The organism is Flavobacterium psychraerolatum (assembly GCF_025960985.1).
Classification (GTDB): Bacteria; Bacteroidota; Bacteroidia; order Flavobacteriales; family Flavobacteriaceae; genus Flavobacterium.
The window spans coordinates 57,672-115,342 of sequence record NZ_JAOQMX010000004.1 but is presented as its reverse complement, the minus strand read 5'-3'; the positions used below and the strand labels follow the sequence as shown (position 1 = coordinate 115,342).

Genomic DNA, 57,671 nt, shown 5'->3' with positions numbered 1-57,671 from the left:
TGCTGCACCTGATCCTGATACATCTAACTTTGTACTTCTTGCTGCACCTGATCCTGATACATCTAACTTTGTACTTCTTGCTGCTCCTGATCCTGACACATCTAATTTTGTACTTCTTGCTGCTCCAGAACCTGACACATCTAATTTTGTGCTTCTTGCTGCTCCAGAACCTGAAACCTCTACACTATTTCCACCAACGTTACCTGAACTACTTACCGTCTCAACAGTTGTGAATGAAGTTAAAACCATTACTAACGAGAATAATCCTGATACTAAAATTGACTTTTTCATAATTTGAGTTTTATATGTTTATATTGTTTTACATGTTATAAGAGTTGGGCGTTTATCGCTTTATCTTGATGTAAAACTACACAGGAATACATTATAAATCAGCAATTTAAAGAACTCAATGGTAGAATACACTTGTTTGATAGTGAATGGATATGAAATCTTGGTAAATGAATGTTATTTAGATTTCGAGGTAATTACCATTTGAAATCTTACCAATAATTAAGTCTATATTTATTTTATAAGATCTGGAGAATGGCAATTTTATTACCGAATTCTTGATAAAACAAATAGCATTACCTGTATGTATTCTAGAAATATAATTACTATTTACGATATAACTATTGTGAATGCGCACAAAAGGATAAGACATTAACCCTTCAAAATGTTTTAAAGTTTTAAAAGCAGTAATCATTTCTCCGTTATTCAAGTGAATATCGGTAGAGTTATTGTCTGCCTGAAAATAAGTAATATCCCTTGAGTCAATGTACCTGTAGTCACCATATGATTTAATACAAAGTATAAATGGAGTCTTAATCCCAGTTACTTTGGATAAATTAAGTACCGGTTTGCAGGATGTTGCGTCTTCAACATGGTCTATTGATTCAACAGTATCTTGAACTAAAGCTACCTTTTCAATTTTTAGTAGCAACTTCGTTAAATGGATTTTAGTAACCGGCTTTAAAATATAATCTGTTACACCATATTGAATAGCGTCAAAAGCCAAGTCTTTTTTTGAAGTAGTAATAATGATTTTCGGAACAACTTTAAGGAAACTAGAGATGTCATTAATCAGTTGTAAAGACAAATTACTATTTTTATTTTTAGGGTCTATCTCTAGAAAAACAATTTTGGGACGAGACTCAAGTATCAAATCAAGACCACTTTCATGATCATGTGCTGAACCCAAATAGGAAAGTTCCGAAAAACTATCTGTGATAGTTTTCGTTATTTCAGCACTTTTTATATTGTCATCAATAATAATGTACGTAAGATTCATTTGTAGTTTTTCACAATTGGTTATATAAAGCAACTGCAGACAAAGCAAAATATATTGTGTTCAACTTTAGCCTGACAATAAACGTAGTTTTGCTAAAAACTAAACACTTATTTTACTTATACACTCAAAAAATCCTATTTCATATTTAGAAACAACACTATCCACACTATTATTAAAATTCAATAAGAAAAATGAGTACTAATTTTTTCCGTTAAATTACAAATAAATCAGATTAAAAACGATTGTTTTCAAAATTTAGTATAAAATTTGTACACCCATAAAAATCATGTATTTGAACTGACAAAAAAAAGCTTCCTTTATCAGGGAAGCCTTCTGTATAATTTGTGGTAGTATTTACATTTTCATTAACCAATTTTTCATTGCAACTTCATCTTCAATGATTGATTTTAAATCGGCGATCGCTACACGATCTTGTTTCATCGTATCTCTATGACGAATGGTCACTGTTTGATCTTCGATAGTTTGATGATCGACTGTAATACAAAAAGGTGTACCAAGCGCATCTTGCCTTCTATAACGACGTCCTACGGCATCTTTTTCATCATAAGCTACATTGAAGTCCCATTTTAAATCTTCTATGATTTTGTGAGCGATATCAGGTAACCCATCTTTTTTAACTAATGGTAAAACAGCTGCTTTGGTTGGAGCCAAAACTGCTGGAAGTTTCAGTACAGTTCTACTTGATCCGTCTTCAAGAACTTCTTCTTTTAAGGACGTGGCAAAAACAGCCAAGAACATTCTGTCCAATCCTAATGAAGTTTCAACAACATAAGGAACATAATTCTTATTCAACTCAGCATCAAAATACTGTAGTTTTCTACCAGAATGTTGCTCGTGTGCTTTTAAATCAAAATCAGTACGCGAGTGGATCCCTTCTAGCTCTTTGAAACCAAATGGAAAGTTAAACTCAATATCTGCTGCTGCATTTGCATAATGCGCTAATTTTTCATGATCATGAAAACGATAATTTGCTTGACCCAACCCTAATGACAAATGCCATTTTAAACGAGTCTCTTTCCAATATTCGTAATGCTTCATTTCTTCTCCTGGACGTACAAAAAACTGCATTTCCATTTGTTCAAATTCACGCATACGAAAAATAAACTGTCTTGCTACAATCTCGTTTCTAAAAGCCTTACCAGTTTGAGCAATACCAAAAGGAACTTTCATTCTTCCTGATTTTTGAACGTTCAAGAAGTTTACAAAAATACCTTGGGCGGTTTCTGGTCGCAAATACAAGTCCATTGCTGAGTCTGCAGAGGCTCCCAATTTAGTACCAAACATCAAGTTAAATTGCTTAACGTCTGTCCAATTTCTCGAACCTGTTTCTGGGTCTGCAATTTCCAATTCTTCTATCAAAGCTTTTACATCCGCAAGATCATCGCTCATTCCTTTTGCAAGCCTTTCCAAAATTTGTCTTTCTTTGGCTAGATATTCAACCACACGGGGATTAGTTGTTATAAATTCTTCTTCGTTGAAAGCATCTCCAAAACGAGCTTTAGCTTTTTCGATTTCTTTTTTAGCTTTCACATTAAGCTTTTCAGCATAATCTTCTACCAAAACATCTGCTCTATATCTTTTTTTGGAATCTTTATTATCAATTAATGGATCGTTAAAAGCGTCTACGTGACCAGAAGCTTTCCAAGTGGTTGGATGCATTAATATAGCAGCATCAAGGCCAACAATATTATCATTCATTTGAACCATGGATTTCCACCAATATTCACGGATGTTCTTTTTCAATTCAACACCATTCTGTGCGTAATCATATACTGCACTTAAACCATCGTAAACTTCGCTTGACGGAAAAATAAAACCGTACTCTTTTGCATGCGAAACTACATTCTTAAAAATATCTTCTTGTTTTGCCATACTGCAAAAATATAAAAAGTGTACTTAAAAAAAAGAAAATTGTTAAAGATTGAATGCCTGATTTTCATATTTTTATAAATAAATACATTCCTCCATGCTAAAATCGATTTTAAACTTATTTTTTCCACCCATTTGTACAGGATGCAAGAACTTGCTGCTTCCAAATGAGAAGATAATTTGCACGGTATGCCGACATGAAATTCCAGTTACCAACCATCATTTACTACATGAAAATGAAGCCATGGGTAAATTTTATGGCCGAATTGACCTCCAACATGCATCTGCTTTATTTTATTTTCATAAAAAAGGAATCGTACAAGAGTTAATTCATAATTTAAAATACCGTGGCCACCAAGAAATTGGCGTACTAATTGGCGAGTGGTATCTAATGGATTTAAAGAAAATAAAAGCTTTGGATACGGTCGATTTTATTATTCCAGTTCCAATTCATCCAAAAAAAAGAAGATCCAGAGGTTATAACCAAGTAAGCTCGTTTGCGGAAACGCTTTCAAAAGGATTGCAAATTGAATGTAAAAACGATATACTAATTCGAACAAAGTACACCAAAACACAATCCAAGAAAAACCTTTTGGGTAGATCTGAAGCAATTCAAAATGCCTTTGATGTTACTTTTTCAGAACAACATCATCACAAACATTTCATTCTTGTTGATGATGTACTCACTACTGGCGCAACATTGGAGGCATGTTGTCGCGCCATGCAAAAAATCCCAGGCACAAAAATTAGTATTGTGTGTATGGCAATCGCTCAATAATCTACCGTTCCTTATTATTGTTGTCTTACATAACTATCAAAGTACCCACATTCCGCAATAACTTCTTGATAATATTTAGTATTGGAATACTTAGTATATAAGTTTTTAAATCCATTCCAAGCAAGGAAATTTATTCCGTCGTTACGTACTTCCCAATAACTATGTATCCCTTTATACTTATTGACGAAATAATCACTTCGTTCACATTTGGCCAATAAAAAATTACACTTAGCTTTTTGCTCGTCCGTTTCTGCTGCCATAAGTGCTTTTTTATAGTACATTTGGGACTGAGCAGTATTGGTAACCATTTTACGAATTTTATCTCTAAATTCAAACTCAGTATACCCATAACCTACAATATTCGATTCATAAAAACTCCTTGCATTTCCGTAGTGAGACATATTATAAAAAGCATTTCCTAGCAATAAAGCGTTGGGATACACCTCTTCATTTGCAGCCAGTTTGTTTTGCATAATCAACATCGTAGCTAGAAAATCTAATTTCGAATATTTTTTCTTTTGATATACCATATGATCACAATCGTGGCAATCCTTTATGGTTCCATTAAATGGATTTCCATATAAATTATAGTTTTGAACGGGTCCTGCTTCTTTCATTAAAGTAATAGCCTCTGGAATTTTATTATCAAATGCAGATTTTATAGCCTCATATTCCACAATATCTGCCCATTTTACATCATAAATTTTGACAGCAATGTTTTCAAAATCTGATTTCTTATTCTTTTCCAAGAAAGCTTTCATGGCTAGCAAATTACTTTCGTTGTCATAAAAATTAGTATTACGAACGAACAACTCAGCAAGCACTGGTTTATTGGCCGTTTTGAATAAAGTTGAAATGTAATTTTTACTCCAGTTAATAGCATTTTCAAACCTAAAATCGTCTATTTTTAATTTGTAAATCTCAAAATACAACCAATTCAGTTCTTTACTAATTTCTTTTTGATTCAGTTCTGTAATGGTATTCACTTTACTCAGATTATTGACAAAACGAAGCAAACGCAATTGATTGATTGCCAAAGGAGTTTTAGTCGAATATTTATCAGCTTTGGCAAAATAAATATCGGCTTGTTTGTAATTAGAGGTTAAAGTAGCCAAATAACCTGCTGCAGTATTCCACAAAAAAGGATTTTTCACAATTCCAGCATCTGCAATCTTATATACTAAAGCTGTTCCAGTGGAACTCAAACTATCTTTTGTACTTTTCTTATTTTCTGAAACTGTAATTTTTTCAAAAGAACGATTTGCTTTTAACTCCGAGCGATTCACCAATCGGGTCAAAAGATAATCCAAATGGCTACTTTTTGGATTTAATTCATAGATATGCTCAATTGCTTTTTCTTCATTGGTATAATAACCAAAAAGTGCCCACAGTGCTGCTTTTTCGTCATTTGTTTTTGCCATATCCAACGACATCAACCAGTCCGTTTCATTTTGGGGATGAAAACAATAGGCTGTTACCACACGCATGGGAGGACATTGATCAAAAACTTGACTGTATTGATAATTAGATAGCGCATATTTTTTTTGCTTATAGTTCACTCCAGCTACATAAGAAAAGGCCCTATAATACAAAGTATTTTTGGGCATTATAGCCGTTGTAGCCTGAAAAAAATCATTGGCGTTTTTATACTCATCGCTATAGAAATATGTTTTGATGATTTGAAACCAATACCTATTTTTTAAAAAAGCATCAGTAGTGCTGTTATATTTTTTTAATAAGGACGGAAGTATTCTTGAACCTTTAAACACTTTTTTGACAACAGGTTCATAAGACCAATACTCATTATTTATAGAAATAGCTTCTAGCTGTTGCGCCAGTTCCAAAAAATGTATAAATTCAACAAATCGTTTGTTTGTTAAATCAATTTTATTTTTCCACTTTTCAACTGTACGATTTGTTTTTTTAGTCGTAAAGAAGGAATCCAATTGCTTTACATCAACTGCACTTGAGTCAATTAAAAAATATTTCACTTCGGCAGTCTTCGCTACACCTTTCAAATAAGTAGACCAATCCTGTACGATCTCATCATTGAATCTTGAGTTGTGCTCCCTATCAAAACCGTCACCATAAAAAATATCCGTTGACAAAAATAAGGAACGATAGGATTGATCAACAAATGTCTCGGGTGCAAAGTTGGAATCAAAGGACCATCCCCAATCATCACCCCCACCACAGGCATAGATTGTACCGTATACCAATGCCAATGCGGCACTAAAAGCGACTAGTAACTTCTTGAAAGATATTTTTTTCATATTGTTGTATATTGAATTCATCTAAATCGTAAAAAATTATTTCTTTGGGCTGTTGAGATTTAGCATCGTTTAAGTCATCTGCCATTTCTTTTAAATCATTAGTAACAATAGTTTCTAGTTTGAGTAAGTCGCCTTGTCTATAATAAACGCCCGCTTTATAATTGTCTTTTGTAACTTTATAAAAAATATTATTTAATGACTTAAAATGAGAATCCTTATCTAAATTTTCTCTGCGCAACTTATTTCTTAGTCCCATAACTTTTCCATCTCTAATATGAATTGACCACGAAAAGATAGGCAAGGCAAAGTTAAGTGGCAAAGGATATTTTTTTAAACTTGATAAATATCGTGCTGCGATTTGTTGATCATAAATAGAAATTGCAGAATCTGGTGCAATGGTTCCCATATTATAATACATTAATACACCTGAATCTACTTCTGGGATTTTGGTTTTTTTATAATATTTCACTTGATGCAATCGTATGGTTGCTGAGAGTTTTTTTGGACTCACTTTTTTCAAAACATTTATAAACCGCAAATAGTTATTTTGACTTTGCAAACTCCAATCACAATCAATTTGAATTTCAGAACAGTTCAGGTTATTTTTGGTATTAATCTGGGTAATAAAATTACTTACTTTATTAGCTAAGTCCTCTACGTTTGTATTTTTCTCTAGCAATACCCTGTTCTTAATATAAATTACTGGAACGATTGTAAACTCATTAGGCACCTCTTCAAAATGAATGGGAGAAACTGGAAATGGTTTTTTATTTGAATCTAAATCAATATCACAATAACGGATATATAATTTTGTCACCATATTGTCTTTTAACACCTCTTTTTCTAGTTTCGAAAGTTTAAAAACTGTTTTCCAATAATAAAAAGAAACTAAAGGTTTGTCATGAGAGGTACAGGAACACAAAATAAGTACTAAAAATACAAACCACTTTTTACTCAATTTTTTATTTTTTATTTTAAGGAGATAAAAATAGCTTTTTATTTATCTATAAATGAATGTATGTCGCTTTTTTTTGCGTGAAGGATAGCAGTGGAGCTCTTTTTTATCTTGCTTTTTTGCAAGATAAAAAAAGCGGGAACGGATAGCCTGACCCGCTTTTTTCAGCGGGGCACGCCCAAATTATTTATTTTCTCACTTTGTTATGGAGGAGAATATAACTACTAGAATTAGTTAAAAAACTAGAAAATGAAAAATGTTTACATAAATTATAACAAACTTCTAGTTCGGTTTGTAAACATAATTCCATAAATTTGGATAATAAAATCAATAATAACTTAAAAAAAATACATCATGGCTTTTGAATTACCACAATTACCGTATGCGTATGACGCTTTGGAACCACATATTGATGCTAGAACAATGGAAATTCACCATTCTAAGCACCATAATGCTTATACTACCAATCTAAATGCAGCTGTTGCTGGAACAGATATGGAAGGAAAAACAATCGAAAACATTCTTATAAACCTTGATATGGCTAATGGAGCTGTTCGTAACAATGGTGGTGGTTATTATAACCATAACCTGTTTTGGACTGTAATGACTCCAAACGGTGGCGGACTTCCTACTGGAGATTTGCTTGCTGCAATTGAAGCTGCTTTTGGATCTTTTGAAGACTTTAAAGGTAAATTCAGCAAAGCGGGTGCAACTCAATTTGGTTCTGGATGGGCTTGGTTATGTGTTCAAAAAGGTGGAAAATTAGACGTTTGTGGAACACCAAACCAAGATAACCCATTGATGCCAGGTGTCGGTTGTGGTGGAACTCCAATCTTAGGAATGGATGTTTGGGAGCACGCTTACTACTTGAACTACCAAAACAGAAGACCTGATTATATTGAAGCATTCTTCAGTGTAATTAACTGGACAGAAGTTTCTAGAAGATATGCTTCTGAAAAATAAGAAAACAAATAAGATTAAATTATTTTTTTACATCAACAATAATTTATTCTTTGAAAACAAAAAGTCGGATGAACTGTATAGTTCATCCGACTTTTTTTATGAGTTATAATCTCTAACACTCTAGATTCCTTGACTTTATTCCAATAAAAAAGGTGGAATTGCTTCCACCCTTTTTGCCCCAAATCTACCATAAACTTAACCTACTAATGTTATGGTTCTTCAAATATATATTAGTTAGTTGCTTAAAACAAAACTTTTAGACAAACAGCTTATAAAGCCGATTAATTACCTAATAAGCTCTAGCATCTTTTCCTTCATAAAAATTCATGAAAGCCCTATTAACCACTCTGTTACCACCAGGAGTAGGATAATCTCCAGTAAAATACCAGTCTCCTAAATTCTTAGGACAAGCGATATGTAAATCTTCTACAGTTTGGAAAATAATTTTCACTTCGGCGTTAATCTCAGGTGAGCTTAACATCTCAGCAATCTTATCCGAAACCTCTTGTGGCTCAAATTGATCATATATAGCTGTAACATAATTCACTACATCTGTATCCTTGAAGTTTTCTTGTGCTTTACATTTCACATACACCTCATCTACAATATGATATAGGTTTCTTTCTTTCAAAAGCTCTAAAGCCGCTTTAAAAGCAATCAATCCCTCTAGTTTTGCCATATCAATACCATAACAATCCGGGAAACGAATTTGTGGGGCAGAAGAAACAATTACGATCCTTTTTGGCCCCAAACGATCCATCATTTTGATAATACTCTTTTTTAGAGTTGTTCCTCGAACAATACTATCATCAATAATCACAAGGTTGTCTGTTGCTTTGATCACACCATATGTTACATCATATACGTGCGCTACCAAATCATCACGGCTACTATCCTCTGTAATAAAGGTTCTTAACTTAGCATCTTTGATTGCTACTTTCTCGGTACGAATTTTAACTTTTAAGAGCTCTTTTAAGCTATCTTCAGTAAGAGTGTGTCGATTCTCTAAAATGTAATCATTTTTTCTTTGGTTCAAGAAATCCTGAGCCGCCTCTACCAATCCGTAAAAAGAAGTTTCTGCTGTATTTGGAATATATGAAAAAACTGTGTTGTCTGTATCTTGATCGATAGAATCTAAAACAGCAGGCAAAATTAATTTTCCAAGTGTTTTTCTTTCTTGATAAATCTCAGCATCGCTTCCTCTAGAGAAATAAATACGTTCAAAAGAACAAGATTTTTTTACGGTAGGCGTCAAGATTTCTTTCATAGAAACCTGTCCGTTTTTCTTAATAATCAAAGCATTTCCTGGATCAATTTCCTGTACTTTTTCAAACGGAATATTAAATACGGTTTGAATTACAGGTCTTTCAGATGCCACAACTACTACTTCATCATCTTGATAATAATAAGCGGGTCTAATTCCTGCTGGATCTCTAAATACAAATGCATCTCCATGACCTAATAATCCAGCCATAGCATATCCACCGTCCAAATTTTTGGAAGAACGAGCCAAAATTTTGGCCACGTCTAGCCTTTCAGCAATGATAGGTGAAGCATCTTGTTTTGAATACCCTTCAGTTTTACAATCTTGATACAATTGCATTACTTCCTTATCTAGGAAGTGCCCAATTTTTTCCATAATCGTAACCGTATCCGCCATTTCTTTTGGATGTTGCCCTAGTTCAACTAAATTTTGAAAAAGTTCTTTAACATTTGTCATATTAAAGTTCCCTGCCAAAATAAGATTACGGTGCATCCAGTTACTTTGTCTTAAAAACGGGTGAACACTTTCAATACTATTTTTCCCGAAAGTACCATAACGAACGTGACCCAAAAACAATTCTCCTATATAAGGAATGTTTGCTTTTTGCGCCGCTACATCATCAGCATATTCTGGATGATTAGCCATTTCCTCATTAATTCTTTCATTAATCTGAGCAAATACATCTTGTATTGGTTGTGCTTGATTGGAACGAACTCTGCTAATGTATCTCTCACCAGGTTCTACATCCAATTTAATACTTGCAAATCCAGCGCCATCTTGTCCGCGATTGTGCTGTTTCTCCATCATAAGATACATTTTTTGTATCCCGTAAAATGCAGTTCCGTATTTTTCCTTATAAAATTCAAGCGGTTTAAGTAGTCTAACCAATGCTATTCCACACTCGTGTTTTAATGCGTCGCTCATTGCAGTATATTTGTAGTATTATTATTTAAAAAATCATCTATAAAACAAAAAAGCCCCGTTTATGGGACTTTAAAGCATTATAATTCTATATCAAATTGTGTCAAGGATTTAAATCGCTTCAATCTCGCAACAACTTCTTTTTTATCTAAATCAACCATTCGTTCTGTACCAAATTTCTCTACACTAAAGGAAGCGAGATTTGAACCATAGATGATTGCATTTTTCATATTCTCAAAAGATACATTTTTACTCTGTGTAATGTACCCTGTAAATCCTCCTGCAAAAGTATCTCCTGCCCCTGTTGGATCAAAAACTTCTTCTAACGGTAATGCTGGAGCAAAGAACACTTCCTCATTATGAAACAATAGCGCTCCATGTTCTCCTTTTTTGATCACCACATACTGAGGTCCCATTTTTTGAATTTTGGCAGCTGCTTTAACCAATGAATATTCACCAGAGAGCTGTCTAGCTTCTTCATCATTGATGGTGATTACATCTACTCTTTTTATAACTTCTAATAATTCTGGCAAAGCACAATCCATCCAGAAATTCATCGTATCCAAAACTATTAATTTTGGTTTTGAAATCAATTGATCCAAAACTCCGCTTTGTACTAATGGATGTAAGTTCCCTAACATCACAACATCGGCATTCTTATAATTTTCTGGAACTTTTGGTTGAAAATCTGCTAACACATTTAATTGTGTATCCAAAGTATCTCTAGAATTTAAATCATTGTGGTAGCGTCCACTCCAAAAAAATGTTTTTCCACCCTTAACCACTTCAAGTCCAGAAATATCAATATTTCTTGAGGTTAATAAATCTAAATATTCCTGTGGAAAATCATCTCCTACAACAGAAACAATAGCAGATTGTAAATTAAAAAAAGCAGCCGAAAGACCTATATAAGTTCCCGCGCCCCCTAATATTTTATCAGTTTTTCCAAAAGGAGTTTCAATGGCGTCGAAAGCGACTGTTCCAACAATCAATAATTTGTTCATTTTGCGAATTTCGAATTAAGGTGCAAAGATAAACTTTAGTTTAGAAGTTTTAAAGTTTCTAACTTTAAAGTTTCTATAAAAATTTCGTTCCTTCTTTCTCATAAAAAGCATCGATTGAAAGTGGTTTAGTTTGCGATGCCATCACTGCCAATTCATCACATCTTTCATTTTGAGGATGATTATTATGACCTTTAACCCATTTAAAATCAATTTGGTGTTTACGATAAACAATCAAAAAACGTTTCCATAGGTCTGGATTTTTCTTCCCTACAAATCCTTTTTTCTCCCATCCAAACACCCACTTTTTAACTACAGAATCAATAACGTATTTTGAATCTGAAACAACCAAAACTTTTGTTTTAGGGTTTTTCAACTTTTCCAACCCAACAATTACACCCAACAATTCCATACGGTTATTGGTCGTATGTCGAAAACCTTCAAAGAATTCCTTTTTATAAGGTGTCCCTGCTTTTTCCATTACCACACCATAACCTCCATTACCAGGGTTTCCTTTGGCTGCACCGTCGGTATATATAAGGACATCATAACTCATTATACTTACTTTGTTTTTAATTCTAATAATCCTGCAATAACTTCTGGGAAATATTTAAACTCTAACTCATGAATTTTTGTCGCTACATCTTCAGCTGAATCATCTCCAGCTACCTGAAAGCTTTTCTGAAAAATCACACCACCTTCATCATAATTCTCATTTACGTAATGAATTGTGATACCCGATTCCTTTTCTTTATTCTCTACAACCGCTCTATGAACATTCATACCATACATCCCCTTCCCACCATATTTTGGCAACAATGCAGGATGTATATTAACGACTCTATTAGGATAGTCTGCAATAATATTTTCGGGAAATTTCAATAAAAAACCAGCCAAAACAATTAAATCCGGTTGCAGTAGTGCTATTTTTTGTAAAAATTCACTTTCAAATAACTGGGATTTAGAAAAAACTTCAACCTGAATGTTATATTTCTTTACACGTTCAATCACTCCCGCATTAGGGTTATTTGTAAACACTCCTACAACAGTAGCTTCATCATTAATATTGAAATATTTTATAATATTTTCAGCGTTTGAGCCAGAACCTGAAGCAAAAATCACAATTTTTCTCATTATTCACACAATTAATTAAAGCACAAAAAACGGAATAAAAAATGAAAACAAATAACTAAATCATGTCTTTGTTTGAATTTATTTTATAAATTAGCTGACACATTTATTCACATATTGATTGTTTTAAAATAAAGTTTTTTATTTTTGCGGTCAAATTAAATTCTAAAATTAAAGATTATGTCAGACATTGCATCAAGAGTAAAAGCGATTATCGTAGACAAATTAGGCGTTGACGAAAACGAAGTTGTAACAGAAGCAAGCTTCACTAATGATCTAGGAGCTGATTCATTAGACACAGTTGAGCTTATTATGGAATTCGAAAAAGAATTTGATATCCAAATTCCAGATGATCAAGCAGAGAACATTGCTACTGTTGGTCAAGCTATTTCTTATATCGAAGAAGCTAAAAAATAATAAATTTTACACCCGTATACATTTACATGTATACGGGTGTTTTATTATTTAAAAATTATGTAATCCAGATTGAATTTCAATCAATAAAGGTATATACAATTATTACCCACTGCTTTTTTGTAACAATACAGTAAAAAAAAGAGTGGGTTTTTTTTGTTAAAAGTCACTAAAATATAAAGTTATGGAATTAAGGCGAGTTGTTGTTACAGGTTTAGGTGCTCTTACTCCAATAGGAAATACTGTTGAAGAGTTTTGGAATGCACTTATAAATGGAGTTAGCGGTGCTGCTCCTATTACTTATTTTGATGCTTCAAAATTCAAAACCAAATTTGCATGTGAGTTAAAAAACTTTAATGTAGAAGATTTTATTGACAGAAAAGAAGCCCGAAGAATGGACCGTTACGCACAATATGCGGTGGTTTCAGCAGCGGAAGCAATGAAAGATGCTAACTTTGACCTTGACACCATCGATAAAGATCGTGCTGGTGTGATCTGGGGATCTGGAATTGGTGGACTTGAAACTTTTCAAATCGAAGTATTGAACTTTGCCGCAGGAGATGGTACACCAAAATTCAATCCTTTCTTTATTCCAAAAATGATTGGTGATATTGCTTGTGGGCATATTTCGATCAAATATGGCTTTAGAGGGCCAAACTTTGGTACAGTTTCAGCTTGTGCTTCTTCTACAAACGCTATCATTGATGCATTCAATTATATCCGTTTAGGTCATGCCGATATTATGGTAACAGGTGGTTCTGAAGCCGCTGTAACAATTGCAGGAATGGGAGGTTTTAATGCCATGCATGCTTTATCAACAAGAAATGATGATCCAAAAACTGCTTCAAGACCAATGGACAAAGACAGAGATGGATTTGTTTTAGGCGAAGGAGCTGGAGCTTTAATATTAGAAGAATACGAACATGCAATTGCTCGTGGAGCAACGATCTACTGTGAAGTAGGTGGTGGTGGAATGTCTGCAGACGCACACCATATTACAGCTCCTCACCCAGAAGGAATCGGAGCGAGAAATGTAATGTTGAACTGCTTGAGAGATGCAGGTTTAAAACCAACTGATGTTGATGGTGTAAATATGCACGGAACTTCAACTCCTCTTGGAGATTTAGCCGAATCAAAAGCAATCCTACAGGTCTTTGGAGACCATGCATACACAATGAACTTGAATTCAACAAAATCAATGACAGGCCATTTACTAGGTGCCGCTGGAGCTGTTGAAACGATTTCTACAATTCTTTCTATGAAATACGGAATTGTTCCTCCAACTATCAATCATTTTACAGATGACGAAAACATCGACCAAAAATTAAATTTCACTTTTAACGAACCTCAAAAAAGGGATATGAAAGTAGTAATGAGTAATACTTTTGGTTTTGGCGGACACAATGCGTGTGTTTTGATGAAAAAATTAGAATTGTAATTTTTACGATGAGTATTTTTAAACAAATATTTTCTAAATCCCGTCGTTCAAATGAAGACGGGATTTTTTTTGATGCTATTAAAAAAATAATCGGATTTGAGCCTCAAAATATTGAACATTATAAAAAAGCGTTCACACATCGATCTGTAAATAAATTAACGGCAGACGGAAATCCCATCAACTACGAACGTTTGGAGTTTTTGGGAGACGCCATGTTAAGTGCGGTTATTGCTGCCTATTTGTTTGAAAAAGCACCTCTTGGTGATGAAGGATACCTAACTAAAATGCGATCTAAGATTGTAAGTAGAGAACATTTAAACGAACTAGGAAAAGATTTAAATCTGATACAATTTGTAAACAGCAAAGTCCCTTTAAATCATTTTGGAGAAAACATACACGGTAATATATTTGAATCTCTCGTGGGAGCAATATCTATTGACAAAGGCTATGTCTATTGTGAAAAATTCATACAAAAAAGAGTTGTAGATCCTTATGTAGATATTTCGAGACTAGAAGGCAAAGTAATCAGCTATAAAAGCTTGGTAATTGAATGGTGCCAGAAGGAAAAGAAAATCTTTCACTATGACATTTTTGAAGACAATGCCATCGACGGACAACGTCTCTTTGGAGTAAAATTAAGCATTGATGATAAGGTTATTGCCAAAGCAAGAGCAACCTCAAAAAAGAAGGCTGAAGAAAAAGCATCACAACGTGCTTATTTCGCTTTTCAGTCCCAAATAGACAAAAAGTAGGATTTATCAACCAAAACTACAACGTTTGCGTTTGTAAAATATCGAAATCATTACAATGCCAGTACTTTTACTTAGATAGAAATGGTATATTTACATCTTGATTTGAAATCATTATGGCGATTCATAAATTAGATATTGGTGAATTTGACGAAATAGATTATTATCTAATAGCTATTCGTACTTCCTTGGAAAATTATAGATTGGCTTATTTTATCAATCAAAGGCTGCCCATTAATTTGAGCATGAGTAAAGATGAAGTTCATATACATAGCAAAGGCGGTGACACACAGTTTTCTAGATTCTATTATTATGATGATGAAAATGATGTAGATTGGAACTTAATACAAAACATAAATGAAACTGTTCAACAAAATAGTGAAGTAACACATGATTTGTTTTCGAATACAAGTATAGAAGTCGCCACCAAGGTATATTTACTACCTGAATTCAAAAAGGCAGATTATTTTTTAAAAATTGAAAATATAAACGACACAATTGACGTCGACAAAATAAAACAAAAACTAAATACAATTGAGGAGATAGAAACAGCTTATGCTGTGGATACAAATCAAATTAAATCAAAAAACAATTTAATTTTCTAACAACAATGAGTACAAACAAAAAAACTAAAATTGTAGCCACACTAGGACCAGCATGTAGCACAAGAGAAATCATTAAAGACATGATCGATGCTGGAGTAAATGTCTTCAGAATTAATTTTTCTCATGCAGACTACGAAGGTGTAAAAGAAAAAATAAACATAATCAGAAGTCTTAATGAAGAATTTGGTTATTCAACTGCAATATTAGGAGATTTACAAGGACCTAAACTTCGTGTAGGAGTTATGGAAGATGGTATAGTTGTAAACGATGGTGATCTAATCACTTTCACAACTGCTGAAGAAGTAATAGGAACTGCTAGTAGAGTTTTTATGAAATACAAAAACTTCCCTAACGATGTAAATGAAGGAGAAAGAATACTACTTGATGATGGTAAATTAATTTTTGAAATTGTTTCTACAGACAAGAAAACAGAAGTTATTGCTAAAGTTATACAAGGTGGAGAATTGAAATCTAAAAAAGGAGTTAACCTTCCTAATACAAAAATTTCACTTCCTGCATTGACAGAAAAAGATATTGCAGATGCTATTTTTGCTATTGGGCAAAAAGTAGACTGGATTGCTCTTTCTTTTGTAAAAACACCACAAGATTTAAAAGACTTACAAGATTTAATTGCTGAACATTCAGACGTTAAAATTCCAATTATTGCCAAAATCGAGATGCCAGAAGCACTTGAAAACATGGACAAAATTGTAGCTTACTGTGACGCCTTAATGGTAGCGCGTGGAGATCTAGGGGTTGAACTTCCTGCTCATGAAGTACCTTTGGTACAAAAAGACTTAATCCGTAGAGCGAAAATGGCTCGTATCCCTGTAATTGTGGCAACACAAATGATGGAAACAATGATCACAAGTTTAACTCCTACAAGAGCTGAAGTAAATGACGTTGCTAACTCTGTAATGGATGGTGCTGATGCTGTAATGCTTTCTGGAGAAACTGCTGCTGGTAATTATCCAGTACAAGTTATCCAAAAAATGACTCAAATCATTGAAGCAGTAGAGAACTCTCCGCTAATTCAAGTTCCACAAAACACGGCACAAATTAGAACAAAACGTTTTATTACTAAAACAATTTGTCGTCAAGCTGCTCTTATCGCCAATACTATTGGTGCTAAAGCAATTTGTACAATGACAAATAGTGGATATACTGCTTTCCAAGTTTCTGCTTGGAGACCAAATGCTCACATTTTAGTATTTACTCCAAACAAAAGAATCCTTACTCAATTGAGTTTATTATGGGGAGTTAAAACTTTCTACTATAACCAAGACACAAGTACAGATGACACGGTAACAGATGTAAATAATATTGTAAAAGCATCAGGTCTTGTTGAAGCTGGAGATTTCTTAATCAACCTTGCAGCAATGCCAATCAAAGATAAAGGTATGGTTAACACCTTAAGAGTTTCTGAAATAGAATAATTATAAGATTAAACTTGAACTAAATTTTAAAAATCCGTCTCGGCTCACGCTAAGACGGATTTTTTTATGAAAGTGAATCCTTTCTTTAAGTAAAAAGTTGTTTGGTTTTGATCAAACAACTATCTATAAAATAAAAACAACAGGACATTTAATCTATCAAAAAAGGCTGCCAAAAAATAACTTTTCGGGCAGCCTTTTTTATAGTATAATACTATTTAATCATTGAATTTACTGTTTTTAATTATATCAAATCGAGCGAAGTCGAGATTATTTACTATTCGACAGAATAAGATTTCGAATGCGCTCAACCAAGATAATATCAACCATTATATAACAGTAAATTCAAAACCAAAATGATAGAAAATCTAGATTTTAATATTATAGGTTATATTTCAATCCTAATGTTAATCCTAAACCACTAATTCCTACGTAAGAACTTAATTCATCTTTTGCTTTTGTAGAATCAGAATTTGTATTGTATTCACTATTATTTGATGTAGAATTTAATCTACTCACATAGTTTGTATGTGTAGCAGAATAAGAGGCTGTCCTAAAACTAGTGGTTGTATTCAATTTATCCACACCATTTTCAGTGTAAATTTCAGTTTCTTTAGTTTTACCATGTACCGTAAAATTACGATATTCTAATTCAGCAAAGGCAGATAGATTTTTCCCTAATTTATAAGAAGTTCCCAAAGTTGCCATGAAACCAAGTGTTGGATTTGGCTTAATCACATCTTTAGAATATGCTTTTGTTTCCGCTACTGGATTTGCACCAACATAGGTAGTATAATCTCTATTTGTATCAATTTCTAATGTTCCGTGGATCGGCAAAATAACGCCTACTTTAGTATATGGTTCAAATCCATGAGATTTACCTAAAAATAAAACTAATGCAGGTGATAAATCAAATGCTCGAATCTTTCCTTCAGCTTCAAAATCAACATATGTAGCGGCAGGACTAGTTAATGGATTGTACGAAATCAATCTATTGGTAGTTTCAGCCATCGTTTTACTATTACTTGAATAATAATTCACACCCATTTCGACTCCAACACGTGTGTTAAATCTATAACCTGCAGATAATCCAGTTCTAAAACCTGCTCCAAAGGATCCGGTTACACTTTCTCTCGAAGCTAATTTATTACCTCCCAAAGTACCTGTATAAACATCTCTATTTGGTAACTGTCCACCGACTACAGGAAATTCAGTCGCTGCAGTTTGTAGAAAATAAGACCCACCAAGTTTAAGGTACCACCCTTTATCACTAGAATCATCTTTGGATTGCGCTAACATCGTCATTGAGCAAGCCATTATTCCTAAAAGTAAAATTTTCTTTTTCATAATAATTAATCGTTATAGATAGTAATTTTTGTTAACTACTTTATCACAAAATTAGATTATTTTGTATAACTGTTTTCACATTTCCTTAAAATAAACACACTCAATAACTTAAATGTTTTTATATCAAATACTTATGAAAAATATTTAACGTGAACACCAAACAAAACAGTAGTATAAAACATAAAAAAAGCTGAAATAGAGCGGTAAATGTATTAACTATAACGTTTTCATTAACCGATAATGCAGGATTATAAACAAATGTTAACTGACGCAAACATAGCTATACGAGTACAATAAAAGAAGATTACAATCATTAAAACGGTTACAACTTTCTATGTTTATAAATATAAGAAATTCCTAAAAATAGATTATTACTGGATGACAATTGGAAGGCGAACATATACATCCCTACAATAAACATTTATGATAAATCTGCGCGAACGGGTTCTATCATTTTTTAATCCTATAAAAACTATTTATTTGTTTAAAAACATAAACCTTTCAAAACATAAACTTTAACTAAATTTAAGGATGCAAATTTTACTTTATACTTATTTGCTTTATCTTTGCACTAATTAACAAAATTACAAACATGGAATTCAAATCACGAAACCCGTTTTTAAATAATAAATCATTCTCGGCAACTTCAAAGACCGGACAAGTACATGAAGCGACAGTAATTGGTTCAGATCTAGAAATGACACTTTCTGGTACGATTAACAAAACTGCTCTATTATTCTTACTACTTACAGCTTCGGCTATGGTGATTTGGTGGATGGCTTTCAACGGAATGAATCCAATATTACCTGCAATCGGTGGCGCAGTAATGGGCTTGATATTGGTCGTAATTTCAGCATTCAAACCTCAATATTCTGGCTATTTGGCTCCTGGATATGCTCTTTTTGAAGGATTATTTATTGGAGGTATTTCTGCCATCTTTGAAGCAAAATACCCAGGAATCGTAATTCAAGCAGTTGGTGCTACATTTGCCACTTTTTTGGTATGTTTAGGGCTTTATAAATTTAAAATTGTAAAAGTAACCGAGCAATTCAAGTCGGTTGTAATTGCTGCTACCTTTGCTATTGCAACGTATTACCTTATTTCATGGGTAGTATCTATGTTTACTAGTTATCAACCTGTACACTATGGTAACTCTATGATGAGTATTGGAATCAGTGTCTTTGTGATTATTATTGCAGCATTAAATATCTTTTTGGATTTTGATCAAATAGAACAAGGTGTTAAACAAAGAAAACCAAAATACATGGAATGGTTTGGCGCTATGGGACTAATGGTAACACTCGTATGGTTGTATATCGAGTTCTTAAGGTTGTTCTCAAAACTGGCAAGTAAAGACTAAAACATACTCTAAAAGTATTTTTATCATATTCTAAATCCTTCTAATCAGAAGGATTTTTTTTGACCTGTTTCCTCCTAATAAAAAGTCACCCAAAAAATACATTTGCAAAAAAACAAGATTCAAAACTTAAATTTCAACTGTACTGCTACCACCACTTTTTTTTCAGTAGTTTCGGTATTAAGATTGCTCATAGAAATCCCTAGTAATCGCACTGAATCTTTCATTCGCTCCTGATACAATAGTTCCTCAATCGTTTCCATAATTAATCCTTTGTCAGCAATAAAATAAGGCAATGTTTTGGAGCGTGTTTGTTGACTAAAGTCACTATATTTTATTTTTAATGTTACCGTTTTGCCCGAAACAGCATTTTTTTTCAATCTGTTTTCAAGTGTAGCTGCAATTCCTTGTAATTGTTCGAGCATAAAAATCTCTGATGAAAGATTGGTTTCAAAGGTATGTTCTGCAGCAACCGATTTCGAAATTCGATCTGATTTAACTGGACTATTATGAATCCCTCGAACCACATTATAATAAAATGCACCTGCCTTTCCAAAATGCTTTTCAAGAAATTCTAACGACTTCGATTTTAAATCAATTCCCGTAAAAATCCCTAACTGATACATTTTTTCGGTGGTTACCTTACCTACTCCGTAGAATTTTTTGATCGCTAAATTTTCTAGAAAAACTTGAACCTCATCTGGCTTCACCGTCTTTTGTCCATTTGGTTTGTTGTAGTCACTAGCAATTTTGGCTACAAATTTATTTATCGAAATTCCTGCAGAGGCCGTCAATCCAACTTCATTAAAAATTCGGGTACGAATTTCTTCTGCAAGAATACTAGCACTAGGGTTTCCCTTTTTGTTTTGAGTCACATCAAGATAAGCTTCATCGAGTGACAAGGGTTCGATCAAATCGGTATAATCTTTGAAAATGGCATGGATTTTTTTCGAAATTTCTTTGTACCGCTCAAAGCGAGGACGTACAAAAATTAAATCGGGGCAATTCCGTTTGGCTTGCACACCACTTATGGCCGAGCGTACACCAAATTTTCGAGCCTCATAACTAGCGGCGGCTACTACGCCACGATTTTCAGATCCACCTACAGCGATGGGCTTCCCTATTAACTCAGGATTATCCATTTGTTCCACCGAGGCATAAAAGGCATCCATGTCAATGTGTATAATCTTTCTTTCGGGAAACGGTTGATCCATAGTACAAATTTAGTTAGGATTTTCTTTGTGATGCTAAATTGTTATAAAAATAATTTACTTTTGGATACGAACTAGCCCAGATGGAAGTGGCAGCCCCGAAGGCAAAAGCTATTTTTTATGGGAGAGGCAGAGCGACCAACGGAAGCTCCTGCAACGACCTAATAAAAAAAGATTTTAAACTGAGGGCTAAAGCGGACAGCTGGAATAAGCTCCTCACCATTAACATAGTAGATTATGATTGAAATAGAACGTAAATTTTTGGTTACTTCAGAGGATTTCAAAAAAGAAGCATTTTCTGAAAAACGAATAAAACAAGGCTATTTGAGCTCGATTCCTGAAAGAACAGTTAGAGTAAGGACAAAAGGCAACAAAGGCTTTCTGACGATAAAAGGAGCCTCTAGCGCATCTGGAATGTCTCGTTTTGAATGGGAAAAGGAAATCACAATTGAAGAAGCAGAAAAATTACTGCTATTGTGTGAAAAAGGATGTATTGATAAAACTCGCTATGAGATCAAATTCAAAGGAAAGACCTATGAGGTTGATGAGTTTTATGGCGAAAATGAAGGTTTGATTATGGCGGAGATTGAATTATTGTCTGAAACAGAAACATTTGAAAAACCTCTTTGGTTGGGGCAAGAAGTGACTACTGATCCTCGATATTACAACTCCTATTTGAGTAAAAATCATTTTAAAGAATGGGGAATCTAGTCTAGAATTTCTTCAATGGTTACGACCATAATTCCGATTCCTTTGTTTTTGGCTATTTCCATAAAACCTTTACGGGTGAGATCCAATTCACGACCTCTGGAGAATGGGCCTCTGTCCGTGACTTCGACAATTATGGACTTTCCACTGGCTTGATTGGTCACTTTTAATTTAGTTCCGAACGGGAACTTTCTATGTGCGGCAGTATAGGAATCATTATCGAATTTTGATCCACTTGCCGTACGCCTCCCATTAAATTTATCATGGTAATAGGAGGCATTGGCATCTTTTTTATAGAACTTCAACTTTAAGCGTTGTTCATGACGTACACTATCTTTTGCTGATTTGGTTGTATCTTTGGTTGCTGCAGATTTTTGAAAAGTAGATTTTATTTTATCAAATAAAGGAGTTCTGCTAGATGCGAATCCAATAATTGTGAACAAAAAAAATAGTGTTATCGATTTTTTCATTTTGACTTTTTAAATTTCTATCTATCTAACAATAACCATACCTTACAATAACAAACTCCAAAAAAAGAAGTTTTTTACTATAAGTTATAAGCTAGATTGCCATAAACCCCATGGTACTCTACTCAATATAAGGATCAAACCTAATCCATAAAAAATTAAGAATGTTTTAAATTTTTTGTTACTTTCAGTTATTTTTTTATGTTTTGACCAACCAATTGTAATTAATGTGATCGCAATTATATTAATAAGTGGATGTTCTAGCGATGTCATTCGCAAGGCTTTGTCGGACATGTTTCCTAGAGAAGAAAACCCTAATGGAGAAACAAAGTATAAAATTAACCCAATAAGCAACTGGGTATGTGTCCCAATCAATCCCATAATCCCCACTCTTCTATCCCAAGGAGTAAATTCTTTTTTAGTAAGCAAACCAATAGTAGAATTTACTACCACTAAAATCAATAAAAAAAAAGCTAAAATAGCCCAGCCAGAATGAATCTGTTTAACGATATCGTACATAAATAAATATTTTTTGAAACAAATATAAGCAAAAAGTAATAAAAAAAAAGACCTTAACGATCGATAAACGTTAAGGCCTTTGTAATTTAACAACTATTTAATAAGCTATATTATTCTTACTTATTTTTAAAAAAATAATTTAATAAAAAAGAAGTAGAACTATCGTGTTCTTTTACCGTCTTGCTATTAATCTCTGATAAAATGGAGTTAGCCAATTGTTTCCCTAACTCTACTCCCCATTGATCAAAGCTAAAAATATTCCAAATAATTCCTTGAACAAAAATTTTATGCTCGTACATTGCAATTAATGAACCTAGTGTTCTTGGAGACAACTTTTCGATCAAAATTGTATTGGTCGGTTTGTTTCCTGTAAACACTTTGAAAGGCAATAAATAAGCTGCAGTAGCGGCATCTAGTCCTTGCTTGTCAAACTCTGCTTGTACCTGTGCTGATGTTTTACCATGCAAAAGTGCTTCGGTTTGGGCGAAGAAATTAGACATCAATTTATCATGGTGATCTTCATCACCGTAAAGTGGTTTCACATATCCAATGAAATCCGAAGGAATCAATTTGGTCCCTTGGTGAATCAATTGAAAAAAGGCGTGTTGCGCATTGGTCCCTGGCTCTCCCCAAATTATAGTTCCCGTTTGGTAGTCTACAGGTTTCCCGTCACGCCCTACACTTTTACCATTACTCTCCATAGTACCTTGTTGTAAGTATGGCGCTAGTTTTTGTAAATATTGTGTGTAAGGAATCAAAGCCTCGCTCTCAGCTCCAAAAAAGTTGTTGTACCAAACACTTAGTAATGCTAAAATTACGGGTATATTTTGATCAAATTCAGTTTCCTTAAAATGGGAATCCATATCGTTTGCCCCTTCCAACAATTGTTCATAATTATCATAACCAACTGCTAGACTAATCGTCAAACCTACAGCACTCCATAATGAGAAACGCCCTCCAACCCAATCCCACATTGGAAATACATTATCAGGATTGATTCCAAATGCAGTTACTTTTTCCAAATTGGTAGAAACAGCAACAAAATGTTTGGCCACATCCTCTTGTTTGGCAGAGGTTAAAAACCATTTACGAATCGTTTCTGAGTTCGTCAAAGTTTCCTGAGTAGTAAACGTTTTAGAGACAATTACAAAAAGTGTTGTTTCTGGATTTAATTTCTTGATAATTTCGTTTACATGATCTCCATCTACATTGGACACAAAATGAACATTCAAATCATTTTTATAAAATTGCAAGGCTTCTACCACCATTGCAGGCCCAAGATCAGATCCACCAATTCCAATGTTTACCACATCTGTAAACGTTTTGCCTGTATATCCCGTGCGTTGTCCTGAAACTACTTCATTAGTAAATGCTTTTATTTTTGCTTTTACTTCATACACTTCCGGAATTACATTTACCCCATTTACGGTAACTACTTCAGACTCTTTGGCTCTCAAAGCCGTGTGGAGTACAGCTCTATTTTCGGTTTTATTAATTATGGCACCACCAAAATAATCAGCAATAGCTTCTTTCAAACCCATTTCGTTTGCCAATTCTACCAATAAGGTCATGGTTTCTTGGCTGATATTGTTCTTAGAATAATCTATTAAGAAGTTATCCCACTGAATATTAAATTTTTGTGTTCTAGAAGTATCTTCTTTGAACATTTCTTGCATCGAAATATCTTGTATTGCATCAAAATGTTTTTGAAGCTTACTCCAAGCAGCAGTTGCTGTTGGATTGTTTGTTTGTAAAGCCATTTTTTTTAGTTCAAGTTTTTAATAAATGTAAAAATACTGAAAATACTTTAAACTGATTTATTTCCTCTTAGTTGTTTTTTTAAGGAGCAAAAAATTTAGCACTTTCAATCAATTGGTTTCCCGCATTCCGCTATATCTTGTGGGGGCAAAACAGAAGCCCCCACAAGGATGCCGCTCCAGTCGGGGCTAAAAGGTTATTATTGTTTTGTATTTAGAAAATTACTTAAAAACCAAAAAAAAGCACAACGCTCACTGTACTTTTTAGAGAATAAAATAATTTAGATTTGAGTAGAATCACATTCTTTAATTAAATTCTCTAAAACTGTTTTTCTCTCATAAAAAAAATCCTCCTTTGAGATTTCCAGTAAATATTCATAAATAATTCTATATGATTCTTCGTTTACAATTTTTCCATTATTCAATAGTTCTTGAATAGCATTGATTGTAATTGCATCACCAGACAAAGTATCTTGAAACCTATCTTTCAAAATTAGCTCGAGTTCTTTACCATCATTCCGAGACAAACCATTTGCCCAAGAATTTAAATCTCTGGATAAACTCTTTAAATCTTTTACTTTCTTATTCCTATAAGCGACGTTTACAACTGTTTCAACTTGTCGAATAATCGAATCGTCTTTACTTTTCGAAACTAAAAAATGAATTATTACAGTTGCTCTTTGATACAGATAATCAATGTCATTTTTCATTAACTTCAATTTATTTAAAATAGTACAATAACAGGTTCATCAAGTTCCTTAACTCGTATTTGATGCTATACACAAAAACTTACACTATCAAATATAAGATTTAATTGCAATTTTAAATAAAGAATAAAGTGTCATAAAATTACACCAAAACAAACATTTAAGATTACAAAAAAGAGAATCACTATTGACAAATAATGATTCTCTTTTTAATTCTTAGATTCAAGTGATAAATGCAACACTCCTTATTTGTTTAAATAAAGCCTACTGATAAGTCTTGAAGATCTAGATCTTCAAGACTTATCAGTAGGCTACGAAAAAAATTTCTCTTATTTTTGGGTTACTAAGCACAAAAAAAAGATGTCACATTTAACGATTGAACAAAGATACGAAATTGCTACACTTCGTTCACAAGGATTTTCAATGAGTAAAATTGGAGGGTTTATAGGTAGAGATAAATCTGTAATTTCAAGAGAGCTATCCAGAAATTCCGATCAAAGAAATAATGTTTATAAAGCTAAGTTAGCCCAAAGTAAGGCCAGTATTCGACAGCATGAAAAAGCTAAGAAAATACGCTTTACTGAACAGATAAAAGCACGTGTTATTCATCTTTTAGAAGAAGATTTCAGTCCTGAACAAATAGTAGGATATTGCAGTGATAAAAACTTTGAATGTGTTTCGATTGAAACAATTTATCAATTCATTTGGAGCGACAAAAAGAAAGGCGGACAACATTATAAGCACCTACGCACAAAAGGAAAGCGATATGCTAAAAGAGGGGCTTTAAAAGGCTCAAGAGGTATTATTAAAGATAGAGTTGGTATTGAAAACAGGCCGTTGGTTGTAGAAGAAAAGCAAAGAATTGGGGATTTAGAAATTGATTTGGTAATAGGTAAAAATCACAAAGGAGCTTTGTTAACAATAAATGACAGAGCATCAGGTGTGCTTAAAATGGCTAAAATAAACAGTAAGGAATCACAAGAAATTCAGGAGAAATTAATTGAATTATTAATGGATTGGAAACCCATTTTGCACACCATTACATCTGATAATGGGAAAGAGTTCGCTAACCATAAAAAAGTATCTGAAATATTAGAAATCTCATACTTCTTTGCCAACCCATATTGCAGTTGGGAAAGAGGTGCTAATGAAAATTTAAATGGTTTAGTAAGACAATATTTTCCAAAAAAATATAACTTTGATTTAATAACAGAAGAAGAGGTTTTAAGAGTAACAAATAAATTAAATAACAGACCCAGAAAAAGATTTGGTTTTAAAAGTCCAAATGAAATTTTTGAGCAAAAACTTAAACAATGTGCATAAGGTTGCATTTGTTAATTGAATCCACCATTTAAAAAAAATTTTTACAAATCCCCTATACTATCCAATTCCCTTTTAAGAGGTGCAATGGCTTCTAAGTATCTTGATTTATCTGATCCTGTCATGGGTTCACCAGTAGGGAGATTTAGTTTTAAAGCATCTACTTGGACCCCATTTTTCCAGAAACGATAACAGACATGAGGACCAGTTGCCAAACCAGTACTTCCTACTTTACCAATTACTTGTCCTTGTGTTACTCTTTGACCTCGACGCACTAATATCTTAGACATGTGTAAATATTGGGTAGAATAAGTTCCGTTGTGTTTCACTTTTACAAAATTTCCATTTCCAGCCGTATAACCCGCCATTTCAACTACACCTGCAGCTGTTGTTGTAATGGGAGTACCCGTAGGCGCTGCATAATCTGTTCCTTTGTGCGCTTTCCATCGGTGTTGTACAGGGTGAAAACGATTGCCTGAAAATCGAGAAGAGATCCGACTAAACTTGATTGGCGTTTTTAGAAATAAATTCTTCAGGGTTTTTCCGTCCTCGTCGTAATAATCGATTTTTCCAGTTGATAGGTCTTTCACAAATGGAAAAGCATAACTGATTTTACCTTTATACTCAAAAAACATTCCTTTTAATTCATCTACTCCATTATAGACAGAGTCATTTACAAACCTTTCTGTAAAAATAATTCCGAATCGGTCTCCCTTTTTTAATTTAAAGAAATCAATAGTCCACGAATAGACTTTGGTAATTTGACTGGCTAATCCAGTAGAAACTTTGGCGTTATCTAAGGTTTCAGATAATGAACCTTTTAAAACACCTCCAATTATTTTTTCTCGAATAGTAATAGGTCTTGTTTTTTTGTGCGCCACAACAATGGAATCTCTAAAATCAAAAATATAATAATTTAAAGCATCGGGCTGATACACAAAAACTTCCAGCTTGTTACTTTTGTTTTTGGAACGCAACATTGTAAAGGCTTTGTTTGGACGAATGACACGAACATCAAAAGTATCTTTTACAGCTTGTACAATATCATAAACTTTGCGGTCGCCAATATTTTGTTTTTCGATAATAGTTCCAAAAGTATCCCCTTTCTTAACTGTATCCTGAATGACATTGAAGTCAGCATAATTAAATCCAAAATCAGAAAATTCTACTTTGGGTACAACTGCTTTTGGTTTCACAACCTTTTCTTCTGATTTATTGCATGAGATAAGCGTAATTAATACGATGATAAGGGAGACTATTTTATTCAAACTTGGATTGCTTTATTATGATTCTAACTTATTTTTAGGTTCTCTTTACGAAAGTAAGATTATTTAGCCTTGATTTTAAAAGGATTATTCAAACCTTTAAAACCATCTAAATCTGCTTTTATGGAGCCTACGGCTAAATTGGCTTTTATTCGAACAGGAAGTCTGTTCTCATCATCAGAAATCCAAACTGTTAAACTTTCTTCTTCTTTAAATACTCGACCAGATTGTACCAACGGGCGAAAAACCATCGAAGGAACGGTTCCAAATTTAGTACTAATATCTTCACGACCTATGTACTTTAACTTAAATTTTGTGGTTTCTTCATCAAAAAACATGTCGATTGCAATAGATTCACCTATTTTTAATTTATCAATATTTGGATGATTTCTTAAATAGTAAAAAGCAGAAAGTATATCCTGTGTGTTGTCTGGTATTGCAAACGTTTTCTCGTTTTTGTTTTTATAATCTTTAACCAAAATTTTATTGGATGATTGATTAAAAAATCCTTGTTGATTTTTGGTATAACCGCCCTCATTAATCTTTCGAGTAAACAAATACGGATTTCCCGAATCTTTATCAATATAGCTTTCGTATAAATCGTCAACTTTAAAAAGGAAACGAGACATTCCTGTGGTATAGCCTTTCCCTGTTACTTTAAAAACTTTTTTGTGATCAACGACTGCATCTTGAACTTCAAGTGTTGCGTAACCTGCATTTATAATACCGTAATGAATTCTAAATTTAAACCATTCACCTGCATCATAGGCATCGTCTCTTGGAGTATTAAAACCGAAGGTGGTTATCAATAATAAGAAGAATATTAACTTTTTCATAGGAAGATATTTAATGATTTTATCAGCCTTATGAAATTTGCACTTCTACATTGGTATTCAATAACCAATTTTAGATAATGCTTCTTTCATAATTTACTTAATTTATTGACTAGGAGTACAAATTTTGTTCCAAATATATTAAAACATAAAAACTCAGTCAAATAATGACTGAGTTTTTATACTATTAACTAACCAAAAAACTATAAATTATGAAATTTATATCAAATAGGAAGGAAACCACCCCTTCCGTTTTGTGATTACAAAGTTAGCTAACAACATTGAATATTATACACCAAAATACATAAAATTGATACGATTTATCAAGTTGATTCATAAAAACGGTTATTTTTTTACATATTATAAAAAAAAGCTATTTTTTATATTATCCTTATAATTATACTCTAAAACCATTGCGATTAAGCTATATAATAGATATTATGATTAAACAATACGCTTTTAGAACAAGAAACCAACACTAATCCAAGTATATCCTTTGGAATTATCAGGTGTCCAAGTATGCTTGATTTCGATGGGACCAATTATTGTTTCCAAACCATAACCCACTGCATACCCAGAATATTTAGGAACTGACACCCAGTCATTTACATTATTAAAAATCTTATCACCTAAGTTGGCATAATTGGCAGAAAAATTAATATGATTATTTTTATAAAATTCATAATCAAAATTAAGAGTTGATTTTATATAACTATTTCCTGCCAACCCAAAGAAATCATACCCATAAAAAGGTCTAAAGTTATTAATTGGATTAAAACCGTAACCCCCTAAAACAAAATTTAGAAAAGGAACACTTCTATCCCCTACAGAAAAACCTGCATCGGTCCTGAATGTAAAAGTAAAATCCTGAGTAATGGCTGCTGCAAATCCGAAATCACCCTTCATGATTGTAAAAGGATTGAAAGACTTGGTATAATCATTAGAATATAGATAGGACTGCATATTCCCAGAGAAATACCATCCTTTTCTTGGAAAATGTTTATCATCCAAGCTATCGTATTTCAAGTACCCAAAAGCACTTACATAATTACTATTGTCTATTATTGGGTTAACATTTGCCAAAGTTTCCGACTTAATTTTCAAATGTTTCAACTCTAGTCCACCACCTAACAAAAATTGTTGCAAAAACAAAGACTGAAAATAAATTTGATTGGTTATATCAGAGTAATCAATATTTATAGTTGTCGCACCTCCCAATGCTGTAAAGTCCAAATTACCTCTATCATTGGTTACATTCTTATTAAACTGATTAAAGCTTGATTTAAAACCGACACTAAAATTATAACCGTTTTCTACATAATAATCAAAGTTATAACGCACATTATCCCCCAAAACAAGATCCAAAGAAGCGATATCGTTTTTAAAGAAGCGTTTCTTTTGGGTAAGATTAATCAATACCCCACTTTTGAACAACTCATCATAATGCAGTCCAAATTTCAAATAGGACTTAATCGGCTCCTCTTTTAGGACTAGATTTAAATCATCCCCTCCTTCACTATTAGGAGTTAAGTAATAATCAATACTACTAAAATTGTGTGTTGCATCAATATTATTAATTCCCTTTTCTAGTTGTTTATACGTTATTTCGGATCCTGCCTTAAATCTCAATTTTCCAGTGATATATTCTTTAGTATAATTATTTAAATCATTACAATTAATACTATGAATAGAAACTTCTTCTGTGACCAACTTCAAAGGAGGTTTCAAATAAGGGTCTTCATTTTCGGTTAAGGCTTTTAATTTTTCATAAACAGAAAAAGCGGCTTCCTCCCCTTTTTTCACAATTTCTGCTCCTTGATCGAATGAAATTACGCCATAATTTTTAATATTAGGCTTAATGTAAATATCCGTTCGTTGGATATTACTTTTCATTTTTTCAATCGAATGTAGGTTCGTAATCTGCACTAATATTTTTGTGGCATCATTCAAAGAATTTTTTAAAAGCAAATCATCTTGAACATCTACACCTATAATAATGTCAGCTCCCAATGCTTTTATTTCGTCTATCGGGTAATTGTTAGTCACTCCACCATCAATTAACAATTCGCCATTCAATTCTATAGGAGAAAACAAAGAGGGGAATGCAGCACTAATAAGCATGGCTTGCGCCAAATTTCCTTTATTCAAAACCACCTGCTTTCCAGTTTCGATATTAGAACCAATACATAGAAATGGTGTAGGCAAATTATTAAAATCCTTTACATATTTAACATTTCTAGTCAGCTTACTTAGTAAATTAAAATTATAAAGCCCCTTGGAAATTGCCTGCGGAATCCCAATTCTGAATTTATTAAAAGGCAGCACCAAAGCATATTTTTCATCATTGTCTTTTTCATAAAAATTCTTGGATTCTCTAGGGATATAATCGCTTAGCAACTCATCAAAATTGGTTGCATTAAAGATTGAGTCCAATTGCTTAGCATTGTACCCAGCTGCATAGAGTCCTCCTACGATTGCCCCCATACTAGTACCACCTATATAATCTACCTTGACACCAGCCTCCTCCAAAACTTTCAAAACTCCAATATGAGCAAAACCCTTGGCACCTCCACCACTCAAAACCAAACCTACTTTTGGTCTTTTTTGTTCCTGTGCAATCGTCTGAAAACCAACAAGCAGTAAAAGAATTATGATACTTAATTGCTGCAGTATTAAAAGTCGGGGTTTACTAAATATCATTTCTTTTCGTTATGTGGATTTCTGTTCTTTTTGGGTTTTGTAAAATTCGACTATTTTTTTGGCTTTGGACACACCAATAACCGCCGATATTTCTTTTTCGGATACCATTTGTAATCTTTTAACACTTTTAAAGTGCTGAATCAAAGTAAGCATCGTCTTTTCACCAATTCCAGGAATAGATTCTATAGAACCGTTCAAGGCTTCTTTGCTACGTCGGTCTCGGTGGTGCGTGATTCCAAAACGGTGCGCTTCATTTCGCAATTGCTGAATCACCTTCAAAGTTTCCGATTTTTTATCCAAATACAAAGGGACGGAGTCTCCCGGATAAAACAACTCTTCCAATCTTTTGGCAATACCAATTATGGCAATCTTACCTCGTAGTTCTAACGCATCCAAACTTTTTAAAGCCGATGATAATTGTCCCTTACCACCATCTATAATAATTAAATTCGGCAAAGGTTCATTTTCCTCTAGCAAACGTTTATAGCGGCGGTACACTACTTCTTCCATCGATGCAAAATCATCAGGACCTTCGACCGTTTTAATATTGAAATGGCGGTAATCTTTCTTGCTCGCCTTCCCGTCCTTAAATACCACACAAGCCGCAACTGGATTCGTTCCTTGAATATTCGAGTTATCAAAACACTCTATATGTCTCGGCTCTATGGGTAATCTCAAATCCTTTTGCATCTGCGCCATGATTCGATTGGTGTGACGATCGGGGTCTACAATTTGCAATTGCTTCAATTGTTCAATTCTATAAAACTTAGCATTGCGAATCGACAAATCAAGAATCTGTTTCTTATCTCCTAATTGAGGTACTGTAATTTTTAAGCTCTCTCCCAAATCAACTGCAAAAGGAACCACGATTTCTCTTGACAACAATCTAAATCGTTCCCTAAGCTCAATAATTGCCAATTCCAACAATTCTTCGTCACTTTCATCAAGTTTCTTTTTAATTTCCATCGTGTGTGAGCGTATAATCGCACCATGCGCAATCTGTAAAAAATTCACATAAGCAGCCCCTTCATCAGAGACAATAGAAAAAACATCGATGTTGGTAATTTTTGGATTCACAATCGTAGAACGTGATTGATAATTCTCCAATATGGCAATTTTTTCTTTGATTTTTTGGGCTTCTTCAAAATGCATATCCTGAGCCAAGTCCATCATTACTTTTTTAAAATCCTTCATACTACTTTTGAAATTTCCTTTCAAAATATCCCGAATAGCATCTACCTGCTGTTGGTAATCCTCCAAGGATTCATAACCCTCACAAGGGCCTTTGCAGTTTCCAATATGGTATTCTAAACACACCTTAAATTTTCCAGATTCAATATTAGACTTACTCAAATCAAAATTACATGTACGCAATGGATACAACTCTTTGATCAATTCCAAAATCGTATGTACGGTCTTAAAACTGGTATAAGGACCAAAATATTCAGAACCATCCTTTACCATTCTCCTAGTGGCAAAAATTCTCGAAAACGGTTCTTTCTTAATACAAATCCAAGGATAACTTTTATCATCCCGCAACAATACATTGTACCGTGGCTGCAGTGTTTTAATCAAATTATTCTCCAAAAGTAAAGCATCCGTTTCTGTGGGAACGACAATGTGCTTGATAGTCACAATTTTCTTGACTAAGACATTCGTTTTGGCACTATCATGCACTTTATTAAAATAAGATGAAACGCGTTTTTTTAAATTTTTGGCTTTACCTACATATAAAATTTTCCCGTCTTTATCGTAGTATTGGTAAACACCCGGCCCATCTGGCAAGGTTTGTATTTGAAGTTCAAGAGGCGGTTTTTGCATTATTTTTATATTTCATCAAATGGGTTTCTCACCATTTCATTGCTTCATTAGGACAAAATCCTAAACTATTTTCAAATTATCATTTGGGCGTGCCACCAGTAAAAAATGGGGCTACCACAGTTTGCGGGTACAAAGCCCCATTTCTTACTACTGTCGTGCTATCCGCGCTACTTCGGTAGCTAGCTCCTATCACTCACGCAAGAAAACAACTCATTGCTATTCACAATAGAATCTCAAAAAACTTGCCGTAAGTCACATCTATAACCATGAATTTTATTTGTAAAAAAATAGCGCTATTTTTTGTCGTTTCATCCAAAATTACGAATTTCAAATAATAATTTCTACATTTAGGCTTTATTTAAGATATGAGACAACACAAACCGTTAGTAATACTGGGGGAAACTATTTTGCCTGGACAAAGCAAAACCATCGATATGGAAATTGCAAAACTGCACAATGCTGCCAAACTAAAAATTCCCGTAATTATTCAGCGATCCAAAATAGACGGGCCTACCCTACTTTTTTCAGCAGGAATTCATGGGGATGAAATTAACGGAATCGAAATCGTACGTCAAATTATATCCAAAAAAATAAACAGACCCAAACGAGGAACCATCATTTGTATTCCCATCATTAATATGTTTGGATACATTAATATGTCACGTCAATTTCCTGACGGACGTGATTTGAACCGCGTTTTCCCAGGAAGTAAAAAAGGATCCCTTGCTAGTCGCTTTGCACACCACATTCTTACCGAAATTATTCCCCACGTTGATTATGCAGTCGATTTTCATGCTGGCGGAGCCTCCCGTTTCAATGCTCCACAAATCCGATTAGTACCTGGAAATGATGAACTCAAACAATTGGCCGATATCTTTAACGCACCCTTTACTTTATTTTCCAAAAATATCTCGGGTACGTTTCGAAATGCTTGTCAAAAAAGCCAAGTAAAAATGCTGTTGTTCGAGGGTGGAAAATCTTTAAATATTAATGACGATGTTGCTCAATCCGGAATTGAAGGTGTTAAACGTTTTTTGTCCTTCCTTGGAATGCTTGACCCAAAACAATCTATCGAATTCAAAGAAACCGAAAGCATTTATATCAAAAAATCTATCTGGCTGCGAGCTAATAGTTCAGGAATGCTTCACGACCATAACAAAATTGGACAATTTGTCAAAAAGGGAGATGTCCTAGCAACAATTACCGATCCTTTTGGTAAGTTTGAACAAAAAGTAAAAGCACCCAACGACGGCTACATTATCAATGCCAACCATTCACCCATAGTTTATCAAGGGGATGCTGTTTATCATATCTCCAAAACCTTGTACAATGAGCCACAATAAAAAAGAGTTACGCACCAAATACAAAGCATTGAGGCAAACAGTAACAGCCAATCAAGCAGAACAAATGAGCATAGCCATTGCCAACAAACTCATTGCATTTCCCATCTGGAATAAAACCTATTTTCATATTTTCCTCCCCATTGTAGAACACAATGAAGTGGACACCGAATTAATTCTACACCTACTCTCTGGTAAAGACAAGGAAATCATCATTTCTAGAGCCGATTTTGCTACTCGAAAAATGACCCATTACTTATTGACAGACAACACCAAAATCAAAAAAAATCAATATAACATTCCAGAACCTATTGACGGATTAGAAGTGCCCTCATCCAAAATTGATGTTGTTTTTGTTCCTTTATTAGCCTTTGATCAAAAAGGACATCGTGTGGGTTACGGCAAGGGTTTTTACGATAAATTTTTATCTGAGTGCAAAACGGATACTATCAAAATTGGCTTGTCCTTCTTTGAAGCAGAAACTACTATAGAGGATATATTCGAATCTGATATTGCTTTGGATTATTGTGTAACACCTCTTAAGGTTTATACATTTTAGAGTATACATAAAATTCAGCGCAAATTCCTTTAAGGAACTTATCAAAATAAAATCGTAAAAAACTCAAACTCCTTTTTGTCGTCATAATATGTAATGTAGATACAGACTTAGCTTATACCGACAACACTATTGCTACATAAATTTATCCAATTAGAACCAACTTAGCTACCACGAGTCTCATTGCAACTGATCAGCTGTATGTTGACTATGTCATCAAAACATTAGTGTTTACGAGTACTCCTAACTCAAAAAAAACTTTGATCATCGATGCTATTGAAAAAAAATAAAATGGTCAATTTCAAGACACAAGTACTATTGATTTGCACTCAATAACTTTTGGTTTTTATGTTTTGGATACAGATGACATTAGAATAATACAATTAGCAGTATAGTAAGCTATTGTGCTACCGGAATCCCAATACGGAGGTCTTAATTGACGAACTACATCAAAAGCAAAGCAAGAGTTGTGGTTTTATTATTATTATTTTTTAAAAGTAACAAATACAAGAAAGCAATCCCCTTTTAATCCCGATTGGGGCGGTATCCTTGTGGAACAAGCGTTTATGCCCCACAAGATATAGCGGAAAGCTGGAACCCCATTTTCCTAAAACTGATAAATACTTCACTCCTAAAAATACAAATATTACAAACTGACCTTAGTCCACAAAAAAAACGGACAAGTTAGAAACTTGCCCGTTATATGAATTATTAAATTACATATTAATAGCCTTCTTTATGAAAAGCTTTTTTATTGAATACGATTAAGATTCCTACCCCGGTAGAAATGGCTACATCGGCAACGTTGAAGATTGCGTTGAAGAATGTGAATTCTTTTCCGCCCCACATAGGTATCCATTCAGGCAGAAAACCGCGCCAAATAGGAAAATAAAACATATCCACTACTTTACCATGAAAGTAGGTCCCGTAGGGTTGGTCACTAAAAATTGTGGCCAATTGTGAGTGACTATCGTCAAAAATAACCCCATAAAAAACCGAGTCAATGATGTTACCAAAGGCGCCTGCAAATATTAATGCAATGGCGATGATCAAGAAATTGGAACTGTGTTTTTGTTCTATTGAATCCCACAACCAATACCCGATTCCACCAACAGCAAAAATCCTAAAGACGGTTAAAAACAACTTTCCGTATTCGCCTGGTATTCTAGTACCCCAAGCCATTCCTTCGTTTTCAACAAAAAGAATTTTGCACCAGTTAAAAATTTCAACCTCTTCGCCTAGGATGAAATTGGTTTTTACAAAAATCTTTGAAACTTGATCAATCAATAAAATAAAGAAGATTAAGAGGTATGCTTTTGCTAATGACATTATAAAATTTTTAAGTGCGTAAAAGTAATCATTTTATACCAAACGAATTTATGAATTAGTCCAAATCATACTAAGTTAAAAACTATATAGTTGAAATCTTTGCAATGCAATTGAAAACTATTTCACTCTTGGATTGGTATTGTCAAAAAAAACGCTCCAAAAGGAGCGTTAAATAATACTTTTACAGATGTTATTTTTGAAGATTTTTGGCTTCAATACTCATCGTTGCATGAGGAACGATTTTTAATCTTTCTTTACCAATTAACTTACCCGTTACTTTACAAACACCGTAAGTCTTATTCTCTACACGGAACAATGCATTTTTCAAGTCACGAATAAATTTCTCTTGGCGAATAGCCAATTGCGAATTAGCCTCTTTTGACATGGTCTCACTACCTTCTTCAAATGCTTTGAATGTTGGTGATGTATCATCTGTACCATTATTCAAATCATTCATATAAGCACTTTTAATCAAGTTTAAATCAGCCTGTGCTTTGTCTATCTTATTTACAATAATCACCTTGAACTCCGCTAAATCAGCGTCTGAGTATTTTGTAGCTTCATCTGCCATAACCCTATTATTTAGTAATCGTTATTAATGTTTTAATATCATCAAATTCAATTTCTGTACCGTTTTCAATTTTTTCTATAAAAATTAATTCTTCGGTCAAGGTCTCAGATTTGATATAATTTATATTTTCTTTTACAGCAGCTTCTAACACGCTGTTGTTTTGTAAATGAACTTTTATTTTATCGGTCACTTCAAAACCAGAATCTTTTCTTAGATTTTGAATTCTATTTACTAATTCTCTTGAAATCCCTTCACTCCTTAGTTCTGGTGAAATTACAATGTCTAATGCTACTGTAATTCCGTTTGAATTTGCGACTAACCAACCTTCGATATCTTGCGAAGTTATCTCAACATCTTCCAAGGTTAAAGTTATGTTATTTCCTGCAATCTCGATCACAAAGCTTCCGCTACGCTCCAGTTGATTGATTTCGTCATTTGACAAAACTTGTATCTTCTTGGAAACCAATCCCATATCTTTTCCAAAACGAGGCCCTAAGGCTTTAAAATTAGGTTTAATTTGCTTCACTAATATTCCAGAGGCATCGTCTAAAAGTTGTATTTCTTTAACATTTACTTCTGCTTTTATTAGGTCTGAAATGGCTTCGATTTCGGCTCTTTGACTGTTGTCAAGTACCGGTATCATTACCTTTTGCAAAGGTTGACGCACCTTGATCATTTCTTTTTTTCTTAGTGATAAAACAAGAGATGAGATGGTCTGTGCTTTTTGCATTCTGCTCTCCAAGGATTTATCAACAAAGTTTTCAACGTATTCTGGGAATTTCGCCAAATGTACACTATCAAATTCTTCTGTTTGTGTAGTCAACGTTAAATCTCTATAAAGCTTATCCATAAAGAATGGCGCAATAGGAGCACTTAGTTTACTTACTGTTAACAAACAAGTATAAAGAGTTTGATAAGCTGCGATTTTGTCTTGAGCATATTCACCTTTCCAAAAACGACGACGACACAAACGCACGTACCAGTTACTTAAATTTTCTTGTACGAAGTCTGAAATAGCACGAGCAGCTTTGGTTGGTTCATAATCAGCATAGAAACCATCGACGTCTTTTATCAAAGTATTCAACTCAGACATAATCCATTGGTCAATCTCTGGTCTTTCGTTCATTGGTATATCAGCTTCCTTGTACTGGAATCCATCGATATTAGCATATAAACTAAAGAAGGAGTACGTATTGTAAAGTGTCCCGAAGAACTTACGACGCACTTCAGCAATTCCGTCTAAATCAAACTTTAAGTTATCCCATGGATTGGCATTAGAGATCATGTACCAACGCGTAGCATCAGGACCATATTCTGCTAAAGTTACAAATGGATCTGCAGCATTTCCTAGACGCTTGGACATTTTTTGTCCGTTTTTATCTAGCACCAAACCATTTGAAACAACATTTTTATAAGCTACTTTATCAAAAACTAATGTTCCGATAGCATGTAAGGTATAAAACCATCCACGAGTTTGATCAACTCCTTCGGCAATAAAGTCTGCTGGAAAGTCTTGGTTTCCATCAATTTTTTCTTTGTTCTCAAAAGGATAATGCCACTGTGCATAGGGCATCGCTCCTGAGTCAAACCAAACGTCAATCAAATCGGCTTCGCGTTTCATAGGTTTACCTGAAGTAGAAACCAACGTAATCGCATCGACTACGTTTTTGTGCAAATCAACGATATCGTAATTTGATTCGTCCATATTTCCAGTTTCAAATCCCTTGAATGGATTTTCTGTCTGAACACCTGCAGCAATTGCTTTTTCTATTTCTTCATATAACTCGCCAACCGAACCAATCAAGATTTCTTCTTGTTTGTCTTCGGTTCTCCAAATTGGTAACGGAATTCCCCAATATCTTGAACGAGACAAATTCCAATCATTGGCATTTTTCAACCAGTTTCCAAAACGTCCTTCTCCTGTTGCTTTTGGCTTCCAATTGATGGTTTCGTTCAATTCAAACATTCTATCTCTAACTTCTGTGATTTTGATAAACCAAGAATCTAATGGATAGTACAAAATAGGTTTGTCCGTTCTCCAACAATGTGGGTAACTATGGACATATTTTTCGACCTTAAAGGCTTTATTTTCTTCTTTTAATCGAATGGCAATTTCTACATCAACAGAACGTTCTGGAGCTTCGCCATCATTATAGTATTCATTTTTGACATATTTTCCCGAGTACTCACCCATTCCATCAATGAACTTTCCTTGCAGGTTAACCAAAGGAACTGGCGTACCATTTTCGTCTAAAACTAATAGTGGTGGGATTTCTGGTGTTGCTTCTTTGGCCACTTTAGCATCATCTGCTCCGAAAGTTGGTGAAGTATGTACGATTCCGGTTCCATCCTCAGTAGTTACAAAATCTCCTGAAATTACTCTAAAAGCATTTTCTGGATTTTCATATGGCAAAGCCAAAGGCATTAATTGCTCGTAACGAATACCTACTAAATCAGCTCCTTTTGCTTCTGCGATGATTTGAAATGGAATTTTCTTGTCTCCTCCTTTATAGTTTTCAAAATCTGTCTCTTCTGTACTTGCAAAGAACCCTTTTCCAAATTGTTTTCCGACCAAATTCTTAGCCAAGACCACATTGATTGGTGAAAAAGTATATTGATTGAAGGTTTTTACGACAACATAGTCGATTTTTGGACCAACTGTTAATGCTGTATTAGACGGTAATGTCCAAGGAGTTGTAGTCCAAGCCATAAAATGAATATCTCCAAATCCTTGAAAAGAATTCGGTAAAGTTTCATTTAACGCTTTGAACTGAGCAACAATCGTAGTATCCGTCACGTCTCTATAACTTCCTGGCTGGTTTACTTCGTGAGATGACAATCCTGTACCTGCTTTTGGAGAATAAGGCTGAATAGTATAGCCTTTATACATCAAATCTTTATTGTAGATTTGTTTCAAAAGCCACCATACGGTCTCCATGTATTTGGATTTATAGGTAATATAAGGATCTTCCATATCTACCCAATAGCCCATTTTTTCGGTAAGGTCATTCCAAACATCGGTGTAACGCATTACGGTTTTCTTACAAGCTTCGTTGTATTCTGCGACCGTAATTTTGGTTCCAATATCTTCTTTGGTAATTCCCAATTCTTTTTCTGTACCTAGCTCAACTGGCAAACCATGGGTATCCCATCCTGCTTTTCGTTTTACTTGGTACCCTTTTTGAGTTTTATATCTACAAAAAATATCTTTAATCGCACGTGCCATTACATGGTGAATACCTGGCAATCCGTTTGCAGAAGGAGGACCTTCAAAAAAAACGAATGGTTCGTTTCCCTCACGGGTAGTTACACTTTTTTCAAATATGTTTTCTTTCTTCCAGAAATCAAGTACTTCTGACGCCACTGTAGGCAAGTCAAGTCCTTTGTATTCAGTAAATTTTGTACTCATTTTATCCTTTTCTTTAATCGAAGTGCGAAAGTAAGGAAATTAAACCGAAAGTCGAAAGTCGAAAGTCGAAATTTCATCAACTGAAGCTATTGTACATTATTTTTTTAACTATTAATTTTTTGATGATTATATAACCTTTTTCATCTACTAAATAAAAAAGTACAATCCATTCATCTTTTCGATAATCATGTTTTCTTCACTTGCTTTTTGACCCAAAATCTGTTTCATAAGGAACTTAATAATGTATTTTGTTAGAAAATGCTGCACTGTTATCAAATACTACTTATGAAACAAAATTAAGATGCGACTAGAAAGACTTATATTATTGATGATAAAAAGGTAAAAGAGAAAAAACAACTTAATCAAATCGTGTCGAAATTAACAAATGGCATTTACCTTTTAAAACTAGAAGGACAACGCAACTTCGTTTAAATTTATTAAGGTGATCTTAAAAAGCTTTCTAACTGGCAGAGGGAGTAAACTTTGATCTTAAATTCAATTATTTTATTCAGTGTAGAAAGAATTTCCTTAAGAAAAAACTTCTTTCAGAACATCAAGTGATTTTGGGTTTTTAAAACCATCCAAATGCAAACGATAATAATCCATTAGAATCTTAAGTACAATTTGCCTTTCTACCACATGAAATATTTTTTGATTGTTATCAAATTTCAAGCTTACCAGTTTTTTAAACAAATTGGTTTGGTGTTCTGTGAGAGAATCTATACCAATAAAAGGAGTAAACTGCCCGTCTCTCATATCAAAAAAAGATTGATCAATATCTGATATATCTGGATAAAAACCAAGATATTTAGTAGTTTCTAATAATAAAATTAAATGAAAATTAGCGATTTCATCATTATGATCAAGCCACAATAAGGCTGTTTCTAGGAAATCAAAAAGCAGCTCGTTCTTTTCTTCTTCATGTATCGAATGATACAATACTTCTGATAAAAAAAGCACCATTGTACTCTTGAAAATATCGGTATGTATAGTTTGAAAAGGCGTACTGATTTTAATTTCTTTGAAATGTTCTAAGGTTCCTTTATTTTTATGTACTGCTTCAATTTCTAATATCGAAAGGGGCTGAAAATAAGCAATTTTTTGATTTGATTTTCGACCCGAAAAAGCAGAACGTACAAAATAAGATTTCAATCCACTAGAGTGCGTAAAACATTTTACTATTAAACTTTTCTCTTGAAACTTAAGTGATGAGAGGACGATTGCTTTGGTTTTTACTTGCAATTTGATGTTTTTAAAAGGGTAGTACTTAAATTCAATTTTAAATCTTTTTTACTTTGATACGGCTCTAAACCTTTTTTTTAAATTTAGAAAATAACTTTCGTAATATTTAAATGAAAGGTGCGCTACAATTATCGTAATAGTAATGATTAAAAAGTTAATCATTACTATATCTATCATTCTTGATAGATTTAATTTTTGAATTACTTTTAAATATGCTAAACCAATAAACTGCATAATAATTGGATGAAACATATAAATACCATAAGATATTTTTCCAAGATAATTGATAGTTCGGTTTTCTAAAATTTTGATTGGCTTTTGCGATAAAATTGAAATCGCTAAACCAAACAATACCATACTGAAGAGGTGATATGAGATATTATTTAAATTATTTTTGAAGATAGATGTTCCGAAATATAATAAAACAACAATCAAAATAGGATATCTAATCCTCCTAAATAGATATTGAACTTTTGCCTGGTTTAACAGTATAGCAAATAATCCACTGAACGAAAAATAAAAAAACAACATTTGATAACGGACTAAATAAATGAAATTTTCTGAAAAATACATTAAAATAAAAGCTACTGTAAATAGCACTAAAAACAGCGGAATTTTTTTGAAAGGTAAAATAAAAAATGCTGGTGCAATAATAAAATAGAATTGCTCTTCAATTGCAATTGACCACAATATCTCTAATATACCACCGGGTCCATAAGAACAAAAAATATTTGAAAAAAAAGTCACTGACAATAGTAACCCTGTGATTAAATCATAGTTATTTTCATAATTATAACCAAAATAGGGCAAAATAGTACGATAATATAAAAAACCAAAAATTAAAACTAAATAGTACAAAGGGAAAATTCGCAGTGCTCTTCTTGTAAAAAAATATTTTATATTTATGGTGTTTTTTATTTTCTTCTCTTCATAGAGCTGCTTGATTATTAGAAAACCGCTCAAAGAAAAAAATACACATACCGCTTCTCCTCCTTTCTTAAAAATAGCCAAATCATTATAAAAGGGAAATCCTCTATTTTCAAAAAATTGTGGAATATGAAAAATAACAACCAAAATTGATAAAATAAAACGAATAGCTGTCAAGTTTGGAAGATGTTTCATTAAAATTATTTTTTTTGATATTTTTAATCATTTATCTAATAATCATTACTTTCTTCACTTTCGTTTCAATTCCATCCTCGGCAGCAATAAAGATCATATACACACCCGATGCAACTTTGTATTTACCAAAAGCCGTTGTATCCCACTCTATTGTTCCCCCTTCAGAAGTTGTCTCGTAAACCAAATTCCCTTCTATATCGGTAATTTTGACATTTGCTTTATCTATTAAACCTGCTATTTTCACGGTTCCTTGGTAACCTGGGCGAACAGGATTGGGGTACACATAAGCATTACTCAAATCAGAACTCGATTTTGTAGCCACTCCTTTGAAGGAGATCATCCCTTTTGATGTTGCTATAAAAACTTCTCCTGTAGTATCGTTAATCGCAACATCATTCACTACATCACTTGGCAAAGGAGAATTTGCAGCTGTGAAATGATAAATAGTAGTTTGACCATCTGGAGAAACCAAAAACACTCCTGAATCTGCCGTAGCAATCCATTTGTTATTGGCTCCGTCTACCACAATATCTGTAATAAATTGTTCGTACATCAATTCTTGAGCAAGACCATCTTCTAAAATTATTATCGCTTTGGTTGTTAATTGGTCATCTGATTGAAAACTATTTACATTTGGTAATACTCTCAAACCTACTTTTGTACCAATCCAAAGTTGATTATCTTTATCAACGCTTACTACCATTACGGTTGTTGTTGGTAAGTCTCCCAAAGTCTCTCCAAAAGTTATATTTTTAAATCTATTCGTTTTATCATTAAAACCAAATACTCCAGCATTATGAGTTGTAATCCATTTAACGTCATTTTTATCAATAGCAATTCTTCCGTAATTTGTATCTACCGCATTATCATTCAACATAGGATTGGTCGAAAAACTTTGCCAGTCACCATTAGCTTTAAGTACCTTCAAGCCATTTACCACCAAACTATTTGTTACCCACAAATTCCCTACTTTGTCATAAGCAGTTCCATTAATACGGATATCAATATAACTTAGATCTGAACCAAGGGATTTTAAAGGGCTATTTTTCTCATTGTACAAAATCGTTGGCTCATCTTCTTCTATTTTCAATAAGCCCGAAAAAAAGGAACTAGCATATACCTGATTCTCATTTAATGGATTTATAATCACACGACTAATCGATCTAGCCCCAAAAACATCATTATAAGGGATATTTAGCCATCCACTTTTACTAAATTTACTTACTCCATATTTCGTTAAAGGATAAGGATTGTACTGCACATTATATCCCCCGAAAACTGCCCATAATGAGTTTGCAGCAGCATCAATAGCAAAAATATTATTCTTCAAAGGTCCAGATGGTGTTAGGTTTTCAAATATAGAGCCTTCTAAAATTGATGTGAAATAAAGCCCTTTATCTGTAGTACCAATATATACTTTATCGTCAATTATAGTTGCACAGCTAAACTGGGTGCCCACTGGAAAAAGACCATTATCTATCTGACGTATTAATGCAAGGGACTTATTGTAAATTAAAACAGTACTATCAGTGGTTAGTAACAAATAATCACCTTCAACTCTTATGTCATATACGTAAGTATTTAAATCTCTAATATTTACAAAAGTACTTGAGCTATATCTATAAACGCTACCCGAAGAATTTACTGCAACCAATTCACTACCAATAGAATCAACCCCTGTCCAATTGCCTGTAGCAACTTGTACCCATTGATTAAAATCTACTAAATTTTTATTAGCAACATCTGCTTTCTTTATCCCACTTGATGTCGAGGCATAAATAAATCCATTAAAAACTGCTGTTTGCCTTACACTAATTTCTATACCATTGTCCCCTATAAAATAAGTATCCCCAAAAAGCATGGTTTTCAAGTTAAACTGAACAATCCCAAAGTCACAAGAAATATAAATAATCCCTTGATATTCCATAAAATGATTAACTTTCTTTACAGTAGACGGAAGTTGCTTATTAAGAATATCAACTACTTTTAAAATTTTACCATTAGCATCATCGATTACTACAATTAACCCATTTTCATAGCCTACCATAGTCTTATTTAATAAGATATCATGATACATTGCACTTATAGTCTCGCCAGATAATCCATCTACCGTAGTTATCGTTTTAATCTCGTTTGAAAGTAAACTTTTAGAAAACAAAGCATTTTCTGAGGCTGCAAATACTACATTTTCACTAACTGAAATATCCTTTATTTCATTATATGAAAAATAACTCTGCCAAGACAAATTACTTTGTGACAAACACAATTGACTTATTAATAACGTTAGAAAACTTAAAGTTATTTTTTTCATTATTTTCATTCATTTAGGTGAGCAAATATAACATAAAGATAAGTATTTGAGATGTATGCCCATAAAAAGACTCTCTCAAGCAATGCAATAAGCAAAACCAGAGAGAGTCTTAATATTTTTTTTAACGTACTAAACTATTCCTTGGGCCAACATGGCATCTGCTACTTTTACAAATCCAGCGACATTGGCACCTTTCACATAATCAACATAACCACTAGAATCTGACCCATATTCCACACAAGAGGCATGAATTGAACTCATAATTCCTTTTAACTTTTCATCTACTTCTTCTGCGGTCCAATTTAATCGTAATGAATTTTGAGACATCTCTAATCCCGATGTGGCTACACCTCCTGCATTTGAAGCTTTCCCAGGTGAAAATAATATTTTGGCTTTTTGAAAAACAATCAATGCCTCCAAGGTTGTAGGCATATTAGCACCTTCAGTTACACAAAAGCAACCATTTGTAACTAGTAATTTCGCTTCCTCTTCGTTAATTTCGTTTTGAGTTGCACAAGGCATTGCAATATCACATTTCACCTCCCAAGGGCGACGATCGGCAACATACTTAGCATTTGGATATTTGGTAACATATTCACTTATCCTACCTCTTAGTTCATTTTTTATAAACATTATATGAGCTAGTTTATCTAAAGTAATTCCTTCTTCATCATAAATATAACCTCCAGAATCAGACATTGTTATTACTTTTGCTCCCAAATTAGTCGCTTTTTCTGCTGCATATTGAGCTACATTTCCAGAACCTGAAATTACAATAATTTTACCCGCTATACTATCTTCTTTGGTTGCTAGCATACTTTGAGTAAAATATACAGCTCCATATCCAGTAGCTTCGGGTCTAATTAACGAACCTCCATAAGACATTCCTTTTCCAGTTAAAACTCCTGTAAATTCATTTCTTAATCTTTTGTATTGACCAAATAAATAGCCAATCTCTCTACCGCCAACACCAATATCTCCTGCAGGAACATCAGTATTTGCACCGATATGTTTAGACAATTCGGTCATAAAGCTTTGACAAAAACGCATTACTTCATTATCTGACTTTCCTTTTGGGTTAAAATCTGCCCCACCTTTTCCTCCGCCCATCGGAAGCGATGTTAGACTGTTTTTGAATGTTTGTTCGAATGCAAGAAATTTCAAAATACTTAAATTCACAGAGGGGTGAAAACGAAGTCCTCCTTTATAAGGTCCAATTGCCGAATTCATTTGAACACGAAAACCACGATTAACTTGTGTTTGACCTTTATCATCCATCCAAGCTACTCTAAAAATGATAATCCTATCGGATTCGACCATTCGTTCCAAAAGCATTTTATTTTGATACTTTTCATTTTTCTCAATAAAAGGCATCACTGTTTCTGCTACCTCTACAACTGCTTGTAAAAATTCTGGCTCGTTGGGGTTTTTTCGAGTAACCTCTGCTATAAAATTTTCAATATTTTTTGACATAAATATAATATTAAGCACATTTAAGAAAACGATTTCGTGCTATAACAAATATACATTTTTTACAAAAATCAACATAAAATGAACCCTTAAATTTTCCTTATTTTCAGCAGTAATATGCGTTAAAAAGATGAATTTTTAGCAGGTTTTGATATTATTTGGGTTATTTTTAATTTAGTAGAAGTCTGTACTTACAATTTTATATCTTTGTCTTACCCCAAAACCTACTTAAATTATGCTCAAACACTTATTTGCCCCCTTACTTATTGTATTTGGCTTTTCAAATACTATGAAAGCGCAATTTGGGTTTTCTCATGAAGTTGGAATTATTGCTGGCCCTATTGCCTTTCAATCTGATTATGGACAACGTTATGACCTGAAAACTAATCTTGAGAATTCTGGTTTTGGTATTGGAATCATTCACTATATGAATTTTTCATATGAAGCCGATTGTAACTGTTATACTCCTCAAAATTATTTTAATGACCATTTTAAATTTAGAACAGAATTGTCATACAATAAAACCAATTTACAACATGAAGGTGAATGGGTTAAACCTGAAAGGACAGGACTTGGGGCAGACCAATTAAGAGCAATGAAAGGAAGTACACAGTTGACTAATTTAGGCATACAATTAGAATATTTTCCTTTAAGCATACGTGATTTCACAGCTACAAATGGAAGTTGGGGGCCTTTTGTAAGTCTAGGTACTCAATTTAGTTATTACAATGCCGAGGTTCATTCCTCATTAGGGCCTTTAGGAACTCCTTCTACTACATTTCCAAAATACTTAACTCCCTCTGGAAACCATCCCTATGGTTTTTCGACCGAAAGTAATACGGTTTGGTCCGTGGTATCAAGTGTCGGAACACGTTATAAATTGTCGCCGCTTCGAGATTTAATGATTGATTTGAGATTTCAATATTTCTTTTCTAATTGGGTAGATGGTTTAAATCCAAATCCAAATATCTATAAAGAGAACAGATCCAATGACTGGCTCGTTTGGTTAAATTTTGGCTACATCTATTACATAGAATAATCGCTAAAAATCAAAATCCCAATTCTAACAAATCAGAATTGGGATTTTTACTTTCTCAAACATCTTACAAAAGAGAAAGTCTAAAATGTAATATATGCTATAACAAATTTACAACTAAAACAGCCCGTAAACAATTCTTTAATCGTTAATATTTTGCAAAATAATAGCTACGCAAAACACCTTAACCTCTTACTATTTTCTCCAATACCCAACTAGTATGCAATCCTGTTTTTCCAGTAGACGGGTGAGTTTTATTACCCAAAAGATGTTCTCTTATGTTTTGTACATGATTAAACTGTACATTTTCGGGATGATTTATAAACTGTTCTGTTTTTCCTTTTTCATTAGTCAATTTTATTGGGTTCTCCTCAAATATAGAAAATTCAATCTTACCCTTACTACCAATAATTTGTACCACATCTTCGCGAGTTGCACAACCAAAATTCCAGCTTCCAGCTCCTGTAATTCCCGTTTCATGAATCCAAGAAGCTACAATAGCATCTTGGGCAGAATACAAACCTTGTTGATTTGTAGTAAAACCAGAAATATTTATAATCTCACCCAACAAATACTCAAACAAATCCATTCCGTGGCTAGCCAAATCATCAAAATAACCACCTTTGGCTATTTTTGCATCCGTTCTCCAATTGTATTCGCCAGAATTATCTTGATCGGAAGTTGTTTTGCTTAGATGCCAACTGACGTGTCTAATTTCGCCAATTTCTTTTTCATCAACCCATTTTTTCACTTGAACAAATCGTGGCAAAGAACGACGATAATATGCTACAAATAATGGAATATTTTTTTCAGTAAATGCATTATACAATACCAAACTCTCTTCATAGGTTGGCGCCATTGGTTTCTCAATACAACAAGGCTTACCCGCTGCAGCTACTTTAAGACCATAAAAAGCATGAGAATCTGGAGGTGTAGCAATATATATAGCATCTATTTCGGGATCATTTATTAGTTCATCAGCATCAACATAATATTTTTTCACACCGTGCCTTTTAGCATAATCAGCACACTTTTGTGCATCGCGACGCATCACACCTACCAATTCGAAACCTTGTACTTTTTGATAAGCAGGGCCACTTTTTAGTTCAGTCACATTACCACAACCAATTATACCCCAACGAATATTTTTTGAAATTGATATAGCTACACTCATAATTAGGATTTAATAAAAATATTTACACTTTACACTTCATATTCTAAACTCAAATTTAGTTCAAAATAACGTTTTTATACCGGTAAGATGCTCCCTTTGTAAAATAATTAACAAAAAAAGAGTCGTTATGCAGCAACATAACGACTCTAACAAAATCAAACTATTTACTCCAAAAAAGATCAGTAAGAAATCAACTTATAACCTTACCATCTCTTCCTTAACTGTACTTATATAGTATATTTGTTTTATTTTAACTACAGCTATAATTTCAAAAAAGCTCTTAATTTTTATCCTTTATAGTAGTATTGTTTAAGGATTCTAATTTATAAAATGATCATTTTGGCTTTTTATCAATTGATAACTCATTTCCGTTACATATTTTGCCGCATTTTCCATTGCATCTTCAACGGTAATATCCATTTCCATAATCGATTGAATACGAGCTGGTTTTAAGTTACTCTTTATCAAGGCTACATCTTTTACAACACCTGCCAGAATCGAAAACGGAATATGGTTTTGATGTGCTCTTATACTCACCCCCTTAATCACCTTTCCTTCTACAGTTTGTTTGTCCAAACTCCCTTCTCCTGTAATAATTAAGTCTACATTATTTTTCACCGAAGCATCAAAGTGTGTTTGTTCCATAACAAAGTCAATTCCTGATTGCATTTTAGCATTCAAAAAACAAACCGCTCCAGCTCCCATTCCTCCTGCTGCGCCAGCACCTTGCAAGTGAGCTACATCTTTATGTAAATATCTTTCCACTTGCTTACTAAAATTCCGCAACCCCAAATCCAACTGCTCAATTTCTTCAGCCGAAGCTCCTTTTTGAGCTGCATACACATGTGCCGCACCATTAGGACCATACAACGGATTCTTCACATCACAAACTACCGTAAAGCAAATCTCATTCAAACTAAAAGATAAATCTTGATTTTTAATTTCATCAATGCTAATTAATCCTTTACCCGTTGGAGAAATATTTATTCCCTCTTTCGAAAAAAACTTGTAACCAAGTGCAGCTGCCATTCCTACTCCGCCATCATTGGTAGCACTACCCCCTATAAATAAAATTATTTTTCGAAACCCCTTATTAATTGCATCCAATATTAACTGGCCTGTTCCAAACGATGTCGAATTACACACATCTCTATTATTTTCTTCTACCATCAATAATCCCGATGCATTTGCCATTTCTATAAATGCTGTATCATCATTGTGCTTATAGGTCGCCGTAGTAGTTCGAAATAAAGGATCTATCGCTACCGCTGATTCTGTTTTTAATTCAAAATAGTTTTGCAAAATAGCCAGTGTACCTTCTCCTCCATCTGCCAACGGATGTTTTATCGTTTCAATCGTCGCGTCATAGTTAAGGATTCCTCGCTCAATTGCATTGCAAACCTCCATCGCCGACAGCGAACCTTTAAATTTATCTGGTGCTATTAAAATCCTCATCGCTTTTACGTTTTACAATTAAAAAAAAACACTCTCGGTGGTAATTTGCATTTATAAAAAACCCAAATTAGCAGCACTAATTTAGGCTTTTTGAACTAGTAAGCATTCTCAAGAGTGTTTGTTTAAATCTATTTCCTTTTTAAAATTATTATTTGGGCGTGCCACCATCCTCAAAAAAGGGCTAAATTATCTTTGCGTACAGGTGCCCTTTTTCAGGAAGCTGTCGGGCTATCCATGCTACTTCGGTAGCTTATTCCTATCCCTCACGCAAACCCGTTCAACCAAATATTATTTTATACTTATTAGCGTATTCCAGCCAAAATGGATGGCAAACTAAAACTAACTCCCAAAATAATAACAAAAAAGATTAGTAAGATGATAACATCTCTTGACAAAACATCTTCTCTTTTTACTTTAAATTCAATATTAAAATCTTTATTTTTCTCTGTTTTAAACAAAGCACTAACTACTAATGCCAACACAAAAGTGATCACAAAACCAGTAAGGTTAAACCAAATCCAGAAAATATCATCAAAGAAATATTTAATACTAATATTAATCAAAACCCCACCTACAATCCCCACATTCATCCCAATATAATTCACTCTTTTGACCAAAATAGCGATAATAAAAGTGGCTAATATAGGTCCGTAAAATTGTGACGAAATCATATTAATCAATTCTATCACCGTTCCTCCCGTATTCCCAAAAAGATAGGCTGAAGCAATACAAACAAACCCCCAAAATACAATAGAAATTTTAGACAATTTCATATATTTTGCTTGACTCAATTTCACTTTACCTCTATTAAAAAGATCCTCTACTGTTACCGCACCCAAAGAGTTGATCGTAGAACTCACAGAAGACATAGCTGCCGATAAAATTCCGACAATCAAAATTCCAATCATACCATGAGGTAAATATTTCATGATAAAAACAGGCAACATCAAATCTGGTTTAATACCGCTGGTTGCAAACTCTTTTGGATAATGCTTTTGCGTAACCGCTGCAATTTCACTCATGAAATCAGGCGTTAAATGTACCAAAGCTCCAATGATTAATCCCATAATACAATAGGTCAACACGACTGGAAAACGCAACAATCCATTGGCTAATAATATATTTTTGGCTGCCTTCTCATCTTTCGCAGACAATAATCGTTGTGCTTGTGTTTGATCGGTACCATAATAAGATAAGTATAAAAACAAACCTCCTAACATCATAGGTAAAAACCCAAAAGTACCACCATCAAATCCTAAATTATTCATGTCTACCACTTGCAAACGTTCCGTTTCAAAACCGTTGAAATTTGGATTCGCTTGCAATAAACCCCAACCGTAATAAATACAAATCAATAATCCACCAAAAAGGATAATCATCTGGATAGCATCACCCCATACTACGGCTTTCATTCCACCCATAAAGGAGTAAACAATGGTAATTACAGTAATCAATATAATGGTGTAGTGAAAGCTAATATTTAAAACCGACTGCAAAATAATGGCTATGGTATACACCGCAACGCCAGTAGATAACGAACGGCTAATTTGAAAAACAAAACTCAAAACAATTCGAGTAGAAGTCGAAAAACGTCTTTCAACAAACTCATATATACTTACAATATTCGCACGATAAAGTGGCGGAACAATAATCAAAATAATCCCAATCATGGCCAATGGAACTGCCAACTCAAAAGTCAACCATTTCATTCCTCCGCCTTGTGCTAAACCAACAAACGCAGGCGCCGAAATAAAACTGATGGCAGAGAGTTGGGTTGCCATGGCAGATAAACTTAACGGAAACCATCCCATTTCCTTACCTCCTAGGAAATAATCCTTTGCATCTTTGTTTTCCTTAAAAAACACTCCTAATCCTAGAAAAGCAATTAGGTAAACGATAACCACTATATAGTCTATCCAGTTCATAATTAATTATTTTATCAAAATTATTGATTCATCAAATCCAAGTACAAAGCGGCACTCCAAGAGAAATTTCCTCCTCCATACCCTTTGGTTTCTGTGTCATAAGCTGCTTTTATGGGATTAAAATACTCATAAAAACCAACTTTCGACAACAATTCAAAACTATCCGATTTTACTCTATCGGCAATTTCATCATAACCGTAATCTTTCAATCCATAATATAACATCCAGTTAAGGTTGATCCAAACCGGTCCTCTCCAATATTTCTTTGGATTGAAACGTTCATTCGTAGGATCAAAAGACGCGCATAAATACATATCATCACCACCAAACTTAGTCATCATAGTGTTTATGATTGTTGCTGCTTGTTCCTTGCTTGGAATCCCAGCAAACAAAGGTGAAAATGACGAAGAACTCACAAAGCGAATAGGCTTTTCATTTCTTAAATCATAATGAATATAAGCTCCTAGTTCCGCATCGTACAATTTCGAATTAAAAGAGGCTTTACTTTTTGTTTGCCATTTTTCTAGTTGTGCAATTTTATCTTCGTTTCCTCCAATGATTTTGTACAAATCAATCATTGCTTCATTCGATTTAATCAACATCGCATTGAAAAGCGGATCTTGAACTAAAAACGGAGATAGTTCGGCAATTTTTTGGTCATCATAATTGTGCGCTTTTGCAATATCTATAATGTACAAATAATGGTCGTATTCTCTATTAGAAGGACGCTCCGAAGGGTCAATAAGCTTAGTATCTTTTCGTTCAAAAGTATACGTTGGCGGATCCATTGTTTCCCAAATATCATCCCAAAGTGGCGAATTATCTGTTCCCGATTCCCAATTGTGGTAGATGTACACCAAGCCTTCATTTTGAGGATCCCTCTTACTATAGAAATAGTTGTGATTGTCGTATACTTTTCCAATATTTTCTGTAATAAATTGGAGTACATCCTCTTTATTTTGTGCTATTTGATACATTTTTTCTAATGTAAAGCCCAAAACGGGAGGTTGTGTCATTCCTGTTGAAGGATAGTCTTTGTTGGACAAAGGATGCAACTCGGCTTGGTGGAAATCTGGTCCAGGAAAATAAGTGTCGGACTTTTGATGAAAAACAATATGTGGAATAAATCCATTCTCCCATTGTGCATCAAGAAGAGTTTTCATCTCAGTCTTTGCTTTTTCCATATCATAATGTGCAAATCCAAGCGCAATAAATCCAGCATCCCATTTCCATTGAAAAGGATATAGCCCTTTACACGGAATAGTATATCCTCCCGCTTGAAAGTTTTCATTTAATATTTGTTGTGCTTCTTTTGTTAAATTAGTAGCCATAATGAGGGGGTTTTAATAAAAAGGATGCTCTTACAGAATGAAACAGCATCCTTTTTTAATGTTTAATTTATTAGAAATTGAAAGTCAAATTCATCAAAGCTGTTCTAGGAATAATAGGTCTTCCTACAAAGAATTGTTCATCTGTCTGGTTATCACCCAATCTTGGAGAACCTTCTGTGATTCCAGCAGAGTTAAACAAGTTGAAAGATTGCGCTCCTATACGTAATGTTTCGTTGTCTTTACCCACATTGAATGTGTATCCTAAACTTAAATCTACAATTCCAAAACCTTTTAATAAAACTGTATTGGCATCATTTGTATATTTATCCCCTGCATAGTTATAATCAAAATTGGCATCAAAGTTTGATTTGTCATAAGACAATCCCAATTTTGTCATTACATTCGGTTGTCTTGCCAATTCATTTCCTACGAATGCTGGATTGTTCTCTGATTTGGTTAATTCATGTTTTTGGAAGGTAAATGTTCCGTTAAAAGCAAATCCATCTATAAATCTCCAATTCCAAGTAGTTTCTATACCTGCAGATTTTGTATCTTGTAAATCTACTTTTTCAACAAATCCACCTATACCATCATTCAAAAAGGCAATGTTTCTTCTATTTGATAAGGTAAGAGAGAAAAGTGCTGCTGTTCCAGAAAAATTTCCCTTTCCGTATTTAACCCCTATTTCACCTTGAATAATTTTTTCAGGAGAATAAGTAGAATGCCCCCCAGCAGCATTAATTTTTACAGAACGTAATTCTGGAAAGAAATACCCTTTTGAAAAATTCCCATAAACACTAGAACTAGTATTTATTTTGTATAAAGCAGCTAATGAAACAGCATAGTCATCTGTAGAAACGTTTGCGGTTTCATATGCTCCTGTTCCCCATTTAATAGAAGCAATTTTGGCGTTACCCGTAAAAGTACTCATTGTAAAATCTGCAGTTTTTTCATTTTGAATAGTTCCAGAGGCTGTTTCATGTCTTACTCCAATATCAAAATTCCATTTTTCCAATTTAATTTGATCTGTCAAAAAGAAGGCTAATTTATTACTAGTAATATTTTTGTTTGAATAACCCGCTCCTCTATTGGTAACACCATCTACAGTATAACCCGAAAGATTAACCAATCCAGGACGATTACTGTACTCGCTTAAATAACCAGTCGTAATATTAAGATCTCCTGCAGAAGCTCTAGACATAAATGTCCCAGCTGTTACAGTATGTACTCCCATTTTGTTAATTAATTTAATCTCTGATACCAATTCGTCTAATGGACGAACTCTATCCAATATTCTATTTTCGAATAAAAGTGCATTTGCTGGTAACGCTACTCCATTTAAGGTTGTAAAATTTCCTGCTGTTATATTTCTTGCTGCTTTATACTCCGCTTGCGTTTCAACAACTTTTGGACCTGTTAATCCACTTCCGTCTAAGAATAAATTAAACTGGTGTTTGTAGTTTGATTTTCTGATTTTAGCATCAATAGAAAAATTATCTGAAAAATCGTGAACAAAATTCGTCATAAAATAGCCTCCTTTTGTAGCAACTCCATCTCTAATATTTGTTTTAAAAATTCCATCAGGAGTAGCATATGAAATGTTTGCCGCTGCAGCGGTCTGCAAAGTCACGATTTCTTTACCGTCATTTCCAAGTGGTCTTGTTCTACTCCCACCTTGTAATGGATAAGGCAAAAAGAATTGTACTTTATCATCAATCACTTGTCCAGAAAATGTAATGGTAGTTTTCTCTGTTACTTTTTTTATGTTTCCACGAATTTGATATCCTTCAGTAGGCAATCCTGTTTTGATTGGTCCCTCATCATAACGATAAAAACCTGTAATGGCATAAAACATATTAGAATCTTTTCCTCCTAATTGACCACTAGATAAGAAGTCTGCTTTGTATCTAGAATTTGTTCCTACTTCTGTTTTCAAAATGTTCTTTGGCGTAACCGAACCTGTTTCGCTAGTATAGTTGATAATTCCCGCAACAGAACCTGCACCATACAATACTGATGATCCACCACGAATAAACTCTAAACTTTTCATCCCAATATCTGTTCTAAAATAAACATCATGAGCAGATGAATTCAAACCAAAAGTAGATAATACTGGCATTCCATCAATTTGTATCGGGTTGAACTGGAATTGTCCTCCAGAAGGCAAACCTCTCACAAATACGTTAGACCCTACTTCACCTCCACCATTTTCGGTAGTAATCCCAGGGACACTTCTCAAAATATTTGCTTGGCTACTCGTATTTAATTTTGTTAAATCTTTTGCACTAAAAGAGGTTACAGATACAGGAGTTTCTTTTTGAGAACGTTTTACCGAAGTACCTGTTAATACAACTTCGTCAAGCATCTCCATACTCTCTTTTAATTGAAAGTCTAATCTAAGATCACTTCCAGCTAATTTGATGTTTTTAATTTGGTCTTTAAAACCAATTGTAGCAACTTTTACTTTTTGATCGCCAATCAATTTTGTGATCAAAACATACTTCCCATCAAAATCTGTAGTTACTCCTACTTGAGTTCCTACAATAAGTACATTCACTTGTGGAATAGGATTATTCTGTTCATCAGTTACCGTTCCTTTTACGGTAGTTTGCGAATAGGAAACTGTTCCTATTAACAACAAAAATACTTTGATAAAGTTTTTCATAATTTGGTTGATTAATTAAGTTATATGGTTATTTGTTACCGCTAATGTATATTGAAACTCAATGAATTGATTCTTAAAATTAACGAAATATTAACGCAACCGTTTGCGGTAACGTTTGCGAACAAAAATAATTAACTACCTTTACATAGTAATTTGATAAAAAATGAGTAAAAAAAATATCATAACATTAAAAAAAATAGCTTTAGATTTAGAATTATCTATTTCTACAGTTTCGAGAGCTTTAAACGATCATTCAGATATTAGTGAAGAAACCAAAAATCGTGTTAAAACTTATGCTAATAAAGTAAAATATGTCCCCAACTTATTCGCCAAAGGATTTCGTTCGCATAAAACAAATATTATTGGGGTTATAATCCCTAATATAGAACATCGTTTTACCTCCACATTATTAAGAGGAATTATTTCGGCCTCCGAATTAAACGGGTACAAAGTCATCATTTGTGAATCCTTCAATAGCGATACTAGGCAAGCCGAATTACTAGAAACTATGATTCAATTTGGAGTTGATGGCGTTTTATTATCATTGACTAAAAAAACGCAAAATGTAGATGAAATTCTAGAAATGATGAAACACATTCCGCTTATCTTATTTGATCGAATTTCGAATAAAGTACCTTGCACACAAATTATCATTGATGATGAGGGTGCGGCTTTACAAGCAGTCGAACATTTGATTAATACGGGCAAAACAAGAATTGCCATCATCAAAGAGACAGACAGTTCCAATGTGTCCGAAAGACGATACCAAGGTTACCTTAAAGCCTTACGGAAACACAAAATAGAAGTAGACGAAAGCCTTATTCTGAGTTCTGAAGACTTATCAATTGAAGAAGGGCAACGGCAAACCAAAATATTATTGAGCTTACAAAATAGACCAGATGCCATTTTTACTATTATTGATGAAGCCGGAATTGGAGCAATAAAAGAACTCAAAAAAAATAAAATTAAAATTCCCTCAGAGGTTGCAGTTGTAGGCTTTAGTAACTCAACTTTCTGTACAATTATACAACCGAAGATGTCTAGTATTGATCAGCCTGGAAACCGAATTGGAGAAGTAGCCGTAAAGTATTTGATCGAAGAAATAAACTCAGAAACAACAGTAAACCACAAAACGATCGAAATAAAAACCAATCTAATTGTAAGGAAATCATCATTCAATTCTTTGAAAAAATAAATTTTCAATACAAAATTTCCAATATTAAAAAGTTATAACCTTTATGACAAAAAAAGCTATTATAAAAAACAAAGGGAAACTTCTGAACCACCAGAATTCCCCTTTGTAACCAAAAAAAATATTAAAAAAAAAACAATAAACCTTTACCTAATACATCATTTTTTGTTTCAGATTTTGTTCTATTTTGAACTCACCCGAATTTTTAATGATATTATCTTTTGGGGCTTGCCCCTTTTCTCCCCAGAATATGGCAATCACTTTAATTGGATTGTTTGTGAAATTATTATTGGAAATAATCACATTTACAATTCCTCTAGTTTTAACCAAAATCCCACTCACTTCTTCTTTCCCAGAGTTTATTACAGAATTATTTTGAAAAATTAAATTCCCTCCAATAGTAGATTCATCATAACCACCACGGTAGT

Annotated in this window: 46 protein-coding genes (2 of these 46 cut by a window edge); 14 read left to right on the top strand and 32 right to left on the bottom strand. The window is 33.6% G+C overall.

The genetic code is table 11. The features are described 5' to 3' along the window. The 3 genes from M2326_RS03040 to M2326_RS03030 all read right to left on the bottom strand — a co-directional run. Positions 1-291: the 5' portion of a 3-oxoacyl-ACP reductase gene (locus M2326_RS03040; protein WP_264618077.1), read on the bottom strand. Its footprint begins 21 nt before the window's first position; the window shows 291 of its 312 coding nt (coding positions 1-291); it begins with the start codon at positions 289-291; its stop codon lies off the left edge, out of view. A 178-nt stretch (positions 292-469) separates the two neighbouring features. Next, positions 470-1,288 carry a LytR/AlgR family response regulator transcription factor gene (locus M2326_RS03035; protein ID WP_264618076.1) on the bottom strand — a complete coding sequence of 273 codons (819 nt, stop codon included), beginning with the start codon at positions 1,286-1,288 and terminating at the stop codon, positions 470-472. A gap of 354 nt (positions 1,289-1,642) precedes the next feature. After that, positions 1,643-3,181, bottom strand: a complete 1,539-nt coding sequence (locus M2326_RS03030) for a glycine--tRNA ligase (protein WP_264618075.1) — start codon at positions 3,179-3,181, stop codon at positions 1,643-1,645. 94 nt (positions 3,182-3,275) lie between these two features. Here M2326_RS03030 and M2326_RS03025 point away from each other — a divergent pair, with 94 nt between their 5' ends. Further along, positions 3,276-3,956, top strand: coding sequence for a ComF family protein (locus tag M2326_RS03025; protein ID WP_264618074.1), 681 nt, complete (start codon positions 3,276-3,278; stop codon positions 3,954-3,956). Positions 3,957-3,970: 14 nt separating this feature from the next. On the opposite strand, the gene M2326_RS03020 is transcribed toward M2326_RS03025, so the two are convergent. Both M2326_RS03020 and M2326_RS03015 read right to left on the bottom strand, forming a co-directional pair. Next, on the bottom strand, positions 3,971-6,229 hold the full coding sequence (locus tag M2326_RS03020) for a hypothetical protein (RefSeq protein WP_264618073.1): 2,259 nt from the start codon (positions 6,227-6,229) through the stop codon (positions 3,971-3,973). Beyond that, on the bottom strand, positions 6,189-7,187 hold the full coding sequence (locus M2326_RS03015; protein ID WP_264618072.1) for a hypothetical protein: 999 nt from the start codon (positions 7,185-7,187) through the stop codon (positions 6,189-6,191). Before M2326_RS03015 ends, M2326_RS03020 begins: the two co-directional genes overlap by 41 nt. Before the next feature lie 351 nt (positions 7,188-7,538). Here M2326_RS03015 and M2326_RS03010 point away from each other — a divergent pair, with 351 nt between their 5' ends. After that, positions 7,539-8,147, top strand: a complete 609-nt coding sequence (locus M2326_RS03010) for a superoxide dismutase (RefSeq protein WP_264618071.1) — start codon at positions 7,539-7,541, stop codon at positions 8,145-8,147. Positions 8,148-8,436: 289 nt separating this feature from the next. Here M2326_RS03010 and M2326_RS03005 read toward each other — a convergent pair whose 3' ends face one another. The 4 genes from M2326_RS03005 to purN all read right to left on the bottom strand — a co-directional run bounded on the left by M2326_RS03005 (position 8,437) and on the right by purN (position 12,467). Then, positions 8,437-10,335 carry an amidophosphoribosyltransferase gene (locus M2326_RS03005; RefSeq protein WP_264618070.1) on the bottom strand — a complete coding sequence of 633 codons (1,899 nt, stop codon included), beginning with the start codon at positions 10,333-10,335 and terminating at the stop codon, positions 8,437-8,439. A 77-nt stretch (positions 10,336-10,412) separates the two neighbouring features. Next, positions 10,413-11,336: a PfkB family carbohydrate kinase gene (locus M2326_RS03000; RefSeq protein WP_264618069.1), complete on the bottom strand. Its 924-nt coding sequence runs from the start codon at positions 11,334-11,336 to the stop codon at positions 10,413-10,415. A gap of 73 nt (positions 11,337-11,409) precedes the next feature. Further along, entirely contained in the window at positions 11,410-11,889 is a 480-nt protein-coding gene (rnhA, locus tag M2326_RS02995; protein WP_264618068.1) for a ribonuclease HI, read from the bottom strand. A gap of 5 nt (positions 11,890-11,894) precedes the next feature. Next, a complete protein-coding gene (gene purN / locus M2326_RS02990; protein WP_264618067.1) occupies positions 11,895-12,467 on the bottom strand; it encodes a phosphoribosylglycinamide formyltransferase in 573 nt (190 codons plus the stop codon). Between the two features lie 177 nt (positions 12,468-12,644). On the opposite strand from purN, the gene M2326_RS02985 reads away from it, so the two are divergent. The 5 genes from M2326_RS02985 (at position 12,645) to pyk (ending at position 17,106) form a co-directional block, all read left to right on the top strand. Continuing rightward, the gene (locus M2326_RS02985) at positions 12,645-12,881 is read left to right on the top strand and encodes an acyl carrier protein (RefSeq protein WP_007137004.1); all 237 of its coding nucleotides are present in this window, start codon (positions 12,645-12,647) and stop codon (positions 12,879-12,881) included. A gap of 181 nt (positions 12,882-13,062) precedes the next feature. Then, complete coding sequence (fabF, locus tag M2326_RS02980; RefSeq protein ID WP_264618066.1) at positions 13,063-14,316, top strand: beta-ketoacyl-ACP synthase II; 1,254 nt, start codon at positions 13,063-13,065, stop codon at positions 14,314-14,316. Between the two features lie 8 nt (positions 14,317-14,324). Beyond that, the gene (locus tag M2326_RS02975) at positions 14,325-15,068 is read left to right on the top strand and encodes a ribonuclease III family protein (RefSeq protein ID WP_264618065.1); all 744 of its coding nucleotides are present in this window, start codon (positions 14,325-14,327) and stop codon (positions 15,066-15,068) included. A gap of 113 nt (positions 15,069-15,181) precedes the next feature. Further along, on the top strand, positions 15,182-15,670 hold the full coding sequence (locus M2326_RS02970) for an IPExxxVDY family protein (protein WP_264618064.1): 489 nt from the start codon (positions 15,182-15,184) through the stop codon (positions 15,668-15,670). Between the two features lie 5 nt (positions 15,671-15,675). Further along, positions 15,676-17,106: a pyruvate kinase gene (gene pyk / locus M2326_RS02965; protein WP_264618063.1), complete on the top strand. Its 1,431-nt coding sequence runs from the start codon at positions 15,676-15,678 to the stop codon at positions 17,104-17,106. A 378-nt stretch (positions 17,107-17,484) separates the two neighbouring features. Here pyk and M2326_RS02960 read toward each other — a convergent pair whose 3' ends face one another. Next, complete coding sequence (locus M2326_RS02960) at positions 17,485-18,450, bottom strand: porin family protein (RefSeq protein WP_264618062.1); 966 nt, start codon at positions 18,448-18,450, stop codon at positions 17,485-17,487. Positions 18,451-19,042: 592 nt separating this feature from the next. On the opposite strand from M2326_RS02960, the gene M2326_RS02955 reads away from it, so the two are divergent. After that, positions 19,043-19,810 (top strand): Bax inhibitor-1/YccA family protein, encoded by a 768-nt coding sequence (locus M2326_RS02955; RefSeq protein ID WP_264618061.1) that lies wholly within the window; start codon positions 19,043-19,045, stop codon positions 19,808-19,810. A 119-nt stretch (positions 19,811-19,929) separates the two neighbouring features. On the opposite strand, the gene dinB is transcribed toward M2326_RS02955, so the two are convergent. Further along, on the bottom strand, positions 19,930-21,021 hold the full coding sequence (gene dinB / locus M2326_RS02950; RefSeq protein ID WP_264618060.1) for a DNA polymerase IV: 1,092 nt from the start codon (positions 21,019-21,021) through the stop codon (positions 19,930-19,932). 234 nt (positions 21,022-21,255) lie between these two features. Between dinB and M2326_RS02945 the strand changes: the two genes are divergently transcribed. Then, the gene (locus M2326_RS02945) at positions 21,256-21,729 is read left to right on the top strand and encodes a CYTH domain-containing protein (protein WP_264618059.1); all 474 of its coding nucleotides are present in this window, start codon (positions 21,256-21,258) and stop codon (positions 21,727-21,729) included. On the opposite strand, the gene M2326_RS02940 is transcribed toward M2326_RS02945, so the two are convergent. The 4 genes from M2326_RS02940 to M2326_RS02925 all read right to left on the bottom strand — a co-directional run bounded on the left by M2326_RS02940 (position 21,726) and on the right by M2326_RS02925 (position 25,179). Further along, entirely contained in the window at positions 21,726-22,196 is a 471-nt protein-coding gene (locus M2326_RS02940) for a septal ring lytic transglycosylase RlpA family protein (RefSeq protein ID WP_264618058.1), read from the bottom strand. The genes M2326_RS02945 and M2326_RS02940 overlap by 4 nt on opposite strands. Before the next feature lie 84 nt (positions 22,197-22,280). Next, entirely contained in the window at positions 22,281-22,712 is a 432-nt protein-coding gene (locus tag M2326_RS02935) for a hypothetical protein (RefSeq protein ID WP_264618057.1), read from the bottom strand. 116 nt (positions 22,713-22,828) lie between these two features. After that, a complete protein-coding gene (pgi, locus tag M2326_RS02930) occupies positions 22,829-24,472 on the bottom strand; it encodes a glucose-6-phosphate isomerase (RefSeq protein WP_264618056.1) in 1,644 nt (547 codons plus the stop codon). A gap of 278 nt (positions 24,473-24,750) precedes the next feature. Beyond that, positions 24,751-25,179: a hypothetical protein gene (locus tag M2326_RS02925; RefSeq protein ID WP_264618055.1), complete on the bottom strand. Its 429-nt coding sequence runs from the start codon at positions 25,177-25,179 to the stop codon at positions 24,751-24,753. Between the two features lie 357 nt (positions 25,180-25,536). Between M2326_RS02925 and M2326_RS02920 the strand changes: the two genes are divergently transcribed. Further along, on the top strand, positions 25,537-26,499 hold the full coding sequence (locus M2326_RS02920; protein ID WP_108739654.1) for an IS30 family transposase: 963 nt from the start codon (positions 25,537-25,539) through the stop codon (positions 26,497-26,499). A gap of 41 nt (positions 26,500-26,540) precedes the next feature. Here the strand turns inward: M2326_RS02920 and M2326_RS02915 are convergent, their stop codons facing one another. From M2326_RS02915 to uvrC, 4 genes are all read right to left on the bottom strand, one after another. Further along, entirely contained in the window at positions 26,541-27,764 is a 1,224-nt protein-coding gene (locus M2326_RS02915) for a M23 family metallopeptidase (RefSeq protein WP_264618054.1), read from the bottom strand. 59 nt (positions 27,765-27,823) lie between these two features. Continuing rightward, positions 27,824-28,597: a DUF3108 domain-containing protein gene (locus M2326_RS02910; RefSeq protein ID WP_264618053.1), complete on the bottom strand. Its 774-nt coding sequence runs from the start codon at positions 28,595-28,597 to the stop codon at positions 27,824-27,826. Between the two features lie 456 nt (positions 28,598-29,053). Further along, positions 29,054-31,294: a patatin-like phospholipase family protein gene (locus M2326_RS02905; protein WP_264618052.1), complete on the bottom strand. Its 2,241-nt coding sequence runs from the start codon at positions 31,292-31,294 to the stop codon at positions 29,054-29,056. Positions 31,295-31,303: 9 nt separating this feature from the next. Beyond that, positions 31,304-33,115: an excinuclease ABC subunit UvrC gene (gene uvrC / locus M2326_RS02900; RefSeq protein WP_264618051.1), complete on the bottom strand. Its 1,812-nt coding sequence runs from the start codon at positions 33,113-33,115 to the stop codon at positions 31,304-31,306. Between the two features lie 365 nt (positions 33,116-33,480). On the opposite strand from uvrC, the gene M2326_RS02895 reads away from it, so the two are divergent. After that, positions 33,481-34,458: a succinylglutamate desuccinylase/aspartoacylase family protein gene (locus tag M2326_RS02895; RefSeq protein ID WP_264618050.1), complete on the top strand. Its 978-nt coding sequence runs from the start codon at positions 33,481-33,483 to the stop codon at positions 34,456-34,458. Beyond that, positions 34,445-35,014 carry a 5-formyltetrahydrofolate cyclo-ligase gene (locus M2326_RS02890; RefSeq protein ID WP_264618049.1) on the top strand — a complete coding sequence of 190 codons (570 nt, stop codon included), beginning with the start codon at positions 34,445-34,447 and terminating at the stop codon, positions 35,012-35,014. Before M2326_RS02895 ends, M2326_RS02890 begins: the two co-directional genes overlap by 14 nt. A 720-nt stretch (positions 35,015-35,734) precedes the next feature. On the opposite strand, the gene M2326_RS02885 is transcribed toward M2326_RS02890, so the two are convergent. The 7 genes from M2326_RS02885 to gdhA form a co-directional block, all read right to left on the bottom strand. Then, the gene (locus tag M2326_RS02885) at positions 35,735-36,340 is read right to left on the bottom strand and encodes a lipoprotein signal peptidase (protein WP_264618048.1); all 606 of its coding nucleotides are present in this window, start codon (positions 36,338-36,340) and stop codon (positions 35,735-35,737) included. A 190-nt stretch (positions 36,341-36,530) separates the two neighbouring features. Beyond that, positions 36,531-36,911 carry a TraR/DksA family transcriptional regulator gene (locus M2326_RS02880; RefSeq protein WP_264618047.1) on the bottom strand — a complete coding sequence of 127 codons (381 nt, stop codon included), beginning with the start codon at positions 36,909-36,911 and terminating at the stop codon, positions 36,531-36,533. A 7-nt stretch (positions 36,912-36,918) separates the two neighbouring features. Then, positions 36,919-40,320 (bottom strand): isoleucine--tRNA ligase, encoded by a 3,402-nt coding sequence (gene ileS / locus M2326_RS02875; RefSeq protein WP_264618046.1) that lies wholly within the window; start codon positions 40,318-40,320, stop codon positions 36,919-36,921. A gap of 528 nt (positions 40,321-40,848) precedes the next feature. Continuing rightward, entirely contained in the window at positions 40,849-41,562 is a 714-nt protein-coding gene (gene recO, locus M2326_RS02870) for a DNA repair protein RecO (protein WP_264618045.1), read from the bottom strand. Between the two features lie 48 nt (positions 41,563-41,610). Next, a complete protein-coding gene (locus M2326_RS02865) occupies positions 41,611-42,684 on the bottom strand; it encodes an acyltransferase family protein (RefSeq protein ID WP_264618044.1) in 1,074 nt (357 codons plus the stop codon). A gap of 31 nt (positions 42,685-42,715) precedes the next feature. Continuing rightward, positions 42,716-44,995 (bottom strand): type IX secretion system anionic LPS delivery protein PorZ, encoded by a 2,280-nt coding sequence (gene porZ / locus M2326_RS02860; RefSeq protein ID WP_264618043.1) that lies wholly within the window; start codon positions 44,993-44,995, stop codon positions 42,716-42,718. 129 nt (positions 44,996-45,124) lie between these two features. Then, positions 45,125-46,468, bottom strand: coding sequence for an NADP-specific glutamate dehydrogenase (gdhA, locus tag M2326_RS02855; protein WP_264618042.1), 1,344 nt, complete (start codon positions 46,466-46,468; stop codon positions 45,125-45,127). A gap of 232 nt (positions 46,469-46,700) precedes the next feature. Here gdhA and M2326_RS02850 point away from each other — a divergent pair, with 232 nt between their 5' ends. Further along, positions 46,701-47,504: a THC0290_0291 family protein gene (locus M2326_RS02850; RefSeq protein WP_413603255.1), complete on the top strand. Its 804-nt coding sequence runs from the start codon at positions 46,701-46,703 to the stop codon at positions 47,502-47,504. Positions 47,505-47,685: 181 nt separating this feature from the next. Here the strand turns inward: M2326_RS02850 and M2326_RS02845 are convergent, their stop codons facing one another. From M2326_RS02845 to M2326_RS02825, 5 genes are all read right to left on the bottom strand, one after another. Next, positions 47,686-48,675, bottom strand: a complete 990-nt coding sequence (locus tag M2326_RS02845; RefSeq protein WP_264618040.1) for a Gfo/Idh/MocA family protein — start codon at positions 48,673-48,675, stop codon at positions 47,686-47,688. A 318-nt stretch (positions 48,676-48,993) separates the two neighbouring features. Further along, a complete protein-coding gene (locus M2326_RS02840; RefSeq protein ID WP_264618039.1) occupies positions 48,994-50,130 on the bottom strand; it encodes a glycerate kinase in 1,137 nt (378 codons plus the stop codon). A gap of 302 nt (positions 50,131-50,432) precedes the next feature. Beyond that, positions 50,433-52,055, bottom strand: coding sequence for a sodium:solute symporter family transporter (locus M2326_RS02835; protein ID WP_264618038.1), 1,623 nt, complete (start codon positions 52,053-52,055; stop codon positions 50,433-50,435). Positions 52,056-52,075: 20 nt separating this feature from the next. Next, a complete protein-coding gene (locus M2326_RS02830; RefSeq protein WP_264618037.1) occupies positions 52,076-53,386 on the bottom strand; it encodes an amylo-alpha-1,6-glucosidase in 1,311 nt (436 codons plus the stop codon). Between the two features lie 70 nt (positions 53,387-53,456). Further along, positions 53,457-56,051 (bottom strand): TonB-dependent receptor, encoded by a 2,595-nt coding sequence (locus M2326_RS02825; protein ID WP_264618036.1) that lies wholly within the window; start codon positions 56,049-56,051, stop codon positions 53,457-53,459. Positions 56,052-56,214: 163 nt separating this feature from the next. Here M2326_RS02825 and M2326_RS02820 point away from each other — a divergent pair, with 163 nt between their 5' ends. After that, a complete protein-coding gene (locus M2326_RS02820) occupies positions 56,215-57,246 on the top strand; it encodes a LacI family DNA-binding transcriptional regulator (protein WP_264618035.1) in 1,032 nt (343 codons plus the stop codon). A gap of 147 nt (positions 57,247-57,393) precedes the next feature. Here the strand turns inward: M2326_RS02820 and M2326_RS02815 are convergent, their stop codons facing one another. Continuing rightward, positions 57,394-57,671, bottom strand: the final stretch of a protein-coding gene (locus tag M2326_RS02815; RefSeq protein ID WP_264618034.1) for a chondroitinase-B domain-containing protein. It continues 2,029 nt past the right edge of the window; only the last 278 of its 2,307 coding nucleotides appear in the window; its start codon lies beyond the right edge, outside the window — the gene reads right to left on this strand; it ends in the stop codon at positions 57,394-57,396.

Excerpts from the sequence above, each read along its gene's own strand:
- M2326_RS03035 (WP_264618076.1), bottom strand. The coding sequence starts at position 1,288 with ATGAATCTTACGTACATTATTATTGATGACAATATAAAAAGTGCTGAA.
- M2326_RS03030 (WP_264618075.1), bottom strand. The coding sequence starts at position 3,181 with ATGGCAAAACAAGAAGATATTTTTAAGAATGTAGTTTCGCATGCAAAA.
- M2326_RS03025 (WP_264618074.1), top strand. The coding sequence starts at position 3,276 with ATGCTAAAATCGATTTTAAACTTATTTTTTCCACCCATTTGTACAGGA.
- M2326_RS03020 (WP_264618073.1), bottom strand. The coding sequence starts at position 6,229 with ATGAAAAAAATATCTTTCAAGAAGTTACTAGTCGCTTTTAGTGCCGCA.
- M2326_RS03010 (WP_264618071.1), top strand. The coding sequence starts at position 7,539 with ATGGCTTTTGAATTACCACAATTACCGTATGCGTATGACGCTTTGGAA.
- M2326_RS03005 (WP_264618070.1), bottom strand. The coding sequence starts at position 10,335 with ATGAGCGACGCATTAAAACACGAGTGTGGAATAGCATTGGTTAGACTA.
- M2326_RS03000 (WP_264618069.1), bottom strand. The coding sequence starts at position 11,336 with ATGAACAAATTATTGATTGTTGGAACAGTCGCTTTCGACGCCATTGAA.
- rnhA (WP_264618068.1), bottom strand. The coding sequence starts at position 11,889 with ATGAGTTATGATGTCCTTATATATACCGACGGTGCAGCCAAAGGAAAC.
- purN (WP_264618067.1), bottom strand. The coding sequence starts at position 12,467 with ATGAGAAAAATTGTGATTTTTGCTTCAGGTTCTGGCTCAAACGCTGAA.
- M2326_RS02985 (WP_007137004.1), top strand. The coding sequence starts at position 12,645 with ATGTCAGACATTGCATCAAGAGTAAAAGCGATTATCGTAGACAAATTA.
- fabF (WP_264618066.1), top strand. The coding sequence starts at position 13,063 with ATGGAATTAAGGCGAGTTGTTGTTACAGGTTTAGGTGCTCTTACTCCA.
- M2326_RS02975 (WP_264618065.1), top strand. The coding sequence starts at position 14,325 with ATGAGTATTTTTAAACAAATATTTTCTAAATCCCGTCGTTCAAATGAA.
- M2326_RS02970 (WP_264618064.1), top strand. The coding sequence starts at position 15,182 with ATGGCGATTCATAAATTAGATATTGGTGAATTTGACGAAATAGATTAT.
- pyk (WP_264618063.1), top strand. The coding sequence starts at position 15,676 with ATGAGTACAAACAAAAAAACTAAAATTGTAGCCACACTAGGACCAGCA.
- M2326_RS02960 (WP_264618062.1), bottom strand. The coding sequence starts at position 18,450 with ATGAAAAAGAAAATTTTACTTTTAGGAATAATGGCTTGCTCAATGACG.
- M2326_RS02955 (WP_264618061.1), top strand. The coding sequence starts at position 19,043 with ATGGAATTCAAATCACGAAACCCGTTTTTAAATAATAAATCATTCTCG.
- dinB (WP_264618060.1), bottom strand. The coding sequence starts at position 21,021 with ATGGATCAACCGTTTCCCGAAAGAAAGATTATACACATTGACATGGAT.
- M2326_RS02945 (WP_264618059.1), top strand. The coding sequence starts at position 21,256 with ATGATTGAAATAGAACGTAAATTTTTGGTTACTTCAGAGGATTTCAAA.
- M2326_RS02940 (WP_264618058.1), bottom strand. The coding sequence starts at position 22,196 with ATGAAAAAATCGATAACACTATTTTTTTTGTTCACAATTATTGGATTC.
- M2326_RS02935 (WP_264618057.1), bottom strand. The coding sequence starts at position 22,712 with ATGTACGATATCGTTAAACAGATTCATTCTGGCTGGGCTATTTTAGCT.
- pgi (WP_264618056.1), bottom strand. The coding sequence starts at position 24,472 with ATGGCTTTACAAACAAACAATCCAACAGCAACTGCTGCTTGGAGTAAG.
- M2326_RS02925 (WP_264618055.1), bottom strand. The coding sequence starts at position 25,179 with ATGAAAAATGACATTGATTATCTGTATCAAAGAGCAACTGTAATAATT.
- M2326_RS02920 (WP_108739654.1), top strand. The coding sequence starts at position 25,537 with ATGTCACATTTAACGATTGAACAAAGATACGAAATTGCTACACTTCGT.
- M2326_RS02910 (WP_264618053.1), bottom strand. The coding sequence starts at position 28,597 with ATGAAAAAGTTAATATTCTTCTTATTATTGATAACCACCTTCGGTTTT.
- M2326_RS02905 (WP_264618052.1), bottom strand. The coding sequence starts at position 31,294 with ATGATATTTAGTAAACCCCGACTTTTAATACTGCAGCAATTAAGTATC.
- uvrC (WP_264618051.1), bottom strand. The coding sequence starts at position 33,115 with ATGCAAAAACCGCCTCTTGAACTTCAAATACAAACCTTGCCAGATGGG.
- M2326_RS02895 (WP_264618050.1), top strand. The coding sequence starts at position 33,481 with ATGAGACAACACAAACCGTTAGTAATACTGGGGGAAACTATTTTGCCT.
- M2326_RS02890 (WP_264618049.1), top strand. The coding sequence starts at position 34,445 with ATGAGCCACAATAAAAAAGAGTTACGCACCAAATACAAAGCATTGAGG.
- M2326_RS02885 (WP_264618048.1), bottom strand. The coding sequence starts at position 36,340 with ATGTCATTAGCAAAAGCATACCTCTTAATCTTCTTTATTTTATTGATT.
- M2326_RS02880 (WP_264618047.1), bottom strand. The coding sequence starts at position 36,911 with ATGGCAGATGAAGCTACAAAATACTCAGACGCTGATTTAGCGGAGTTC.
- ileS (WP_264618046.1), bottom strand. The coding sequence starts at position 40,320 with ATGAGTACAAAATTTACTGAATACAAAGGACTTGACTTGCCTACAGTG.
- M2326_RS02865 (WP_264618044.1), bottom strand. The coding sequence starts at position 42,684 with ATGAAACATCTTCCAAACTTGACAGCTATTCGTTTTATTTTATCAATT.
- porZ (WP_264618043.1), bottom strand. The coding sequence starts at position 44,995 with ATGAAAAAAATAACTTTAAGTTTTCTAACGTTATTAATAAGTCAATTG.
- gdhA (WP_264618042.1), bottom strand. The coding sequence starts at position 46,468 with ATGTCAAAAAATATTGAAAATTTTATAGCAGAGGTTACTCGAAAAAAC.
- M2326_RS02850 (WP_413603255.1), top strand. The coding sequence starts at position 46,701 with ATGCTCAAACACTTATTTGCCCCCTTACTTATTGTATTTGGCTTTTCA.
- M2326_RS02845 (WP_264618040.1), bottom strand. The coding sequence starts at position 48,675 with ATGAGTGTAGCTATATCAATTTCAAAAAATATTCGTTGGGGTATAATT.
- M2326_RS02840 (WP_264618039.1), bottom strand. The coding sequence starts at position 50,130 with ATGAGGATTTTAATAGCACCAGATAAATTTAAAGGTTCGCTGTCGGCG.
- M2326_RS02835 (WP_264618038.1), bottom strand. The coding sequence starts at position 52,055 with ATGAACTGGATAGACTATATAGTGGTTATCGTTTACCTAATTGCTTTT.
- M2326_RS02830 (WP_264618037.1), bottom strand. The coding sequence starts at position 53,386 with ATGGCTACTAATTTAACAAAAGAAGCACAACAAATATTAAATGAAAAC.
- M2326_RS02825 (WP_264618036.1), bottom strand. The coding sequence starts at position 56,051 with ATGAAAAACTTTATCAAAGTATTTTTGTTGTTAATAGGAACAGTTTCC.
- M2326_RS02820 (WP_264618035.1), top strand. The coding sequence starts at position 56,215 with ATGAGTAAAAAAAATATCATAACATTAAAAAAAATAGCTTTAGATTTA.